The 45874-nt window shown below is 44.2% G+C and carries 41 protein-coding genes; 31 read left to right on the forward strand and 10 right to left on the reverse strand.

Translation table 11 applies throughout. The annotated features are described in order from the left end of the window. Positions 1-652 precede the first annotated feature (652 nt). Positions 653-1831: a tRNA epoxyqueuosine(34) reductase QueG gene (gene queG / locus AB4167_RS15270; RefSeq protein WP_017059922.1), complete on the reverse strand. Its 1179-nt coding sequence runs from the start codon at positions 1829-1831 to the stop codon at positions 653-655. A 240-nt stretch (positions 1832-2071) separates the two neighbouring features. On the opposite strand from queG, the gene tsaE reads away from it, so the two are divergent. The 8 genes from tsaE to hflC all read left to right on the forward strand — a co-directional run bounded on the left by tsaE (position 2072) and on the right by hflC (position 11582). Continuing rightward, positions 2072-2536 carry a tRNA (adenosine(37)-N6)-threonylcarbamoyltransferase complex ATPase subunit type 1 TsaE gene (tsaE, locus tag AB4167_RS15275; RefSeq protein WP_004735870.1) on the forward strand — a complete coding sequence of 155 codons (465 nt, stop codon included), beginning with the start codon at positions 2072-2074 and terminating at the stop codon, positions 2534-2536. Further along, a complete protein-coding gene (locus tag AB4167_RS15280; protein ID WP_372136720.1) occupies positions 2530-4245 on the forward strand; it encodes an N-acetylmuramoyl-L-alanine amidase in 1716 nt (571 codons plus the stop codon). The genes tsaE and AB4167_RS15280 overlap by 7 nt, the downstream gene beginning before the upstream one ends. Positions 4246-4347: 102 nt before the next feature. Continuing rightward, positions 4348-6534 (forward strand): DNA mismatch repair endonuclease MutL, encoded by a 2187-nt coding sequence (gene mutL / locus AB4167_RS15285; RefSeq protein ID WP_372136721.1) that lies wholly within the window; start codon positions 4348-4350, stop codon positions 6532-6534. 97 nt (positions 6535-6631) lie between these two features. Next, positions 6632-7564: a tRNA (adenosine(37)-N6)-dimethylallyltransferase MiaA gene (miaA, locus tag AB4167_RS15290; RefSeq protein ID WP_017059926.1), complete on the forward strand. Its 933-nt coding sequence runs from the start codon at positions 6632-6634 to the stop codon at positions 7562-7564. A gap of 192 nt (positions 7565-7756) precedes the next feature. Continuing rightward, on the forward strand, positions 7757-8020 hold the full coding sequence (gene hfq, locus AB4167_RS15295; RefSeq protein ID WP_017059927.1) for an RNA chaperone Hfq: 264 nt from the start codon (positions 7757-7759) through the stop codon (positions 8018-8020). Between the two features lie 44 nt (positions 8021-8064). Continuing rightward, entirely contained in the window at positions 8065-9372 is a 1308-nt protein-coding gene (gene hflX / locus AB4167_RS15300; protein WP_017059928.1) for a ribosome rescue GTPase HflX, read from the forward strand. Positions 9373-9399: 27 nt separating this feature from the next. Continuing rightward, the gene (gene hflK, locus AB4167_RS15305; RefSeq protein ID WP_102398016.1) at positions 9400-10602 is read left to right on the forward strand and encodes an FtsH protease activity modulator HflK; all 1203 of its coding nucleotides are present in this window, start codon (positions 9400-9402) and stop codon (positions 10600-10602) included. Between the two features lie 2 nt (positions 10603-10604). Next, positions 10605-11582, forward strand: coding sequence for a protease modulator HflC (gene hflC, locus AB4167_RS15310; protein WP_017059930.1), 978 nt, complete (start codon positions 10605-10607; stop codon positions 11580-11582). A gap of 189 nt (positions 11583-11771) precedes the next feature. Here hflC and AB4167_RS15315 read toward each other — a convergent pair whose 3' ends face one another. Further along, positions 11772-11960 carry a DUF2065 domain-containing protein gene (locus AB4167_RS15315; protein ID WP_010434105.1) on the reverse strand — a complete coding sequence of 63 codons (189 nt, stop codon included), beginning with the start codon at positions 11958-11960 and terminating at the stop codon, positions 11772-11774. 172 nt (positions 11961-12132) lie between these two features. Between AB4167_RS15315 and AB4167_RS15320 the strand changes: the two genes are divergently transcribed. Next, entirely contained in the window at positions 12133-13449 is a 1317-nt protein-coding gene (locus tag AB4167_RS15320; protein WP_010434108.1) for an adenylosuccinate synthase, read from the forward strand. A gap of 298 nt (positions 13450-13747) precedes the next feature. Further along, the gene (motX, locus tag AB4167_RS15325) at positions 13748-14383 is read left to right on the forward strand and encodes a flagellar protein MotX (RefSeq protein WP_102319808.1); all 636 of its coding nucleotides are present in this window, start codon (positions 13748-13750) and stop codon (positions 14381-14383) included. A 143-nt stretch (positions 14384-14526) separates the two neighbouring features. Here the strand turns inward: motX and AB4167_RS15330 are convergent, their stop codons facing one another. Then, positions 14527-15936, reverse strand: coding sequence for an amidohydrolase (locus AB4167_RS15330; protein ID WP_372136722.1), 1410 nt, complete (start codon positions 15934-15936; stop codon positions 14527-14529). Between the two features lie 247 nt (positions 15937-16183). On the opposite strand from AB4167_RS15330, the gene rnr reads away from it, so the two are divergent. The 5 genes from rnr (at position 16184) to rplI (ending at position 21111) form a co-directional block, all read left to right on the forward strand. Further along, the gene (gene rnr, locus AB4167_RS15335) at positions 16184-18685 is read left to right on the forward strand and encodes a ribonuclease R (RefSeq protein WP_017063179.1); all 2502 of its coding nucleotides are present in this window, start codon (positions 16184-16186) and stop codon (positions 18683-18685) included. A 187-nt stretch (positions 18686-18872) separates the two neighbouring features. Continuing rightward, complete coding sequence (gene rlmB, locus AB4167_RS15340) at positions 18873-19613, forward strand: 23S rRNA (guanosine(2251)-2'-O)-methyltransferase RlmB (protein ID WP_017063180.1); 741 nt, start codon at positions 18873-18875, stop codon at positions 19611-19613. 277 nt (positions 19614-19890) lie between these two features. Next, positions 19891-20280 (forward strand): 30S ribosomal protein S6, encoded by a 390-nt coding sequence (gene rpsF, locus AB4167_RS15345; protein WP_004741278.1) that lies wholly within the window; start codon positions 19891-19893, stop codon positions 20278-20280. Between the two features lie 112 nt (positions 20281-20392). Next, complete coding sequence (gene rpsR, locus AB4167_RS15350) at positions 20393-20620, forward strand: 30S ribosomal protein S18 (protein ID WP_000090472.1); 228 nt, start codon at positions 20393-20395, stop codon at positions 20618-20620. Positions 20621-20658: 38 nt separating this feature from the next. Next, positions 20659-21111: a 50S ribosomal protein L9 gene (gene rplI / locus AB4167_RS15355; protein ID WP_010434182.1), complete on the forward strand. Its 453-nt coding sequence runs from the start codon at positions 20659-20661 to the stop codon at positions 21109-21111. Positions 21112-21291: 180 nt separating this feature from the next. Here the strand turns inward: rplI and AB4167_RS15360 are convergent, their stop codons facing one another. Next, a complete protein-coding gene (locus AB4167_RS15360) occupies positions 21292-22209 on the reverse strand; it encodes a DUF481 domain-containing protein (RefSeq protein ID WP_372136723.1) in 918 nt (305 codons plus the stop codon). Between the two features lie 176 nt (positions 22210-22385). Between AB4167_RS15360 and AB4167_RS15365 the strand changes: the two genes are divergently transcribed. From AB4167_RS15365 to AB4167_RS15375, 3 genes are read left to right on the forward strand one after another with little or no spacing between them, the layout of a single operon-like run. After that, positions 22386-23777 carry a replicative DNA helicase gene (locus AB4167_RS15365; RefSeq protein WP_372136724.1) on the forward strand — a complete coding sequence of 464 codons (1392 nt, stop codon included), beginning with the start codon at positions 22386-22388 and terminating at the stop codon, positions 23775-23777. A 6-nt stretch (positions 23778-23783) separates the two neighbouring features. Continuing rightward, complete coding sequence (alr, locus tag AB4167_RS15370) at positions 23784-24869, forward strand: alanine racemase (protein ID WP_017059936.1); 1086 nt, start codon at positions 23784-23786, stop codon at positions 24867-24869. A gap of 2 nt (positions 24870-24871) precedes the next feature. After that, positions 24872-26077: a BamA/TamA family outer membrane protein gene (locus tag AB4167_RS15375; RefSeq protein ID WP_372136725.1), complete on the forward strand. Its 1206-nt coding sequence runs from the start codon at positions 24872-24874 to the stop codon at positions 26075-26077. A gap of 117 nt (positions 26078-26194) precedes the next feature. Here the strand turns inward: AB4167_RS15375 and AB4167_RS15380 are convergent, their stop codons facing one another. Next, on the reverse strand, positions 26195-26614 hold the full coding sequence (locus tag AB4167_RS15380) for a secondary thiamine-phosphate synthase enzyme YjbQ (protein WP_372136726.1): 420 nt from the start codon (positions 26612-26614) through the stop codon (positions 26195-26197). A 326-nt stretch (positions 26615-26940) separates the two neighbouring features. On the opposite strand from AB4167_RS15380, the gene pgi reads away from it, so the two are divergent. Beyond that, entirely contained in the window at positions 26941-28593 is a 1653-nt protein-coding gene (gene pgi, locus AB4167_RS15385) for a glucose-6-phosphate isomerase (protein WP_017065622.1), read from the forward strand. Between the two features lie 153 nt (positions 28594-28746). Here the strand turns inward: pgi and AB4167_RS15390 are convergent, their stop codons facing one another. Both AB4167_RS15390 and zur read right to left on the reverse strand, forming a co-directional pair. Then, complete coding sequence (locus AB4167_RS15390) at positions 28747-29208, reverse strand: chemotaxis protein CheX (RefSeq protein ID WP_017059940.1); 462 nt, start codon at positions 29206-29208, stop codon at positions 28747-28749. A 17-nt stretch (positions 29209-29225) separates the two neighbouring features. Then, the gene (gene zur, locus AB4167_RS15395) at positions 29226-29684 is read right to left on the reverse strand and encodes a zinc uptake transcriptional repressor Zur (RefSeq protein ID WP_017059941.1); all 459 of its coding nucleotides are present in this window, start codon (positions 29682-29684) and stop codon (positions 29226-29228) included. A 433-nt stretch (positions 29685-30117) separates the two neighbouring features. On the opposite strand from zur, the gene AB4167_RS15400 reads away from it, so the two are divergent. From AB4167_RS15400 to AB4167_RS15420, 5 genes are all read left to right on the forward strand, one after another. After that, the gene (locus tag AB4167_RS15400) at positions 30118-30327 is read left to right on the forward strand and encodes a hypothetical protein (protein ID WP_017059942.1); all 210 of its coding nucleotides are present in this window, start codon (positions 30118-30120) and stop codon (positions 30325-30327) included. Between the two features lie 24 nt (positions 30328-30351). After that, positions 30352-31506: a hypothetical protein gene (locus AB4167_RS15405; protein WP_102394619.1), complete on the forward strand. Its 1155-nt coding sequence runs from the start codon at positions 30352-30354 to the stop codon at positions 31504-31506. Positions 31507-31722: 216 nt separating this feature from the next. Then, positions 31723-33198 carry a glycerophosphodiester phosphodiesterase gene (locus AB4167_RS15410; RefSeq protein WP_372136727.1) on the forward strand — a complete coding sequence of 492 codons (1476 nt, stop codon included), beginning with the start codon at positions 31723-31725 and terminating at the stop codon, positions 33196-33198. 43 nt (positions 33199-33241) lie between these two features. After that, positions 33242-35605: a hypothetical protein gene (locus tag AB4167_RS15415; RefSeq protein ID WP_372136728.1), complete on the forward strand. Its 2364-nt coding sequence runs from the start codon at positions 33242-33244 to the stop codon at positions 35603-35605. A 215-nt stretch (positions 35606-35820) separates the two neighbouring features. Beyond that, positions 35821-35973, forward strand: coding sequence for a hypothetical protein (locus AB4167_RS15420; protein ID WP_372084223.1), 153 nt, complete (start codon positions 35821-35823; stop codon positions 35971-35973). Positions 35974-36050: 77 nt separating this feature from the next. On the opposite strand, the gene AB4167_RS15425 is transcribed toward AB4167_RS15420, so the two are convergent. The 3 genes from AB4167_RS15425 to AB4167_RS15435 form a co-directional block, all read right to left on the reverse strand. Continuing rightward, the gene (locus tag AB4167_RS15425) at positions 36051-36599 is read right to left on the reverse strand and encodes a GNAT family N-acetyltransferase (protein ID WP_170963322.1); all 549 of its coding nucleotides are present in this window, start codon (positions 36597-36599) and stop codon (positions 36051-36053) included. After that, positions 36575-36865, reverse strand: coding sequence for a DUF1778 domain-containing protein (locus AB4167_RS15430; RefSeq protein ID WP_086050176.1), 291 nt, complete (start codon positions 36863-36865; stop codon positions 36575-36577). Before AB4167_RS15430 ends, AB4167_RS15425 begins: the two co-directional genes overlap by 25 nt. A gap of 205 nt (positions 36866-37070) precedes the next feature. Next, positions 37071-38141, reverse strand: coding sequence for a site-specific integrase (locus tag AB4167_RS15435; protein ID WP_372136729.1), 1071 nt, complete (start codon positions 38139-38141; stop codon positions 37071-37073). 110 nt (positions 38142-38251) lie between these two features. On the opposite strand from AB4167_RS15435, the gene dusA reads away from it, so the two are divergent. From dusA to AB4167_RS15470, 7 genes are all read left to right on the forward strand, one after another. After that, positions 38252-39253: a tRNA dihydrouridine(20/20a) synthase DusA gene (dusA, locus tag AB4167_RS15440; protein ID WP_372131883.1), complete on the forward strand. Its 1002-nt coding sequence runs from the start codon at positions 38252-38254 to the stop codon at positions 39251-39253. 206 nt (positions 39254-39459) lie between these two features. Further along, the gene (gene pspG / locus AB4167_RS15445; protein WP_017059950.1) at positions 39460-39681 is read left to right on the forward strand and encodes an envelope stress response protein PspG; all 222 of its coding nucleotides are present in this window, start codon (positions 39460-39462) and stop codon (positions 39679-39681) included. Positions 39682-39816: 135 nt separating this feature from the next. After that, complete coding sequence (locus AB4167_RS15450; protein ID WP_017059951.1) at positions 39817-40488, forward strand: TIGR04219 family outer membrane beta-barrel protein; 672 nt, start codon at positions 39817-39819, stop codon at positions 40486-40488. 201 nt (positions 40489-40689) lie between these two features. After that, positions 40690-40920, forward strand: a complete 231-nt coding sequence (locus AB4167_RS15455; protein ID WP_004735813.1) for a hypothetical protein — start codon at positions 40690-40692, stop codon at positions 40918-40920. A gap of 123 nt (positions 40921-41043) precedes the next feature. Beyond that, positions 41044-42909: an assimilatory sulfite reductase (NADPH) flavoprotein subunit gene (locus AB4167_RS15460; RefSeq protein WP_065584778.1), complete on the forward strand. Its 1866-nt coding sequence runs from the start codon at positions 41044-41046 to the stop codon at positions 42907-42909. After that, positions 42909-44636 (forward strand): assimilatory sulfite reductase (NADPH) hemoprotein subunit, encoded by a 1728-nt coding sequence (gene cysI, locus AB4167_RS15465; RefSeq protein ID WP_372136730.1) that lies wholly within the window; start codon positions 42909-42911, stop codon positions 44634-44636. Before AB4167_RS15460 ends, cysI begins: the two co-directional genes overlap by 1 nt. After that, a complete protein-coding gene (locus AB4167_RS15470; RefSeq protein ID WP_171733430.1) occupies positions 44629-45405 on the forward strand; it encodes a phosphoadenylyl-sulfate reductase in 777 nt (258 codons plus the stop codon). Before cysI ends, AB4167_RS15470 begins: the two co-directional genes overlap by 8 nt. Positions 45406-45874: the final 469 nt, after the last annotated feature.

Below are 45874 nucleotides of genomic sequence, written 5' to 3' on the forward strand. Positions count from 1 at the left end.
GAACCCGATGTATCGCTCCAGCTTTCTTCTAAAAAGCTATTAAGACTCTTTAAACCACCGTGTTTTTCTTTAGATCACAGAGTTTAAAGACGACCTTAAGGGTCACGCTCTTTCTTTAATGCTGCGAAGCATAATCCCCCCAAAAAGCAAATAATCCTCCATCATGGTGGATATTTTTTTGTCTTAAATTTTTCTTAGCAACTGGAATGCTAGTAAACATCAGGTCTCTGAAGCAGATACTTGAGGTTTTTCACATCTATAAACAGACTTATCCACAAAATGTTAGGTGTGGATAACTTGGTTGATAAAGTTGTTTCAGGCTTAATTCTTTACCTATCCCTAAAAGATCTTTCTTGTTTTCAATATATTAGATGAATTGCAGCGATCGTAACTTGTTGTTTTTTATCAAGTTGGATGCCTATTTTGGATTTAATAAAAGATCGTTAACTTGTTGTTTTTTGATCTTAATCATTTATCGGTACTGTGTTTAACTTTGCTCGGGTGTCGGAAGTTTACGAGAGTTCTGAATTTTTTCCACATTGTTAGAATTGAGAACAAGGTCAAACATTGTTCTAAAATTATGTGCAACGAGTTGTCTTAAATATTGGACTATCGATGTGGGTGTCGCTGTCAATCGTTGATACCAAAAGGGCTAGGCGTCTCTTGGTAGTCCTTTCTCTACTATACGTATCAGTCTGTGCTTTTTGGTGGAGATTTTGCTGTTACTTTTTTGCACACAGCTATTTTTCTGCGTAGAGCTATCTTCTTGCACACTGCTAGCGTTGGGTAACTGCTGTAGTTGTTTATTCAAAGCCCACTCAATATGCACATCAAGCATTTCGTTTTTGCCTTGATGAGACTCCAGGGTTTCAATAATGCGTTGTTGAAATGGTGCATTGCCCATCGCAACAAAGATATTGCGTAACCACTGGGTGTGGCCGATACGTCTGATTGCTGAGCCTTCCATTTTCTTTAGGAAGGTTGCTTCGTCCCAACTTGAAAGTGAAACCAGATCGGCTTCTTGGAAATCTTCTCTGCGGTGAAAGTCTGTTTGCTCTGTGAGTTCGGCATGACGATTCCACGGGCAAACTAACTGACAATCATCGCAACCGTAGATACGGTTACCAATGGCATCTCTATACTCTTCAGGGATCACACCATCATATTCAATGGTTAAGTACGAAATACATTTGCGCGCATCAACCACGCCATCAGCAATAATGGCACCCGTTGGGCAAGAAGTGATACATGCGGTGCATTTGCCGCACTCATCAACACTGGGTTCATCCGTGGGAAGAGGGATGTTAACTAACAGCTCCCCTAGAAAGAACCAAGAGCCAGCGTCTTTATCAAGAATTAATGAGTGTTTACCTGTCCAGCCCAACCCTGCTTTTTGAGCGAGTGGTCTTTCCAAAATGGGCGCTGAATCGACGAAAGGGCGTGAGTCTAAACCCTCGACCTCTTTTTCAATTCTTTGTCCTAGCTTTTTCAACTGGTTACGGAACAATTTGTGATAGTCGCGGCCTAAAGAATAGCGGCTGATGTAGCCTTGAGTGGTATCGCTTAGGTTAGAGGCGAACTGAGCTTCTGGTGGTAGGTAGTTCATTCGAGCGCTGATCACTCGAATTGTGCCTGGGTGAAGTTCATCAGGACGTGCACGCATCATCCCATGTCGAGCCATCCAATCCATTTCGCCGTGGTTGCCAGCATCTAGCCATGCTTGAAGAGGGGCTTCGTGTTCACTTAAATCAACATCGCAGATGCCAACTTTTTGAAAGCCCAGCTCTTTTCCCCAGATTTTAATTTTTTCAGCAAGATGGTCTAGATTCATGGCTTATTTCTTATTTTCTCTGTTTTACAATTAGAGATAAGGCTAATTAAAATTAGGTTCGGCAAAAATGGGGGCGGATCTTAACGGATCTTAGTGGTGTTGACCAGAACAGACGCGTTTTGAGCAGTATTTTTCATAGAACTTACACTTGAGTGCTTGTCTCCCAAAAGCATCACGGTTTACTATTCTTGTTCTTTTGATTTTTATATAGTCAACGATCGATTTTTAGAGAACGTATTCATGAGCACGAAACAATTTACTTTGAAAGATGAACAAGCAACGATTCAATTAGGAACGGAGCTTTCTAATCTTTGCTCACAGCAGACGACTATTTATCTGCATGGTGATCTTGGCGCAGGTAAAACGACTTTCAGTCGTGGCTTTGTAAAAGCACTTGGCCATCAAGGAAATGTAAAAAGCCCAACGTATACTCTAGTTGAACCTTATCAACTTGCAGATTGGCAGGTGTACCACTTTGACCTTTATCGCCTAGCCGATCCTGAAGAGTTAGAGTTTATGGGAATTCGTGACTACTTTACTCCGGATGCTATCTGTTTGGTTGAATGGCCTGAGAAAGGTTATGGGATGCTACCAGAAGCCGATTTGGATATTGATATTCGTTACCAAGACGATCACCGTATTGTTTCTTTAACCGCTAATAGTGAATACGGACAGCGCTTACTTAGTCAGTTGGAGTTATGTTGATTTCTAAACGCCTTATTTCAACAGTGGCCATGATGGCTGCTGTTTTTTCTATACTGTTTTCTTCACTTGTTTCTGCAAACTCACTGAAAAGTTTAAGGATTTGGCCTTCTCCAGAAGGAACTCGTGTGGTTATCGACTTAAAATCAGAAGCGGACTTTAGCTATTTCACCCTGAGTAGCCCGAGTCGCTTAGTGGTTGATTTAAAAAATACCAGTCTTGCGACTAAGTTACCGGTCGAGGTGAAAGACAGCCCTGTTCTATCTAAGATTCGTAAGAGCTCACCGCCAGACAAAAACACCTATCGCTTGGTTTTTGAGTTAAAGCAGTCGTCTAAAGCCGAATTATTCAAACTGAGCCCGACCCCAGGTGGTCAGTATGGACACCGTTTGGTGATCGACTTACCTCATGGTGCGGCAAGTAAAGCGACATCGACACCGAGTAAGCCAACGGTAAGTAAGAACATTAATCAGGTTAAGCGCCAGAAAGATATTCTAATTGTGATTGATCCTGGCCACGGTGGTGAAGACCCAGGTTCGATTGGTCCTACGCGTAAATACGAAAAAGACGCGACTCTGAGTATTTCTAAGAAGTTAGCAGCTCAACTGAATGCGGTCCCGGGGATCAAAACTCGTATGACTCGTAATGCTGATTACTTTGTGAACCTGAATCGACGTGTTGCGATTGCTCGAGAGAATGAAGCTCACCTGTTGATCTCTATTCACGCCGACGCCTTTACGACGCCTCAACCAAGAGGTGGTTCAGTGTTTGTATTGAACACTCGACGCGCAAATACAGAGATCTCTCGTTGGATTGAGAATAAAGAGAAACAGTCTGAATTGCTTGGTGGTAGCGGTGCAGCGTTCACAAGCAATATTGATGATAAGAACGTAAACCAAACCCTGCTTGATTTGCAGTTTAGCCACTCTCAAAAAGAGGGATACAAACTGGCAACGGCAATTCTGTCTGAAATGGGTAAGGTTGCGAAACTGCACAATAGCAAGCCGATTAACACCAGCTTAGCAGTATTACGTTCACCACAGATCCCATCAGTACTTGTAGAGACAGGTTTTATTTCGAATCCGACGGAAGAGAAGCTTCTTTTCCAACGTTCGCACCAAGATAAATTGGCACGAGCAGTGACTAAAGCGGTGGTTAAGTATTTGAAGGCTAACCCGCCTGAAGGGATTATCTTGTCTAACGCAACGTCATCAACGGGCAGCGTGAGCCAACATAAAGTCTCTCGTGGTGAGTCTTTGTCTGTGATTGCGAGCAAGTATGGTACGTCGACACAGACGTTGATGACGTTCAACAATCTGAAATCGAGCAGCCTAGCAATTGGCCAAGTACTTAAGATTCCAGGCAGTGCTTCAACTTCATCATCAAGCAGTGCGGTTAAAACGAAGACCATCACTCACACGGTTAAGTCTGGAGAGTACCTAGGTAAGATCGCCAGCCGCTATAAAGTGTCGGTGGCTGATATTAAACGTGAGAACCGTTTGAAATCAGAGACGGTGAGAGTAGGCCAAAAGTTACGTATTACGGTTGAAGTTAAAGATGTTCCTCTGCGCAAACACAAAGTTGCAAGAGGTGATTACCTTGGCAAGATAGCTTCGAAATACGGCGTGAGCGTCAACAGCATTCGCCAAGCGAATAAGCTAAGATCTGACAGTCTAGCTATCGGCCAAGTGTTGATTATTCCTCACAAGTAGTCTTGGGAATGCTAAACAGCTTCAGGTATATCAATGATAAAAAATAAGAACTAGTGCAAACGTAGCAGCGTTTCCATCAATGGCAGTAAGGTAGCTATAAATATGACGATCAAAATACTGCCAGCTCGGTTAGCTAACCAAATCGCAGCGGGTGAGGTGGTAGAAAGACCCGCTTCTGTTGTAAAAGAGTTGGTTGAGAACAGTTTGGATTCTGGTGCGACACGTATCGATATTGATATCGAGAAAGGTGGCGCCAAGATGATCCGCGTTCGTGACAATGGTAAAGGCATCGTAAAAGATGAGCTTGCCTTGGCACTGAGTCGTCATGCTACCTCCAAAATCCACACTCTTGATGACCTAGAGGCGATCGTCAGCCTCGGTTTCCGTGGTGAAGCGCTGGCGAGTATTAGCTCGGTTGCGCGCTTAACCATGACGTCACGCCCTGCCACTCAAGATCAAGCTTGGGCAGCACACAGTGAAGGCCGTGATATGCAGGTGAAACTGCAGCCTGCGGCGCATCCTATTGGCACTTCGGTTGAGGTGTTGGACCTGTTCTTTAATACGCCAGCACGCCGCAAATTCTTACGCACCGAGAAGACTGAATTCACCCATATTGATGAGTTGCTCAAGCGTATTGCATTAAGTCGCTTTGATGTGACGATCAACCTTCGTCATAACGGCAAGATGATTCGTCAGTACCGCGCTGCCAAGACACAAGTTCAAGCAGAAAAGCGCATCGCTGCGGTATGTGGCAATCCTTTTGTTCGCCATATGCTTAAGATCGAACTTGAGCATCAAGGCCTAAAACTTCATGGCTGGATCACCACGCCAGAAGGAGCAAGACAACAAAGCGACCTGCAATACTGCTATGTGAATGGTCGTATGATGCGTGACAAGCTGATCAATCATGCGATTCGTCAAAGCTACGAAACCAGCCTGCGTCCAGACCAATTCGCGACGTATGTGTTGTTCATTGAACTCGACCCACATCAGGTGGACGTGAATGTCCACCCTGCAAAACATGAAGTGCGTTTTCATCAAGCGCGCCTTGTGCATGACTTTATTTACCAAGCATTGAGCGATGGTTTAGCGCAGAGCAAGCAGATCGATGCTGCACCAATCAATCAGTCGGCTTTTCATCAGTCAGAAGTGATTCATCATCAGCAAGATAGTACGAGCTCTGCAGTTGATGGTGTTGCAAGTTTCGCTGAGCCAGAAAGCGTAATGCCTAGCAGTTCGGATCAAACCCAAGTTTCGGATAGGGTGCGACACGCTATTGAGCAAACGCCTGCCTACCCGAGAAAAGCAGAATCAGAGCACGCTTTTGATAAGCCTCAACACAGCGTTAATGATGGTGGGCGACACTATGCTCCATCAACCAGCTCAAGTTCATCTGCTGGCCGAAGCTCGGCTACTAGTGACAGCAGTTTTACCGGTTCCTCTCGCCAAGAGTGGATAGAGTCTCGACCTGAACCTAAAAAAGAGAAAGAGCCACACCAACATCATGGTGAACCCGCGCCATCTAAGCGAGAAGTGAAAGCCTATAAAGAGCTTCTGAAAACGCCAGATTTTGATGAGCAAGTTGTACAGCCTTCACTTTCTCAAGAGCATGTGGCACCAGTAGAAACCAGAGACAACTTAGAAAATAAAGAAAATAAAGAAGCTAAGCCAGCTCAACAGAATCCTGTTCATTTAAAGCCAAGAGCACCTGTAACGGACTTGGGCAAAGCGGTCTCGATTGTGGAACGTCAGTATCTGGTAATGGGCAATAAGAACGGCAGTGTGCTGGTTTCCTTGGCTAAGGCTGAGTTATTGCGTGTTGTTGGTCAGCTTGATACTCGAGGTGGTGCGTTAAAAAGCCAACCACTATTGGTGCCTTTATCGATTAAGCTGGGTAGTGAACTTGTCGAAGTTGCTAAGGCGCTGAGTCAAACTCTGGCATTACTGGGGATTGAGCTTAAGGCGCGAAACAGCGAGGCGGTAATGGTGATGGGCGTGCCTTCTCCTTTAAGGCAGCAAAACTTACAAATTTTGATCCCAGATCTGTTATCTTACGCGGCTTCAATAAATGCCCAGGGTGCAGTGAAGCAACCTAATGACATGTTGTCAGCTTTGGTTAACTGGATCGGGATTCAAACCGCACAAGTAAAAAGCGACTACACTTTATCTGAAGCGGTTCAACTAGTTGGGGAACTAGAACAACTTTGGCATGGTCTACTTCCATTAGATGATCCAGAGTTTGTTAATCCTATCGACTTTTCAGCGACTATAGCCGCGTTTACGGTTTAATTTTTTCGCGACGACCTTTGTCTTTTTAGCTGAATACGTCGCGACACAAAGCCCTTTGCTAAAAAGCGCTAAAACAGAGAAGCAAATACAAAATATCATGACTGAAAAATTACCTTTAGCGTTGTTTTTAATGGGCCCAACGGCGTCAGGAAAAACAGATTTAGCTATCCGCTTACGTCAGAAATACCCTGTAGAGATCATCAGCGTCGATTCGGCATTGATCTACAAAGACATGGATATTGGTACCGCTAAACCGGATGCGGAAGAGCTTGAGCTCGCGCCTCATCGCTTGATTGATATTTTGGATCCAAGCGAAGCGTATTCTGCGGCAGATTTTCGTCGTGATGCGATCAATGAAATGAATAAGATTGTAGCGGAAGGCAAAATCCCGTTACTTGTTGGTGGCACAATGCTGTACTACAAAGCATTGTTGGAAGGTTTATCGCCATTACCAGCCGCGGATCAAGAGATTCGTAAGCAGATTGAAGCGGAATCTATCGAACAAGGTTGGCAGGCATTGCACGATCAATTAAGAGAGATAGATCCCGTATCCGCTGAAAGAATACACCCAAATGATCCACAAAGGCTTTCAAGGGCATTGGAAGTTTACCGAATTTCGGGTAAAACATTAACAGAGCTAACTCAAACGAAAGGCGATAGCCTGCCATTTCGTGTAAAACAATTTGCAATAGCTCCCAAGGAAAGGACTGAACTCCATCGCCGCATTGAGCTGCGTTTCGAGAAGATGATAGAAGCTGGGTTTGAAGATGAAATGAAGGCGTTGTACGCCAGAGAAGATCTTCACCCTGAACTGCCATCGATCCGATGCGTTGGTTATAGGCAGATGTGGGATTATTTAGACGGTAATTGTGATTTAGACGAAGCGGTTTTCCGTGGTGTCTGTGCAACCCGTCAGTTGGCCAAGCGACAAATCACCTGGTTGCGCAGTTGGGATGATTTAACTTGGTTAGATAGCGAAAACATTGATCAAGCGTTAGAAACTCTTTCAGATGCAATAGCATCTGATTAGTATTGCTGTGTATAATGTGATCGCTTTTGCGTGAATATACTCTGGAAAGGATCCGTTATTGAGGCTTTTAAAAATCACAGCCTTTCAATAACAACGGAGTTTTTTTATTCATTTAGCTCAGATGCAAAGGCCGCACCTTTTTGTGCACCACTAGCTAAATAATTACAACAAAATACAAATAAGGAAAATAAAATGGCTAAGGGGCAATCGCTACAAGACCCATTCCTAAATGCACTCCGTCGTGAGCGCATTCCAGTCTCTATCTATCTTGTTAACGGCATTAAGCTGCAAGGTCAGATCGAGTCTTTCGATCAATTCGTGATCTTATTGAAGAACACAGTAAACCAAATGGTTTACAAGCATGCGATTTCTACTGTGGTACCTGCTCGCGCAGTTAGTCACCACAGCGGCGAGCAACGCACGCCATCTGATCGTCCAGAGAAGACTGAAGATTAATCGTTCAATTTGTACAGCTTGCGCTGTAATAAGGAGTTGGTTGCTTGTTTGACCGTTATGAATCCGGCGAGCGAGCCGTACTTGTTCATATCAACTTCACGCAAGAGGGAGAATGGGAAGATCTAAGCGAATGTGAAATGCTGGTCTCCTCAGCGGGGGTAGAAACGCTACAAGTGATTACTGGTAGCCGACAATCCCCACTCCCTAAATACTACGTTGGAGAAGGTAAAGCCCTAGAAATCGCACAAGCTGTTCAGCTGACCGGTGCTGAAATTGTGATTTTTAACCACTCCCTCTCTCCTGCCCAAGAGCGCAACCTCGAGCAATTGTGTAAATGTCGTGTGATTGATCGCACGGGTTTGATCTTAGATATTTTTGCACAACGTGCGCGAACTCATGAAGGTAAGCTACAAGTTGAGCTCGCTCAGCTTCGTCATATCTCTACCCGATTGATTCGTGGTTGGACTCACCTTGAAAGGCAGAAAGGTGGTATTGGTCTTCGTGGTCCAGGTGAAACTCAACTGGAAACCGATCGACGTTTGTTGCGTGACCGTATAAAGGCAATACTACGTCGTTTAGCGAAAGTTGCTAAGCAGCGTGAACAAGGACGACGTGCTCGTAATCGAGCTGAAATCCCAACAATTTCTTTGGTTGGTTATACCAACGCAGGGAAATCAACACTTTTCAATCGCATCACAAGTGCTGGTGTTTATGCGGCAGACCAACTGTTTGCAACCCTAGACCCAACACTACGTAAGATTGATTTGGCAGATGTCGGGCCTGCAATTCTCGCAGATACCGTAGGTTTTATCCGTCATCTACCACACGACTTGGTCGCTGCGTTCAAGGCAACATTACAAGAGACGCAGGAAGCTGACATTTTGTTACATGTTGTTGATGCCAGTGATGACCGTTTTCGTGAGAACATTCAGGCTGTTCATGAAGTATTAGAAGAAATCGATGCTCATGAAGTGCCAACCCTTGTAGTCATGAACAAAATTGACTGCATGGAAGACCAAAAACCTCGAATTGAAAGAGACGAAGAGGGCGCACCTCGCGCTGTTTGGGTTTCTGCAATGGAAGGAGAAGGTATTGAGCTACTGTTTGAAGCTTTAACTGAGCGTTTAGCTAGCCAGATGGTTCAATTCCGGTTGTGTATTCCACATCAACATCAGGGCCGTATTCGCAGCTTATTCTTCGAGATGAAATGTATTCAACAGGAAGAGTATGATGAAAATGGTAACTTGTTGATAGATATCCGAATGCAACAAATAGATTGGTCTAAACTTGAAAAAAGAGAAGGGGCGCTCTTAGGTGACTTTATCGTTACCAAAGAGACTGCTACAGTATAACGTCATATCAAATGATGGAGCTTTCTAATGGCGTGGAATGAGCCTGGAAATAACAACAACGGCGATAATAACGGCCGCGATAATGACCCTTGGGGTAATAAAAATAATCGCGGCGGCCGAGATCAAGGACCGCCAGATCTAGACGAAGTGTTTAATAAACTAAGTCAAAAGTTAGGTGGCAAGTTTGGTAAAAAAGGTAGCAACGGCAACGGACCATCTATTGGTGGTGGCGGTGCAATTGGCTTTGGTGTCATTGCCGTTATTGCTATTGCTATCTGGTTCTTCGCTGGTTTCTACACCGTTGGCGAAGCAGAAAGAGCAGTAGTACTTCGACTGGGTCAGTTCGACCGTATCGAAGAACCTGGTCTTAACTGGCACCCACGCTTCATCGATGAAATCAGTGATGAGCAACTAGTAAACGTTCAAGCGATTCGTTCTCTACGTGCTGCTGGCACGATGCTAACGAAAGATGAAAACGTTGTGACCGTTGAAATGGGTGTTCAATACCGTGTTTCTGACCCATACAAGTACTTGTATCGTGTAACGAATGCAGACGACAGTTTACGTCAAGCAACCGATTCCGCGCTTCGTGCGGTAATTGGTGACTCACTAATGGATAGTATCCTGACAAGTGGTCGTCAGCAGATTCGTCAAAGCACTCAAGAAACGTTGAACCGTATTATTGATAGCTACGACATGGGTATTCTGATTGTTGACGTGAACTTCCAGTCAGCACGTCCACCTGAGCAAGTGAAAGATGCATTTGATGATGCTATCGCGGCTCGTGAGGATGAAGAGCGTTTTGAACGTGAAGCTGAAGCTTACCGAAATGACATTCTTCCAAAAGCAACAGGTCGTGCTGAGCGTTTGAAGAAAGAAGCGGTGGGTTACTCAGAGCGCACAGTTAATGGTGCTCTAGGTCAAGTTGCTCAATTCGAGAAACTGCTACCTGAATACCAAGCTGCTCCTGAAGTAACACGTAACCGTATGTACCTAGATACAATGGAAAAAGTGTACTCAAGCACATCGAAAGTCCTGATTGATTCTGAATCAAGCGGTAACTTGCTATACCTACCAATTGATAAGCTAGGCGCACAAGGTGGTTCTCAGTCGGGCTCTCGCCCTGCAAAAGCATCATCAACTTACGATCAAATTGAGTTAGAAACTCAAGCGGATCCAAAGCCTAGCACTCAAACTCGTTCAGACAGTTCACGCCAAGGGAGATACTAATAATGCGTAAATTAATGATCCCTGTATTAGTTGTGACGATTGCCCTTCTATTGATGTCAGTGTTTGTGATTCAAGAAGGTGAGCGTGGCATGGTAATTCGTTTTGGTCGAGTTCTCGATGACAACGGCGTATCACGAATCTATGAACCAGGTCTGCACTTTAAACTACCGATGTTTGATCGCGTAAAAGTACTTGATGCTCGTATTCAAACGATGGATGGCCGTTCTGACCGTTTCGTAACATCAGAGAAAAAAGACGTTCTAATTGATACTTACGCAAAATGGCGTATTGCTGATTTTGGACGTTTCTATCTGAGTACCGGTGGCGGTAATATCATGACGGCAGAAGCACTTCTTGAGCGTAAAGTGACAGATGTTCTTCGTTCTGAAATTGGTTCTCGTGAAATTAAGCAGATCGTGTCAGGCCCTCGTAACAAGGACATCCTGCCAGACTCTGCTGATAGCGAAGTCGTCACAACGGTAGCGGCTGCAGAAGCACTAGAAGTTGATGGCGAACGCGATAAGATCATGGAAAACGTTTTGTCTGGAACGGCAGAAAGTGCGATGGCTGATTTAGGTGTTGAAGTTGTTGATTTTCGTATGAAGAAGATTAACCTTCCTGACGAAATCAGTGAATCTATCTACCGCCGTATGCGTGCAGAACGTGAATCGGTTGCTCGTAGACACCGTTCTCAAGGTCGTGAGAAAGCGGAAGTTATCCGTGCTCAAGCTGAGCTAGAAGTGGCAACAGTTCTTGCTGAAGCTGACCGTACAGCTCGAATCACTCGTGGTGATGCGGATGCAGAAGCAGCGAAGATCTACTCTGATGCGTTCAGCAAAGATCCTGAGTTCTACGGCTTCATGCGTTCATTGCAAGCTTATGAGACATCATTTAGCGATAAGAGCGACATTCTAGTACTGGATCCGAAGACTGACTTCTTCCAATACATGAATCAAGCAAGCGGCGCTCCAGCAAAATAAGCTGATGCGTTAGCGAATGCTTAGCTCAATAAGCAAAATACGTTAAAACTCAAAAGGCTCCTATTATGGGAGCCTTTTTGTTTTCTATGACCTATTTCAGGACGAGACATGTTTGCGGATTCGCTATTGGGGCGCGAGGGAAGGCGCTTAACAGAGTGGTACTTATAAACAGATTAGTACTTATAGAAACTAACGGTAGGTCATGAAAGCGATAACCGCTCCAGCGACCACAAGACAGCCTCCAATGCGGCGCAGTTGCGTGTCTGGTTGCTCGCTCAGTTGCGCGACCATGTTTCTCCAGCCATTGGGTGCAATCAAGGGGCCGAGCCCTTCCACAATAAGTACGAGCCCAATAGCGAGCCAAATTGATTGAGACATGGTTCTGCCTTTTGTCTGTAAAAAAGCAATGATATCAGTATCTTTACACATCTGCCCCCAGTTATGGCTGGTTTATTTTTGTACAGCGTTAACGTTTATGAACAAAAAGTGACTGCAAGAAGTGTGATTCAGTGCTAGAATCCATTTTTAATTAGCAACAGAAATTGGAAAGATGGGAAATAACGTAGTCGTTCTAGGCACCCAATGGGGTGATGAAGGTAAAGGTAAAATCGTTGACCTTTTAACTGAAGATGCAAAATACGTGGTTCGCTACCAAGGCGGTCACAATGCAGGTCACACACTTGTAATTGACGGTGAAAAAACCGTTCTTCACTTAATTCCATCAGGTATCCTACGCAATAACGTTAAATGTGTTATTGGTAACGGTGTAGTATTATCGCCTGACGCACTTCTAAAAGAAATGAAGCCTCTTGAAGATCGCGGTATTCCAGTACGTGAGCGTCTTTTCATCTCTGAAGCTTGTCCTCTAATTCTTCCGTACCACATTGCTATCGACAACGCGCGTGAAATCGCTCGTGGCGCTAAAGCTATCGGTACAACGGGTCGTGGTATCGGTCCTGCTTACGAAGATAAAGTTGCTCGTCGCGGTCTACGCGTTGGCGACCTTTTCGATAAAGAAGCATTCGCTGAGAAGCTAAAAGAAGTTATGGAATTCCACAACTTCCAACTAGAGCACTTCTACAAAGCTGAAACAGTAAGCTACGAAGAAGTTCTTGAGCAAGCGATGAGCTACGCAGACATGTTAACTGCGATGGTTATCGACGTAACTGACGAACTAGACGCAGCACGTAAGCGCGGCGACAAGATCATGTTCGAAGGTGCTCAAGGTACGCTACTAGATATCGACCACGGTACTTACCCATACGTAACGTCTTCTAACACGACTGCTGGTGGTGTTGCTGCAGGTTCTGGTTTCGGTCCTCGTCATATCGGTTACATCCTTGGTATCACTAAGGCTTACTGTACTCGTGTTGGTTCAGGTCCATTCCCAACTGAGCTATACGATGGCCTTGAGAAGCAAGACCCAGTTGGTAAACACCTAGGCGATGTTGGTCACGAGTTTGGCGCAACAACGGGTCGTCTACGTCGTACTGGTTGGTTCGATGCTGTTGCTATGCGTCGTGCAATCCAAATCAACTCTCTATCTGGTATGTGTCTAACTAAACTAGACGTTCTAGATGGCCTAGAAGAACTAAAAATCTGTACTGGTTACAAGATGAAAGATGGTTCTATCCTAGAAGTTTCTCCAATGGCTGCTGAGTCATTCGAAGAAGCGACGCCAATCTACGAAACAATGCCTGGTTGGTCTGAAAACACATTTGGTGCTAAATCTATCGACGCGCTTCCACAAGCTGCTCTAGATTACATCAAGCGTATCGAAGACCTAACTGGCGTTCCAATTGATATCGTATCAACTGGCCCAGATCGTAACGAAACTATCATCAAGGTTCACCCATACGGCGCATAATGCCTGCTGAGTGATTACCAGGCACGAACAGTGCTTTGATAATAAAATAGTTTTCTAAAAGCCGACTTTATTAAGTCGGCTTTTTAATACCTGCAATTTAGCCGTTCACTCTTTGATGGTGATCTTTTAAGCGTCATCAGGCAAAATATTGCCCATTAGCGGCAAGTTTTGTCTAAAGCCGTCGGGGTTATTGCCGATACAGATATCATGGAAAGTGAAGTTCACCCTGTTTTGTGCGTGTAGAAATCCTCTGCATTCCTCAATAGATAACTTTAGCGACAGATAATAGAGTGCAGGTATGAAGCTACGAATTGTGGCAGCTTCATTAATAATGGCGCTGAGTTCACCCTTGAGTCATGCTAATTTGGCTGATGTGGGAGAGCCCGTTCCAATATATACAGAAGCTGAACTGATTAATTTAATCGAAAATAATCAACATCTAGAGCGAGTGAAAGCTGATAAGTGCCAGTTAGTTGAAGATATCGTTGCTCGCGCAACGCGTATTAGCTTGCCTTCTTATGAGTTTTTATACGGTGATATGTTGGCTTGGGGTGTGTGTGTTCCACAAGATGTAGAGCTTGGCCTTTACTATATGGAGAACGCGGCACATCAAGGTTTACCCGCTGCATTAGAGCAGTTAGGTCGTTATTACTCTCGTGGTACTTTGGTACAACAAGACAAAGAGCGTGCGATTCCGTATCTACGTGAAGCAGCCTCGATGGGTAACTTAAGTGCGAGCATTCACTTAGCGGAACTCTTGTTACGTGACTACGGTAGCCCATTGGATTATGAAGATGCTTACCGTTGGTTGTATAATTCGGTAACCGCAGACCAAAGACAACACAGACGTATCACTGTGCTTCGTAGCGGTCTGGAACAGAGAATGCCAGACAATATTATTGCTCGAGCAAAGCGTCGAGACTTGTTCTGGTAAGACAGATTATTGAATGAGCAATGATGATTAATGACTGCACTCGTTAATCATCTAAAAAACTCGTATTAAAAAGGCCTCGCTGAGATTCATCAGCGAGGCCTTTTTTGATCTGAACGGAAAACCGTTTATCTAATTCGGTAGCGTTATTGAACCACCTCACCAGACTCAATCACCGTTTCACGAACAGCCTTGGTGAAATCGAGTGCTTCTTGACGAATCTTATCTTCGTCTACCGTTAGCATGTCGCGATCTTGCATGATGATCTTGCCATCAACGATGGAGTGACGAACATTGCCTGAGTTAGCTGAGTACACCAGTGCTGAGTATGGGTTGTAGACTGGAACCATGTTTGGCGCCTTAGTATCGATCACTATGATGTCAGCCAGTTTGCCTGCTTCAAGAGAGCCGATCTTATCTTCCATGTGCAGCGCTTTTGCTGCGCCCATGGTCGCCATGTCGATCACTTTGATCGGCGGCATCGCAGCACGATCTTTGTTAACTAGCTTGTGAACTTTAGCGACTTGGTTGAACTCATCAATGGTGCTCAGTGTGTTACCAGACATTGGGCCATCAGTACCTAAACCGATACGCACGTTCTCGTCATACATCTTAAGGGCAGGTGATACACCTTTTGCTGACTTGATGTTAGCACTCATGTTATGAGCTACACCCATATCCGATTTCTTCACCAGTTCGATATCATGTTCGTCAACGAGGATCATGTGTGCACCCACCAAGTTCTTGTTGAGTGCGCCAATGCTGTCCATGTATTGAACCGGGGACAATCCATCAGAACGCTCTGCGATTTTCTCTTCTTCACGGTGTGATTCTGCAAGGTGAATCATTACTGGAACATCTAACTCTAGGGAGAGCTTAGATATTTTCTGCAGGATCTCTGTGGTGTTGGTGTAAGGCGCATGCGGTGCAAACGCTGGTGTGATTCGCGGGTGATCTTTGTATTCTTCAATGAAGTTCAACGCGTACTTAATGCCTTCTTCGGCGTTGGCCGCATCGGCTACAGGGAACTTAATCACCGTTTCACCTAGGATGGCACGCATACCGATCTTATCGACGGTTTTTGCGACTTCATCTTCGAAGTAGTACATGTCGGCGTAAGTGGTCACACCGCCTTTCACCATTTCAACGTTACCTAGGTTGGCACCAATGCGTACCATGTCTCGCGATACTAGCTTCTTCTCTAGCGGAAAGATGTAACGGTGCAGGCGATCTGGCACATCATCGGCTAACGAACGGAAAACTGTCATTGATACATGAGTATGAGTATTGATGAGACCCGGCATAACGATATCGCCATCAACGTCTAACACTTGCTTAGCTTGGTACTGCTTTTCTAGTGAAGGATCTCCAACCGCAATGATTTTGTTGTCTTTGACGACAACAGTACCGCTTTCATAAACCGTTTTGTCTTGGTTCATGGTTAGAACCATCGCATCGGTAATCATCAGGTCAGCCTTTTCCATTGCCGAACTTGCGAATGGGAACAGCGCTAGGCTCGCCATAGCTGAAGCCAATAAAGTGCGTTTTAGTTTCATATCATACCCAGAACAGGAGTTGGTAAAGTGCGTGGATAATAGTGTATTTCATTCATGGCGCAAACGTTTGTTTTATCGTTTGCTTGGAATTTTGATGATAATCCACGTCTATGAAGCGATGTTTCACAAAGTGAAGATATGTATCAATCTGAGGTTATTTGAGTGTTTTCTAAAGCATATCTGTAGCTTACCCCTAGCATCAGATATACTAGGGGTATATACCTTCCTTGCTTAAGCAGGCCCGCCTATGTCAAAAAACACACCAACGTCAGAAAACACGACAGCGACAACCACTGTTGATCCTTTTGCCGACCGAGAGTCGAAAAATTACGATAACCCAGTACCAAGCCGAGAGTTCATTATTTCGTTTTTAACAGACGCGAATATTCCGATGAACCGCAACGATCTATTCGAAGCTTTGGGTCTTGCTGGAGAGGAACAATATGAAGGGCTGCGTCGTCGTTTACGTGCAATGGAGCGTGATGGACAGCTTATCTTTACTCGTCGTCAGTGCTACGCATTGCCTGAGAAGATGGAACTGATCAAAGGCTATGTGATTGGTCATAAAGACGGTCATGGTTGGGTTCGCCCAGACGGCAGTGTGGGTAAAGACAATGATATCGTGCTGCCGCATCATCAGATGAAAACCATCATGCACGGTGATTACGTATTGGTTCAGCCTACTGACAACAGTAAGCGTGGCCGTCGTGAAGGTCGCTTGGTTCGTGTGCTTGAAGAGCGTAAAACGCCACTTGTTGGTCGCTTCTTCCTAGAGTACGGCCATTCTTACGTTGTTGCTGATGATTCGCGTATTAGTCACGACATCCAGATCCCTACTGAGCATAAAGGCGGTGCTCGAATGGGTAATGTGGTTGTGATTGAAATTACGGATCGCGGTGGTCGTTCTCGTAACATGATGGGGAAAGTAACCGAAGTTCTTGGTGAAAACATGGCGCCGGGTATGGAAACGCAGATTGCGATCCGTACTCACCAGATCCCACAAGAGTGGCCTGAAGCGGTAGATAAGCAAATCGAAAACCTAGGTGAGCATGTTCCTGAAGAAGCAAAAGAAGGACGTGTAGACCTGCGTAAACTGCCATTGGTTACCATTGATGGTGAAGATGCGCGTGACTTCGATGATGCGGTTTACTGTGAAGCGAAGAAAGGCGGCGGCTGGCGTCTATGGGTAGCGATTGCTGACGTAAGTTACTACGTTCGCCCAGATACAGCGCTAGACAAAGAAGCGATTAACCGTGGTAACTCGGTATACTTCCCGTCACAAGTCGTGCCAATGCTGCCAGAAGTGCTTTCAAATGGTTTGTGTTCATTGAACCCTCAGGTAGACCGTTTATGTATGGTGTGTGAGATGACTATCTCAGACAAAGGTAAACTGTCAGGCTACAAGCACTACGAAGCGGTAATGAATTCTCATGCTCGTCTTACTTATAACAAAGTAGGCGCGATCTTAGATGGCAATGAAGAATTACGTGAGCGTTACGAACCTGAAGTACCACATCTTGAAGAGCTTCATAAGATGTATAAGGTGCTTAAGAAAACGCGTGACGAACGTGGTGCGATTGAATTTGAAACGGTAGAAACTAAGTTTATCTTCAATGCGGATCGTAAGATCGACCGTATTGAACCGGTAATTCGTAACGATGCACACAAGATCATCGAAGAGTGTATGATTCTGGCGAACATCGCATCGGCATCTTACGTAGAGAAAGCGAAAGAGCCTGCTCTGTACCGTGTTCACGAAACTCCGGGCGAAGAGCGCTTAATGGGCTTCAAGAGCTTTTTAAGTGAATTAGGTTTAACACTGGAAGGTGGTCTGTCGCCATCACCAGTAGACTATGCACAACTGATGCAACAGATTAATGAACGTGAAGATCGTGAATTAATCCAAACCATGCTGCTACGCTCAATGAAGCAAGCGGTATACAACGCGGATAACGCGGGTCACTTTGGTTTAGCTCTTAAACGCTATGCTCACTTTACCTCGCCAATTCGTCGTTACCCAGATTTGCTATTGCACCGTGCGATTAAGTACCTTATTGCGAAAGAAGAAGGTCGTAACAGCGAACGTTGGACGCCAACTGGTGGTTACCACTACACTTTCGATGATATGGACTTCTACGGCGAGCAGTGTTCAATGACTGAACGTCGTGCTGATGACGCAACGCGTGAAGTAAACGACTGGTTGAAGTGTGAATACATGCAAGACCATGTCGGTGAGGTGATGGATGGTGTGATTGCCAACGTGACTGGTTTTGGCTTCTTTGTTCGTCTAACTGAACTGCACATTGATGGCTTGGTACACATCTCAGCGCTAGCGAATGATTACTACCAATTTGATGCTGTTGGTCAGCGTCTAGTGGGTGAAAGCTCAGGTAATATCTACCGCTTGGGTGATTCGGTTAAAGTGAAGGTTTCTGCGGTTAATTTAGAAACTCGCCAAATCGACTTTGACTTAGAAGACACTGATCGTCAGCCGCGTGGCAAAGGCAAAACAGCCAAGAAGCGTGCAGCAGAAGCGATGAAAAAGGCGAAAAGCAAGAAGCGCTCAGCAGTGAAGAGTAATAAACCAGGTGTATCAGCGAAGCCTATGGTTGAGCCAACTAAGCGACCTGACGGAAGCAGCGAAGGCCCTGCTAAGAAGAAAAAGCCAGCGAATAAAACCGGTGCTGCTAAAGCTCGCGCTAAGAAAAAGCGTGCAGCAAGCCGTAAGCCAAAGGCTGATAACTCTTAAAACTGATAAATCTTAAGGCTAATAAGGCGCTCTGCTAATCAGGTTTAGCGCCTACTGATTTAGTGTGAAATGACTTTAATGCGAGAGTATCAGGCACAAGACGCATACTCTCGAAATGAACAACACAGAGGTGGACACATCGGCATTGATGTCATTCATCTCTGAGCAATAAGAGTAAGTTGAGACAATGAGTAACGAATTTATTTACGGTATTCACGCGGTGAAAGCCGTACTAGAAAAAGATCCTGCACGTTTTATCGAAGCGTATGTATTGAAAGGTCGCCAAGACGAGCGTCTTCTTCCATTACTGAACCAACTGCAACAGTTTGGTGTGTCGATTCAACAGATGGGTCGTAAGCCGTTGGATGAAAAAGCACAAGGTGCGAATCACCAAGGTCTTATTGCTAAGGTGAAGCCTGCTAAGCAGCTTAATGAAACTCACCTAGACGATATCCTAGCGCAGCACGAACAGCCTTTGCTGTTAGTTCTAGACGGCGTAACAGACCCTCATAACCTAGGCGCTTGTCTACGTAACGCGGATGCCGCAGGTGTCGCTGCTGTTATCGTACCTAAAGATCGCTCTTCGCCGTTAACAGCAACGGTAAGCAAGGTTGCATGTGGCGCAGCTGAAACGGTTCCTCTCGTGCGCGTAACCAACCTAGCTCGCACAATGCGTGCACTGCAAGAGCAGGGCGTATGGTTTGTGGGTACGGCAGGTGAAGCAACGCATGATATCTATCAAGCGAAGCTAACGGGTCCTCTTGCGGTAGTTATGGGTGCAGAAGGTGACGGTATGCGTCGTTTAACTCGTGAAACTTGCGATGATCTGATTAAGATTCCAATGGCAGGTAGCGTATCGAGCTTAAATGTTTCTGTGGCGTCGGGTATTTGCCTGTTCGAAGCGGTAAGACAGCGTTTAGCTCAGTAATGCGTTAACGCTGCTTTAAGTCTATGAATTTATTAGCGCTCACCACTTGCTGGTGGGCGTTTCTTTTTAGGCTGTTATAGCAAAATCCATCGGTTTGTCGGATGGCTAGATGGCGACAGAAAAACTGTTTCATTATTCACCAAATAGCGCTTGCCAATACCGGGTTCTTTCTATAACATTTGCCGTCCTTAAAACTCGGTCATTTATCTTTAGTTCCTTGCTTCCTCTGGACGACCGGGCCACTCGTGGAAGCTAATAATCCGTAAGGAGCAACCAAATGCGTCATTACGAAATCGTATTCATGGTTCACCCTGATCAAAGCGAGCAAGTTGCTGGCATGATCGAGCGTTACACTGGTTCTATCACTGAAGCTGGCGGTACTATCCACCGTCTAGAAGACTGGGGTCGTCGTCAAATGGCTTACCCAATCAACAAGCTTCACAAAGCTCACTACGTTCTTATGAACGTTGAAGCTGGTCAAGAAGTGATTGACGAGCTAGAAACTGCTTTCCGTTTCAACGATGCAGTTCTACGTAACATGATCATGCGCACTAAAGGCGCTGTGACTGAGCAATCTATTATGCTTAAGCAAAAAGAAGAGCGTGCAGAGCGTGCTCCTCGTCGCGAAGAGCGTACAGAAGCTAAACCAGAAGCAGCTGCTGAGTAATTCTTTTTTGGCTTAACGCCTTAAAAAATTCTCAACTTGTTTTAGGTCATTGATAGTTATTTCGATAATTGTGAAAGACCGCTTTACTAAATTTAAGATCAGGAGATAGCCCATGGCTCGTTTCTTCCGTCGTCGTAAATTCTGCCGTTTCACTGCAGAAGGCGTACAAGAGATTGACTACAAAGACGTAGCAACTCTTAAAAACTACATCACTGAAGCTGGTAAAATCGTACCTAGCCGTATCACTGGTACAAGCGCTAAGTACCAGCGTCAACTAGCTCGCGCTATCAAGCGTTCTCGTTACCTAGCTCTACTACCGTACACTGACAAGCATCAGTAATCGGTAATAGTTAATAATAGTTTAAGAGGACTAAGATAATGCAAGTTATTCTACTTGATAAGATCGGTAACCTAGGTGGCCTTGGCGACCAAGTAAACGTTAAATCTGGTTACGCTCGTAACTTCCTTATCCCACAGGGTAAAGCAGTTATGGCAACTAAAGACAACGTTGCTATGTTCGAAACTCGTCGTGCTGAACTAGAAGCTAAAGTTGCTGAGCAACTAGCTGCTGCTGAAGCTCGTGCAGAGAGCGTTAACACTCTAGAAGGCGTTACAATCGCTTCTAAAGCTGGTGACGAAGGTAAACTATTCGGTTCTATCGGTACTCGTGACATCGCTGACGCTATTACAGCGGCAGGTGTTGCAGTAGCTAAGAGCGAAGTACGCCTACCTGAAGGCGCTCTACGTAACATCGGCGAATTCGAAGTAAGCATCCAACTTCACTCTGAAGTTTTTGCTACTGCGAAAATCGCTATCGTTGCAGCTGAGTAATTTCAGTACCAAGACGAATTCTTTCTTTTGAAAGTTTTAAACACCAGCTTCGGCTGGTGTTTTTTTATGTCTGGAATATAGGAAAGTACAAGGAAGGGCTACAGTAGGTAAAAAGCTTACGGTGATCCATAAGCTGTTATTGCTGAACAAGTTGTTCTCAAGGTTAGAGGTGGCCTAAGATTAGAACTGGAAGAGCAAGTTGATCGATAGAACAGAGTCTTGTTTGCTTAAGCCTTCAGGCACTTTATCGTGGTACTGGCGAGAGTGAGCGATCTTCAGCGCGATATTATCAGTAATATCGTTGATGGCTTCTAACTCAGTATCAAACTTTAGGTTACTGTGACCAGAGACAAGCGTCACGTCTGCCTTGAGCTGCAAATTCTTCAACACCTGCCATGACGTATTCACGTTGCCACGGAAAATTGCCTCTTCAACAATCTCTGGGAAGATGATGTCATCATCATCAATCTCATCAAGGTTCGGTTCTTGGTAACGAAAACCTGGTCCCACTTCGACTTCCAACACAAACTCTTCGGTATTCGAAAACTGGTAACCCAGACCACTCGAAATTGTGTAGTCCTTAAAGTAAGCACTGTATCTCGAGTCGACTCCTTTGAAACTGCCGTAAAGGTAGGTTTTAGGGCTTAACTTGTAGTCACTCTGAGCTGAGTAAGTCGATTGCCTTTTATCTTCTTCGCCATCTTTGTAGAGGTTGTAGTATTTCCATTCACCACTGGTTCTATGACGGCCAGCCGTGTACTCACCGTTAAGGCGTGCGTTAAGCGCTCGTGAATCAGAGTTACCAGTATGCGACTGATATCCAAATTCGACTTCCGTTTTTAGCGGGCTCGGTAGTTCTGTATCACTTGTATCACTCGGTGCGATATCCAACTCTTTTTCTTCAGGTGTCGGTGCAACGACGATCGGCTCAGAAGTAGGTTCTGAAACTACTATAGAGTCGAGGATTGCATCAACAGAGGTATTAGCATCAACAGAGGCTTTAGTATCATCAGCTAAGGCCAACGGAGTGATCAGGAGACCGATGCTTAGAAGACTAGAGCTCAGAAGACCAGTGCTCAGAGCCAATAATTTGGACACGCATACCTCTAGTTATACAGTGAGTGAATGGCAGGATCGTAATGCTACCCTTGGTTAATTCCGTCAGCAATAGGTAAATTCTTCCTGAAGAATAAAACAAACTCATAGGATCGGATTACAAACGGATGTTCTTGGGTATAATGAACGATCATTATTAGTTATTGAGTGTAGTCATAGTGGATACCAAAAGTCAGAAATCAGCCAACGATCAGGTGGACGCCATCAAGGTCCCGCCACATTCATTAGAAGCTGAGCAATCTGTTATTGGCGGTTTGTTATTAGATAACGAACGCTGGGATACAGTTGCCGAAAAGGTTGTGGCCAAAGACTTTTATAGCCGTCCTCACCGTCTGATCTTTGAAGCGGTAAAGGATATCCTTGAAGAAAGTTCTCCTCTGGATCTTATTACACTCTCTGAACATTTAGAGCTGCGTGAGCAACTTGAAGAAGTGGGTGGCTTTGCTTACCTTGCTGACTTAGCGAAAAACACACCAAGTGCCGCAAACATCAATGCGTATGCGGATATCGTAGCGCAACGTGCACTTGTTCGTAGCCTGATTGGTGTCGCGAATGAGATTGCTGATTCTGGTTATGACCCTCAAGGTCGTACATCGGAAGAGCTGGTTGATCTTGCTGAAAGTAAAGTCTTCGCGATTGCCGAAGGCCGTGCAAGTGAAACCGAAGGTCCACAAAACGTTGATAGCATTCTAGAGAAGACGCTAGAACGTATCGAGATCCTATACAAAACGCCGCAAGATGGTGTGACAGGTGTCGATACTGGCTTCAACGACCTCAACAAGAAAACAGCAGGTCTACAAGGCTCTGACTTAATTATTGTTGCTGCTCGTCCATCGATGGGTAAAACCACATTTGCGATGAACTTGTGTGAAAACGCGGCGATGAAGCAAGACAAACCGGTTTTAATCTTCTCGCTAGAGATGCCAGCCGAACAGCTGATGATGCGTATGCTTGCGTCACTTTCTCGCGTAGACCAAACCAAGATTCGTACTGGTCAGCTAGATGATGAAGATTGGGCTCGTATCTCGTCGAGTATGGGTATTCTGATGGATAAGAAGAATATGTATATCGATGACAGCTCGGGTCTAACGCCAACAGAAGTGCGTTCTCGTGCTCGACGTATCGCTCGTGAACACGATGGTATCTCTATGATCATGATAGATTACCTTCAATTAATGCGTGTACCTTCGTTATCTGATAACCGTACTCTTGAAATCGCCGAGATTTCTCGCTCATTGAAAGCGTTAGCAAAAGAGCTCAACGTTCCGGTTGTGGCACTTTCTCAGCTTAACCGTTCCCTAGAGCAACGTGCTGATAAGCGCCCAGTAAACTCGGATTTGCGTGAATCAGGTTCGATTGAGCAAGATGCCGATTTGATCATGTTCATCTATCGTGATGAGGTTTATAACCCAGATAGTTCCTTGAAAGGCATTGCTGAGATCATCCTTGGTAAGCAACGTAACGGTCCGATCGGTTCTGTTCGTCTTACGTTCCAAGGCCAACACTCCCGATTTGATAACTATGCAGGCCCTGCATTTGATGATGAGTAATCGCTAATGACTTACATGAAAGCGGCGACGGCGAGCATTGACTTAAACGCGCTCGAACATAACCTGAACCAGATAAAGTCGAAGGCTCCTCAGTGCAAGGTCATGTCTGTTGTGAAAGCCAATGGCTACGGACACGGCTTACTGCATATAGCCAAGCATTCAAAAAGCTCTGATGCTTTTGGTGTGGCGCGTATTGAAGAAGCGTTACAACTTCGTGCTGGTGGCATTGTTAAACCTATTTTGTTGCTGGAAGGATTTTACTCTTCGGGCGATTTGCCAATCTTGGTGACCAATAACATTCAAACGGTGGTGCATTGTGAAGAGCAATTAAGCGCGCTAGAGAATGCGGATTTGGAAACACCCGTTGTGGTATGGCTAAAAGTCGACAGTGGTATGCACCGATTAGGTGTTCGCCCTGAGCAATACCAAAACTTTGTTGAGCGTTTGCATCAATGTGCGAATGTTGCCAAACCTCTACGTTACATGAGCCACTTCGGTTGTGCTGATGAACTGGATAGAGCAACCACCGTTGAACAGACAGAGCTTTTCTTGTCGCTTACTGAAGGTTGTGAAGGGGAGCGTTCACTTGCTGCCTCTGCGGGTTTACTCGCTTGGCCAGACAGTCATCTTGATTGGGTTCGCCCCGGAATCATCTCTTATGGTGTCTCTCCGTTTGTTGATAAATCGGCGCAAGAGCTTGGCTTTTTGCCTGTGATGACCCTGACCTCACACCTGATAGCGGTTCGCGATGTGAAAGCCGGTGAAAGTGTGGGTTATGGCGGAAACTGGACCAGCGAACGTGATACCAAGGTTGGTGTTATCGCGATTGGTTATGGTGATGGTTATCCTCGTACTGCACCTAACGGCACTCCAGTGTTCGTTAACGGTCGAAAAGTACCAATCGCAGGGCGTGTGTCCATGGACATGCTAACAGTTGACCTTGGTCCTGATGCTACGGATAAAGTGAGTGACGAGGCGACGCTTTGGGGTAAAGACTTACCCTCAGAAGAAGTGGCTGAACATATCGGCACTATCGCTTACGAGCTCGTGACTAAACTGACGTCTCGCGTGGCAATGGAATACGTAAAATAGATATGTTCAAGCGAACTTCTCGATACTGGTTAATGTCTGCAATGGCAGTAACTGGTGTCAGCTTTTCTTCTTCTGTTCTAAGTGAAGAAAAAGACTCCGCTTTTGTTCCTTTCTATTTCAGTACTGAAACCATGGGCAATACCGTTGGGGTTGCGGGTGTCGCAAAGGGTGTTTGGCAACCTCAAGCGGCTCTGTTTGGTATGGCTTTGTATTCAGACAAAGACAGTTACGTCGGTTTTCTATCGGCTTTTAACTATGCCTTGTCTGAGAACGTATTGTTTAGCACTCAGATGTATCAAGCGCGCTTCAACGACAACCCGTATTACATTGGTTCTCAAGGCGATAATGATTCATCTATCGATGACAAAACCATTGCTGATGGCTTAGAGCAAAACTATCAGTTTGAGTTTAAGTATTTGCTACCTTGGGGCAACGTTGCAGAACACGGTTTACTCGGTGCTTTTCAGCCAATCAAAGATGTGAGCTTTGCTTCGCCAATCGAATCGGGTGTCAGTTCGATTCTATTTACGCCTTTTTATACTGCTCGTGAGTTGGAAGGTTTAAATAATACCGAAGAGGCAACAGGCTTTAGTTTGGCGTTTGATTGGGATAACCGTGATAGCACACGCAACCCGACCAGAGGTTCTCACAGTAACCTTGAGTTCACCACTGGCGCAGAGAGTTGGTCTAACGATGACTTGTGGCTTAAGTGGACCTTCCAAAATAGCCAGTACTTTGCTTTAGGTCCTTTAGGGGACTTATTCGATCAACAAGTTTTAGCATTTGATTTCTATACCGCTGACACGCCAACGTGGGATAACTGCTCTGGGCAAGATTGTGCTCGCCCACCAGAAACGGAGCAAGCTCGATTGGGTGGCTTGTATCGTTTACGAGGTTATACCGGAGGTCGTTATCACGGTCGCTCTGCAGTTCATTATTCTGCTGAGTACCGAGTACTTCCTGACTGGCAACCACTTGGCGATATCCCACTGATAAACTACTACGATTTGCCTTGGTGGCAATGGGTAGCGTTTGCTGAATTAGGGCGCGTTGCCGATGAGTACGACATCAAAACACTGCACTCGGACATGAAATGGAGCTTAGGTGGCGCGGTGCGTTTCCAAGTGGAAGGTATTGTTGTACGTGCTGAGTTGGCGCGAGGTGGTGACGAAGGGGCCTTTAGGGTTATGATAAACCAGCCCTTCTAAACCTTTCGGCCTACAGTAGGCCAAATACTATTTTTATAAGAGTGGTCGTGGAAACACACCACTCTTTTTTATTAACAAGATATTGTTTTTATTAAGGAGATCTTGTTTTCAAGCAGTCTACTCACCTTGCATCGTAGCAATCACAGTTCGGCTTCCACCACAATCTCGGTGCTCTCCTAAGTAAATACCCTGCCATGTTCCTAAAGCTAAACGACCATTGCTAATTGGTATTGTCACACTGGTGCCAAGTGTCGATGCTTTAATGTGGGCAGGCATGTCATCATCACCTTCATAGGTGTGTCTGTAGTAGGGCGCTCGCTCTGGGACAAACTTATTAAAGTGCGACTCCATATCGGTACGGACGGTAGGATCAGCGTTCTCGTTTAGCGTGAGGCTGGCAGAGGTATGTTGGATAAAAAGATGTAATAAACCAACAGATAGAGAATTGATATCGTGTATCTGTTGTTCAATTTCATCAGTAATGAGATGAAATCCACGCTTTCTTGCATTTAGGTGTACAGTCTTCTGAATCCACATACGCCATCCTTTATAATGTGTTTGGAAAAAAAGTGGTTTAACGCTATCTTTTGAACTTGAATTTATCAGCTATCGCTCACATTTAATTATGTTAGAGCCTGAGTCAGCATCGATCTCTCTATCAGGAAATCGAATCCTGATTTATCTCAAGGTGGCGCTCTTCATATACGGCATAATACGTCGTGAAAAAAAATTACAAAGAATCTTTCAGTGGTGACGCGGTTTGGTCATCACAGAAAAATATAAACTTTCGCCTAATCGGGGGTTCTATTCATCACCCAGGTGACGTTTAGAATAAAACCTACAGTAACATCGGGATAGATACCATGTTGAAAAATATCAACCCAACGCAAACACAAGCGTGGAAAGCTCTAACGGCACATTTTGAGTCTGCTCAAGATATGGATATGAAAGAGCTGTTTGCTCAAGATGCAAAGCGTTTCGAGAGCTTTTCTACTCGTTTCGGCTCTGACATCTTAGTGGATTACTCTAAGAACCTTATCGATGCTGAAACTATGCAGCACCTATTTGCTCTTGCGAACGAGACTGAAGTTAAGTCTGCAATCGAAGCAATGTTCGGTGGTGATGCAATCAACAAGACTGAAGGTCGTTCAGTACTTCACACTGCTCTACGTAACCGTAGCGACAAGCCAGTAATGGTTGACGGCAAAGACGTAATGCCAGCAGTTAACGCTGTACTAGCAAAAATGGAACTGTTCACACACCGCATCGTTTCTGGTGAGTGGAAAGGTTACACAGGTAAAGAGATCACTGATGTTGTAAACATCGGTATCGGCGGTTCGGATCTTGGTCCATACATGGTGACTGAAGCACTAACGCCATACAAAACTCGCCTAAACATGCACTTCGTTTCTAACGTAGATGGCACTCACATCGTTGAGACACTTAAGCCTCTTAACCCAGAAACAACGCTATTCTTAGTGGCATCTAAAACATTCACGACTCAAGAAACAATGACTAACGCGCACTCTGCACGTGATTGGTTCTTGGCTGAAGCGGGTGACAACGCACACGTAGCTAAACACTTCGCAGCACTATCAACTAACGCAACTGCGGTCGCTGAGTTTGGTATTGATACTGACAACATGTTCGAATTCTGGGACTGGGTTGGTGGTCGTTACTCACTATGGTCTGCAATCGGTCTTTCTATCTCACTATCTGTTGGCTTCGATAACTTCGTTGAGCTACTAGAAGGTGCTCATGAGATGGATAACCACTTTGCTTCAACTGAGTTTGAAAGCAACATTCCAGTAATCCTTGCGCTTATCGGTATTTGGTATAACAACTTCCACGGCGCTGAGTCAGAAGCAATTCTACCTTACGACCAGTACATGCACCGTTTTGCAGCTTACTTCCAGCAAGGCAACATGGAATCAAACGGTAAGTTTGTAGACCGTGAAGGCAACCCGGTAGAGTACCAAACAGGTCCTATCATCTGGGGCGAACCTGGTACAAACGGTCAGCATGCTTTCTACCAACTGATTCACCAAGGCACTAAGCTGATCCCATCAGACTTCATTGCTCCTGCAATCAGTCACAACCCAGCATCTGATCACCACCAGAAGCTAATGTCTAACTTCTTTGCTCAAACTGAAGCACTAGCATTCGGTAAGACAAAAGAGACAGTGGAAGCTGAATTCCTAGCGGCTGGCAAAACAGCTGAAGAAGTGGCTGAGCTTGTACCTTTCAAAGTATTTGAAGGTAACCGTCCAACGAACTCTATTCTTGTTAAGCAAATCAACCCTCGCTCTTTAGGTAACCTAATCGCGATGTACGAGCACAAGATCTTCGTTCAAGGCGTTATCTGGAACATCTTCAGCTTCGACCAATGGGGTGTAGAACTTGGTAAGCAACTAGCAAACCAAATTCTTCCAGAGCTTGCTGACGATGCTCAAGTAACGTCTCACGACAGCTCAACTAACGGTCTAATCAACGCATTTAAAGCGCTTAAAGCTTAATTGAGTTGATAGCACCAAAAAAACGCCAACCTTCGGGTTGGCGCTTTTGTATCTGTATAGCAAGCATTGGTTAAATCGCAGGTAATAAAAAAGGCTGGCATGATGCCAACCTTCTTTGAGTTGATACTCAGTACTGCTAGAAATAAACAGCTGTTATTCGAAACAGATCTCGATGAAAGCATTACCCCATTGAGATGAGAAAGGCATGATGATGATTGCCCCATCACACTTGTGACGAATCGTATGACCTTTACCGGAAACCACGATTGGTGTTGCCATATCGAAGTCAAAACCGCTTTCCGCAAGAATACGTTTCGCACCGCCAGTCACCATGTTAGTGATTTCACCCACCATATCGGTCACTTCTTCGTTGAGGCCGTTTGGTCGTTCACCAAGCATGTTTTCCATGATTTCGAGAGCGAGACCTTCATCAAAGGTGATCGACATAGAGCCACGAGATTGTGTACCCACCATACCAATTAGGCCGGATACATCACCACGAGCGATTTCATCTTTCTTAACTCTCGGTTTTTGTGGCTTCAATTCTAGAGAAGCCATCGTTTTTAATACGTTCATCAAAGAAGCTAAAAACGGGTTTACAAATTCAGCGCGCATAATGTTCTTCTATAATCTTATTCTTTCATCTCGGAGGAGCAAGATTGGCAAATGCCATGCGATTCAATGACATGATTCGTCAATTGAAAGCCATGCTTCTCAGCGTTACTGGCGAGTAGGGTGACAAGCGCATCGTCCTGCAGTTCTATCACAGTGCCACATTTATCGCAGATCAGTAGTTGGGAGAAATGTTTGTTGGCATTGCAAGAGCAGCAGCATATGAAGCTATTGGTTGACTCAACTCTGTGAATGAAACCTTGCTCCAACAAGAAATCCAAAGCGCGATATACTGTAGGTGGCTTGGCTTGCGGTTCACTGACTTTCAACTGCTCTAATAATTCATAAGCACTGGAGGCTTTTTTATTAGAGAGGATGAGCTCAAACACTCGCTTTCTTTGAGGTGTTAATCTAACGCCTCGCGATGCGCATATCCCTTCAACTTGCTCTATTAATGTGTGGTCCAAATTTTTCACCATTCAATCGGACATCCCTAATCAAACCTTATTTCTAGGTTACTACGTTTTGGGAGCCAATGATTTCTATTAAAGTCAGGTACAGAGCGTATTGTGACCCACGACTTTGAATAAGACAAGGTAACTCAAAATGACAGTGTGACTCAAGGCATAACTGATTAATGAGGTTGAATTAGAGATCTGGTGAATGGGTTTATAAAAAAGTATGAGGTAAAGTTGATATGACATCTTCATTTGAGTTCAATTTAGCTCAATTAATTTTTCTTACAATAATGTGCTGTTTTAAATCACATTTCTTATCGCATATTGTTCCTTATTCGCTAAAATCGATGCCTAATATAGACTAGAAGAAGACTATTGACCCCTCCTGTCAACATGAGCTTGTCATGGTGTATTGGAGTTTTAGTCTTTAATTTCAAATTCTTGGAGTTAAGCTGTGGAGCAAGTAAACAAAGAATCATTTCTGAAACTGTTGTCCATCTATAATCAAAGAGAAAAACGTTATCAACAACGTTTGGATGACTTTAAGGCCATGAGGGATAAGCTTGAAGAAGTGGAAGAACCAAGAGTTAAAAAAAATGAGCTATACATCAAACTGGCTATAGCCGCAGCTATTATTTTAGTCATCGCCTTTATCTTTATTTAAGTCGTCAAATTGGAAGGGAATAAAATGAAAAAGCATTTTGACGCTTTGGCTAAAGCTTCATTAGAAAGTAGTCATCTTAACCTTGGTGAATGGTATGAAAGCTATGGTTTAGCACTGCACTTATTCAAGTCTGATAGCAAAATTTACACAAAGGCGATGAAAAAGCGAGACGGTCATAAAAAGCACATTGCAAAATATATTGAACCTAAGTTACTCACCACGGAAGGAGTAACTGAGGAGTTTAAAAAAATAATGCGTTGGAAGACCTTTGTTGAACGATGGGACGCATATTACGAACCTATTGCAAAGCCTCAAGATCGCGTGCATCACTTGTCTGCAGTATTGGAGGCTTTGTCCGATGAAGATGTTCCACGAGCTTTAATCGAAATCGATAATTTGCCGGTTGACTACTTGATCAACGATACTTTTTGGGGCGAGGTCATTCTCTTTATCGTTGCCGCAAGATCAGGAGATCAAGAGCAGGCCCGATCAATAACGCAAGGACTGTACAACATGGCGCAGAGCGATCACAACACAGCGTTACTTAGCCATTTGTTACCAGCTTTATGTAAGAAATATTTAGATGAAGAGTATTATCCATGGCAAATGAAGGCTCGTGTAGTGAACTGGAATGGAGAAACTTATCATTGTGTTCCGGTATTAATACACAACTTTGATGCTTTTGGTGGTCAAGAGTACATAAACCATACTCCTGTCAGACAACGTGCTCGCGTTGAAAGAAAACATAGCGTGGATTACGTGTATTCTACAGACCGTTATGGAAACCGAGGTCAAAGCATCGCGAGTGCGACTGCTAATGTTGGAATCGCCGTAGCGAGTGCGACAGGTAAAGTTATCGGCCATACTTTGCTTTTGGGCGCCGCAGGGGCGATATATCTAGCGTTAGCCGGTAAGATTCGAGTAAATCACTACAATAATTCCAATCATAAGATAGTCTTAAATCGTAAGACCGAGATGCCTGTCAATTCGTGTGGTTATATCGTGACTAAACAGAACAGTACTATTGAACCATGGCAGGATGAAGAGGGGAGCGAAAGCATAGACAATAGCTTTTCGTTTTTGAACTTCACAGATGGTTTGGCTTATCCATGTCGAAAGGGGTATGACATCCCAGATGAACAAGGGCTTATTCAATTATTATTTGATGAAATAATGTAATCATGATTTGTATTTATGAGTTTTTGAGCCTTTGCTTTCAATCAAATTAAACCATTAAATACGTCCACTCAAACAACATATCAACAATCGAAATCAATGGTTGGAGTCATCATATATTAGCACTTTGCGGTCTCCGTGCTTGGAGGCCGACTTTGTCGTGCTCAGCGTGTGAAACCCAGTTATGTCACATATAAGCTACCAACGGATAAGGATCTCATGTTTTCACCACCTTCACGTGTAACCACGCTTTCAAGAGGGCTGCTTGTCACTACTATTGCTCTTATTCAGGGATGTTCATCTACAGATAAAGTAACACCACCACAACCAACCTTGGAGCGAGGGCTTGGATTACCTGCAGATGCAAAACTAATCTCGAATCATAACTCAGCAGAGGGGCGAGAAATGTTTCGTGATATGCAGTTGGCGTTAAAATCGCGCAATCTTTATCAAACCATGGGAGGGGATATCTCTTACATCAAAGGACAGTGCCCTATTGATGTTATCGCCCACCGTGGCAGCTCTAATTATGCTGAAAACTCTCGTAATGCGATTCAAATGGCGGCGGTAAGTGGTTTTGATGGAGCAGAAATTGATGTGATGCTGACGCGTGATAAAGATTGGGTTGTACATCACGACATAGAAACAGGAAGAGCAACCGCTCGTAGTGATGGTAAGCGATATCGCGTGAGTCGTATGAAGAGTAGTGAGTGGAACTCTCTGAGTGGAAGGAGCCCTGACGGAACATTAGATGGGTATCGTCCCGCTTATTTCAATGAAGCCGTGAATGATTGGTACCATTACGCAACGATTGAACAACCCCTTAATATTGAAATAAAAACATCAGATGGTTCCATGGAAGATTTGTTTAAACTCGACGAAATGGCCAGACAAAGTCTCCCCTATAGAAACTATTTTTATTCATCAATGGATATGGACGTTCTGAAAAAAATGCGGGAAATCAATTCAAGTGTTTATCTTGGGTATGTATGGGAGCCTCATTCGACGTCGGTTGCTCAGTTTAAGCGGGATGCAAAACGAGGCATGGGTTCTGATGATTATTATCAGGAAAATAAAAAGAATATCGATCGCGCCTTTGCTATGGAGGGGCGTTATCGTAAGCATAAGCCCAAACATTCCGCTAAAACGGTAAAACGAATACTTGGCCCCAATAGTGGATTACATGTTGATATAAGAAGTTACCGACAATATGCGACAATTTACAGCCGTGCGAAAGCGCAAGGCATGAAGGTGGTGACTTATACGATTAACGGAACGGATTACCACCAAGATCAATTGGTCTCGTTAGCTAAGGCAGGTCGACCTCTGCCAGATGAGGCGATCATGGATACCAGTAAGTTCTCTATTTGTCAGCAGCTTGCTCCACAGCTTGTCGTTCAATCAAATGGCTACCAACCCACAACGTTAGCAGGCGAAACCGTTGCTGGCCTACCCAATGACGCTGATTTTCACCGACTCTATGAACAAATAGATTACCTCAAAGATGGCCATTACATCACTAACCGAGGTCTCATTAGGAGTGTGTCATATTCCAAGCCTGCTAGCGTGAAAGGTGTGAAAAAAAGAACGCAAACAACGCAGAGCGCGAAGCCAGCAGTGCTGTTTGATATTCAAGATGAAGATTTAAATTTAAGTAACGATGCGATCAGCATTTCGATGCCGACAGAAAAATGATGTTTGATGAGAACAGGGATAGACAAATTATGGAAGCGTTAAGATGAAACCAGTTCCTAGCCAGGACGTAATAACCACAAATAATAAGAAGCCGAAATGGTTGGCTGTTTTGTTGTTTTTTTGTTCACTTCTTTATCTTTTTCCTGAAGTCGCTTTCAACGCCAAGTTGGTTGAAATTGCGGGTGGAATCGATGTTAGTGATGCTCAATTACATAAAACGGAGCTATTTGGCCGAACCATCTCAGGGATCGGGGTGACTTTAATTGTTGCGGATTTTCTACTTAAAGGATGGCTGACCACGACGAAGTTTCGCGCTATTTCATCGTTGGTCGTGATTACAGCTTTGGTTTGGCCAACGGTTTTTTTTGGTCAAAAGGCGGTAATAGATAAATGGTTGATTGAACGGAGTAGTGCAAAGCAGAGACAGGAGGCTTTCTTTTCCTCTGTACTGCGATCTAGTTTAGCGATGAATGCGATTAATATCGAAGGGATCCCTTATAACTCAGAGGCGAGTACCGAGTCGTCAGAAATGACTTTTCTCGCTTTGATCGGTGGGTTGGTTTACAGCAATGATGCATTCTTAAGTCATATTGATGATAAGAAAGTTCAAATTTTGGATCGTTATATTCAAAATCGAGCAAACGCCAATTTCGATGAGCACTATGCGAACTATAAAGTATTACGGAGTGAAGTTCAGCAATCGTGGCATCAATATCAAAAACATGTTGGGGCGTATAATCAGACGGTAGAGTCTCGCCATCAAAAGGCCAATCAAGCGTGGGAAGAGGTCGAGTCGACCGTCGCGACGGGGTATCGTGATTATCAACAGGCGAGTAAGGCCTATTTAACGAGAGCAGAGGCGAGAGCACAAAGAGTTGCACAACCTATTTTTGACCTATTTGATGATAAAGAACGCTGTTATAAACGCAAAGGAAGCTCAAGAGCCAATTGTATCAGCCGCATTGAAGATCGCTATGAACGCTTATTAAAAGATAACTCGATTCCCCACCAACCGATGGATTATTGGTTAGAGAAAACCTTTCGACGAACGAAAGGTGAAACATCTTGGGGGGAAGCATTCGGTTCTCTAGGCTTATCAGTTATCCAAGCCGGTATTGAGCAGGCGACAGGGCAAGCTGGAGAAGCCATTCAAGATAAAACGTATACCAATAGTGTCGCTCATTACACACCACGAATACTGGCAGTGTGGCAAAAACAGTTCTTAAAAGAGACCGGTTATCCTATGGGAATCGACTCTATGTCGGAGTTTCGCTCCCACTCTACAACAGCAAGTAAGGTTCGTACTCAAGTTCATCGAAAGGGGATCCATTTAGACTCCAATTGGCAAATAAACCAAATTAGCGTGTTTAAAAATGCAGTCAGAAACAAAGTTATGAAGGACACCAAAGCTCGTTGGCATGCCGAGGCAAAGCAGCGGGGTTACGACATTGAACCGAACTTATCTTGGAATGATTTTCAAAAAGTAGCCGAAGTTCAGCAACAAATAAAGAATCGTATGGGCGAACGTTATTACGTCGAGCCCATGATGGCGACGTGGAATAATAAGCAATTTTACCAACAGGTTATTGTTCCAAATGTGAGGCGTGAGAGAGATTATTGGCTAGGTTATATTGAGGCGTCACGCGCTCAGTTTGCTGATGATGGCCCTTATGCTGAACAAGGCAAAGCGGCATTGCGTTCTATCATTGTGCCGCCAATATCAATGGGACTATCGCTATTTCTCGTTGTCCTAACGGTGTTTAAGCTGCCAGGAAAATTTATCGTGTTGATGAATTACCATAAACCACGGCCAGCACCGAACTTGAAGAGCAAGGCTCTGAATATAGGCAGCTCGTTTATCGTCATATTCGTTATTCTTGTTGTGCCTGTGAATGTATTTTCATCCAAGTACACTCAAACGGACTCAACGATTGGCTTTTTCTTAGAGCAAGTCAGTGACACACTATCTCCGTCGGCTTCTTATGCCGTTCGTTGGGTGATACATACTCAACCGTTGATTCATCCACTTGGCGCTCAAATAGACAAAAGTATGCGTATTACTGATGGGTTTTCTACCTCTTTGGAGCATTCGGTAGCGGAGTTGGATGGTGTTTTTGCTCGTTATTTAACTCAGCGTGCTGAGAGCGAACCGGTGAGTTCAGCTAAAAACAATAATGAAGCCCAAACGGAGTTTCCTATGTACATCAATTCAAATGCACAGAACCAACCGGGTTTTAAGGTTCGAATAATGAATATTAAGCCTAGGTACCAAGCCGGTATGCGATTGCCAGAGGGTAATTATGATGTTGAGGTCCGTGCCAATGGATACCAACCAAAGCGTTTATGGGTAAAGCACAGTAAAGGAAAAGCCTCTCACCGAATCGAACTTGAAAAGTTGGTTATTTAAGTCCGCGTCATAGAAAGTGAACAGAAGAAAATGATCTGCTCCTTCCACTAAAAAGGGTTTAGCGTTACTTGGCGCGGGAGCTGCTTTGGTAACTGGCACCCTGAACTTATCACCGCGAGCGTATCGGCAGACGGTGTTCAACTCGGAGGTATTATTGGCGCAAGTGCTCCAATAGTATTTGGCCTATGGGAAACCCTACGCAATGAGTTCAAGTAATGGCAGAGTATCAAACACTAATTATCGCAGTGGTCAGTGCCTTGTCTAGCGGGGTTGGTGTAGGTATCACACTCAAAACTGATGTTAAGTGGCTGCGCTTGATGATGGAAAAAATGGATGAGAGATTAATTCGGCTTGAAAGAACAAAATAAAGTTTGAACTTCAACATGATTACAAGCATGAAAAAGCGACCTTATTATAGGTCGCTTATCTGAGAAGTTAATTAAGCTTATGAATTTAGCAGTTTTTTCTTCAAACTGTTCTCATATTGCTTCAAAGAGTAGATAAACATATTAGGTTGTTCTTTTGAGCGGATCATCCCCGCTTTTATATAGAACTCTTCTCGCCCTTCTCTGGCATGAAGAAATAATGCGTATACACCTACATCTCTTGAGGAAAGGAATGCTTGACGGATTGCTCGACCAAGAAGCCACTTGCCTAGACCCTGCCCTTGAACAGACTTACATACTGCTATTTTACTTAGCAGTATGCAAGGAACTGAACTATAGGGGAATTTACGTCTTTCTTTGTTTGATATGTGTTTCTTTTCAAACGAACTGCTAGCTAAAGTGAAATAACCGACAACTCTTTTCGGTTGTCCTTCTTCACCTTGTGTGACACATAGGTGCGGGATTGAAACCCTTCGTTCGTGTTCTTTAGCTAAGTTCTTCGTTAAATATTCATTTAACGAACACACACCACAATCAAATTGCGTAAAATCATACGTTGCTTCAGGATCAAAGCGTTCGACTTCTAATTTTTGATCTTTACCGTCCAAGTTTCCTCCAATGACATTCCGATAATTTCTTGCATCAGCTCTGTAGGGTCTGCAGGATTTTCTAACGCTTCCATGACAGAATCCCATTGCTTTGCTTGTATTTGTAACCTTTTTCTCTCGCTAATAACTTCTTGAGCTCTAGCTACTGTTGTTTCTGATACAAATTTACTAACTGTAGTATTTGAAAGTAGCGCTGCTTCTTCTAAAGCGCTTTTTTCACTTTCAGATAGGCGAAATTCAACTCTCTCTTTTTTTAATGCACTCATCTTTTACTCCTTGCGCCTTAACGCGCAGCGGAAACTCCAACTATATGTATATACCTAAATGGAATATTATCTATTTGGTTAACTATTTTATGAATAAAATTTTGTACGGTCACTCTCCGTACAAAATGGATTCTCGTCTGCATAGGATAAAAAGTCAACTAATTTGTACGTTATTTTACCGTAAGATAACAAAGTGAAATCAACCTTACTTTAGATGTTTTGTATGTAATTTATGCGGAAACAGCTGAGTGTAAACCTGCCATAAGATATTTAAATTCCTATGTCCTGTAACCTGCGCTACTTCTTCAATAGAGTAGCCTTTCTCAAACAACCGACTTGCTCCCTCTCTGCGTAAATCGTGGTACCTCAAGTCTTCAATACCTAACTCGTTTCTAACTCGTTGAAAGCCTGCGCTAACACTTCGTGAGTTGTACGGGAAAATAAGCTCGCCTTTGTTCGGTTGTTTTAGTGCGATCTCAAATGATTCACCAAGCAAGGGCACTATCATGTGATTGCCTTCTTTCTTCCTTGGGTCTTTTCTGTCTCTGACGAGTATCGTTTTATGTTCTTGGTTGAGGTCTTCCCAACGCAGCTTGCAGACTTCACCTATTCGCATACAAGTAAGAATGCTGAACTCAAGAATGTCGGTGAATGGGGTTCGAGTTGTGCCGTTTGGCCGGAAAGATTCACGTTGTTCTAATCCAAGCTTTAAGAGTTTTAGTTCTTCAGACGTTGGGCGACGTGTTCGTTTCTGACTCTTGCCGACTAATCCCATATCAATCAGGACGGGTACGGCTTCATCAAATATCTGGTGATTGGTGTCGACGTTGAAGACAGGCTTAGACTTTTTCATTACAGAACGGAGGTAAGCAACATCGTGATAGACCGTTGCACCGCCAGCTCCTCCACCTTTCCAGTTTTTACAGTGTTGGATTAAATCGCTAGTTCTTAGCTTGTCGCTTTCAACCTTGGATATGTCGCAGTCTCGAAGAAGCTTGATAACGTATTGCTTCGTTCGCCCTGTTTTATCCCATAAATCAGGCTCTTCCATAAACTTGTCCAGAAGTACGTACAGCGGTACGGATTTCTGTCCGGATTCGTCAGGGTTTTCTAGCTCAAGAACCCGCTTGTTTGCATAGGTTCTAGCGAGTTCTTTTTTCCTGAATGTTTTCGATTCCCTGTGTATAATCGCCGAATTCTTTTTGACTACAATGTCCACTGTGAAGCGTGATTCACCGCTTTTTAGTGTTCTTTTTTTAATGCTAAATGATGCCATTCGTCCTACTCCATCGATACGTACTATATGCGTACTGAAAGGGTGAGTTTGGGGCAACTCTAGCAAATTGCTGTATATATATACAGTGTATAGATTTCGAGTAACACCTTATGAAACCTGACAATACTAGTAAATACGCGGCTAACCGCTTATCCGTTGCACCCATGCTCGATTGGACTGACCGCCACTGTCGTTACTTTCACCGTTTGCTTTCTCAGCAGACTCTTCTGTACACGGAAATGGTAACAACGGGCGCGATCTTACATGGTAAGGGCGACTTTCTAGAATATAACGAGCAAGAACATCCTCTTGCACTTCAACTCGGTGGTTCAAACCCGGTTGATTTGGCGGCGTGTGCCAAGCTTGCTGGTGAGCGTGGTTATGATGAAATCAACCTTAATGTCGGTTGCCCTTCAGACCGAGTTCAGAACGGTCGCTTTGGTGCTTGCCTAATGGCTGAGCCTGAGCTGGTGGCAGATTGTGTGTCGGCGATGAAAGAAGTCACTGATATTCCAATTACCGTGAAAACGCGTATTGGTATCGACGACCAAGACTCTTATGAGTTCTTAACTAAGTTTGTTTCGACGGTTTCTGAAAAAGGCGGCTGTGAACAATTTACTATTCACGCGCGTAAAGCGTGGTTGAGTGGCCTTAGCCCGAAAGAGAACCGTGAGATCCCACCGCTAGATTACGATCGTGCATACCAAATCAAGAAAGATTTCTCTGATCTGGTGATTGCCGTGAATGGTGGCGTTACTACTCTTGAGCAAACTAAAGAGCACTTGCAACACCTTGATGGTGTGATGATCGGTCGTGAGGCTTACCATAGCCCGTTTATCTTGGCTGAAGTTGATCAGCAGATCTTTGGTTTAGACACGCCAATTAAGAAGCGCTCACAAGTGGTTGAAGAAATGTACCCGTACATTGAGCGTGAGCTTTCAAATGGTGCAAGCTTAGGACACATCTCTCGTCATATGCTTGGTTTGTTCCAAAGCATGCCGGGCGCAAGACAATGGCGTCGCTACATCAGTGAAAACGCACATAAGAAAGGTGCAGGTATTGAAGTGATGCAAACAGCATTGGCTAAGATCCCTAAAGAGCTAAATGTTTAAGCTCCCTCTAAGTTAAAAACTTAAGGCTAAATTCGCCACTAGAGGTTAAATTTACCACTATAAGTTTCCGAAAAGCCACGCATGAAGATGTGTGGCTTTTTATTTATCTGATAAATAAGGATTTTATAGGGTTGGCATACTTGGTATGGAAGCTGCAATGTTAGAAAGTAGGAAAGATAGGTCATTAACTCATTAGGGAGACCATTATGTTTGAATTAATATTTGTTCTTATTTTCGTTGCGACTCTACTTGTCACTGGTATTACGTTTATGACGGTATTGGCTGCAACCGGAGTGGCGTTATTAGTCATGTTGGTCTTAGGTATGATGGGCGTCGTGTTTAAGTTACTGCCTTGGTTGATCGTGATTGCAATCGGTGTGTGGTTTTTCAAAAATTTTGTACACAGTTCTAACCAGAGACGTTACTAAGGTCATCGTGCCGTCAAATCTTTACTCGTCAGCGGTTTATCGTTTTAGAATTTAAGATGTGTGGTAGAATTTTCCCCAATAATCTATGAATGTGCATACAATTAGCACAACGATATGGAATTGGAGCTATCTCAAATGAATAAAATGCCATTAATTGCTTTAGTGGGAATGCTATCTTTAAGCTCGGCAGTGTCTGCTGAAGAAGAGTTTTCTTACACGGCTAAAGTCGGTGCCGATATGTGGTGGGGAAGTACAAAGCTAAACGAAGTTAGACAAGATGATGACTCTAACTCACCTTCGTTGTATTTCGCATTTGAGCATAATGCCCCGATGCTACCAAACGCTAGCTTTCGCTATACTTCTGTTGATGCAGATTCATTGGCTTTCGATAAGTACGATTACACCTTCTATTACACGTTGTTAGATCACAAGCTGATGAACTTCGATGCGGGTGTGACGTTTACTCAATACTCAAACTCGAATTACATTGAACCAAAAGCAACAGGTGCGAAAACATCGACGTTTGATGAGTTCACGTGGAGCTTCTACGGTAACGCAGAGATCAATGTGCCGGACACCAACTTCGATATCATTGGTACGATGGAGTTCGGTGATAGCAGTGGTATTAAGAGCACTGACTTGATGGCGGGTGTTCAGTACCGAATCCCTGTATCAGAATCTGAAATTGCCCTGCGTGGTGGTTACCGTGTTATCGATTTAGATTCGGATGAGTTCTTTAGCTCAGAACTAGGTAAGAGCTTTGTTATGGTCGATGGCTGGTTTGCTGGTGCTGAAGTGCGCTTCTAGGCCATATAAAGCAAATTTAGAGCGAATTTTAAGAACGCCACTTTATTAAGTGGCGTTTTTTATATCTATTGGTTACTTGAGTATATATCTTTCTGGAATTAGTTAGCACATTCATCACTTTCGACCATCCTTAATACAGAGAGCCAATTTGCGTCTATTCTTATAAGGTCTATGTAGTGAGGTCAAAGCAAGGGATGGAATATGACACTCAATGAATTACGAAATTTATATAGAGAAAACCTGTTAGTTGAAGCCATCATAGAGCCCTCAATTCAAGAAGGGTCTTGGGTTGTGGAGTTTCGTCATATGGGTGGTGGCTTTGTTCTGCTTACTGATGTTCATGGTGAAGAATGTCATTACGCGGATTTAGACTTGGCATCTAAGTCGGCAATGGCGGTTGGCTTTCAGCAAGTGCGTATTGAAAACCAGTAAGTCAATTTGCGTTTCAATCGGTTTTTACTTCCAAAAAGTTATAAAACATACTTTTCTATTCTTTCTTGTTATTAAAAGGAGTGGTTAATCTATCGTCACGCAATGATTAGGGATGTCGTGACCATGTCTTTAAATAAGAAAGAGTCTTCACAAAATAATAATGCACAGTCTGGGGCTAATGAGTTACCTGGGCTAGCAGCACCACTTAATGACCAACAATTGGGTCATCTTCAGCAAACTGTTTCTGAACTGTCTTCACAGCAACTGGCATGGGTCAGTGGTTACCTTTGGGGAGTGAGCCAAGCTCAGCCTGTCGGTGCTGCTGCGCCAATCGCTCAAGCGGCCGCTGCAGTAGCGGCTAAGCCAGCGGGTAAGCTCAGCATTATCTTCGCTTCTCAAACCGGTAATGCTAAAGGCGTCGCTGAATCGCTAGAGGCAGAAGCAAAAGCCTTAGGTATCGCCGTCGAGCTTTTCGATGCGAGTGATTATAAAGGTAAGAACTTAGCCAAAGAGACACACGTCATTTTCGTCGCTTCAACCAATGGTGAGGGCGAAGCCCCTGATAACGCGATTGAGTTGCATGAATTCCTTCAATCGAAGAAAGCGCCAAAATTATCAAACCTACAATACGGTGTGATTGGTTTAGGTGACTCAAGCTATGAGTTCTTCTGCCAAACGGCTAAAGACTTCGATAACTTCCTCGCTAAGCTTGGTGCGAAATCGTTTGTCGACCGCCTTGATTGTGATGTTGATTACGAAGAATCAGCAACGGAATGGCGCGCTAAAGCATTAGAGCAAGTAAAAGAGACGCTATCGACAGGTGCCGAGGCTGATATCGTTCAGTTACCAGTAGGCCAAGCAGCTGCCGGTCATTCGCAATACACCAAACAAAATCCATATACAGCGACACTATTAACCAGCCAAAAGATCACCGGTCGTGATTCGGGCAAAGATGTTCGTCATATCGAGATTGATCTTGATGAGTCGGGCATTACCTACCAACCCGGCGATGCGCTAGGCGTATGGTATGAAAACAGTTCAGAACTCGCAAATCAGATTCTTTCTAAGGTTGGGTTATCGGGTATCGAAAGTGTCGATGTCGATGGTGAGAATCTATCTATCCATAGTGCGCTAGTGAGTAAATTTGAGATTACCACTTCAAACCCTCAACTTGTGACTAAGTTTGCTGAGTTATCGGGCAGCAAGAAGTTAATCAAGCTGGTGGAAGATAAAGACAAGCTTCGTGAATACGCGGGTAATACTCAAGTTGTCGATGTTTTAGCTGAGAAGAAAACTAAGCTATCGGCTGATGAGTTAATTGGCCTGTTACGTAAGCTGACACCGCGTCTCTATTCTATTGCATCAAGCCAAGCAGAAGTAGATGAAGAAGTTCACTTGACGGTTGGTTTGGTTGAATACCAAAAAGGCGAAGAGTCTCGTTTAGGCGGAGCTTCTAGCTTCTTAGCTCAACGTCTTGAAGAGGGTGGTGAAGTGAAGGTGTTTGTTGAGAACAACAATAACTTCAAATTACCACAAGACGACAATACACCAATCATCATGGTCGGCCCGGGTACCGGTATCGCACCGTTCCGCAGTTTTGTTCAAGAGCGTGAAAACAATGATGCTGAAGGAAAAAGCTGGTTGTTCTTTGGTGACCGTACCTTTACTCAAGATTTCTTATACCAAGTTGAATGGCAAAAGTACCTCAAGTCTGGCGCGCTAACTAAGCTCGATGTTGCCTTTAGCCGTGACCAAAAAGAAAAGGTTTATGTTCAGGACCGTTTAATCGAACAAGCAGAGCAGGTGTGGCAATGGCTGCAAGAGGGCGCGTACCTCTATGTCTGTGGCGATGCGACTCGAATGGCTAAAGATGTTCATGAAGCGTTAGTTTCGATAGCGGAAAAGCATGGCAACCAGAGCCGCGAGCAAGCTGAACAATATATTAATGATTTACGTAAAGCGAAACGTTACCAAAGGGATGTGTACTAATGAGCAAGCAAGTAATAGAGCAAGAAGTGCTAGGTCAAGTACTTGGACCTTTGGCTGACAATGAGCGTCTTAAGCGTGAAAGTAATAACCTACGCGGTACGATTGAACAAGATCTCCAAGACCGCATAACAGGTGGCTTTACTGCTGATAACTTTCAGTTGATTCGTTTCCACGGTATGTATCAACAAGACGACCGTGATATTCGTAACGAACGTACCAAACAAAAGCTCGAACCGTTACATAACGTCATGCTTCGTGCTCGTATGCCTGGTGGCATCATTACCCCTAAGCAGTGGTTGGCGATTGATAAGTTCGCAGACGAAAGTACCTCTTACGGTTCAATTCGTCTAACAACTCGTCAAACGTTTCAGTTCCACGGTGTCTTGAAGCCGAACATTAAGTTGATGCACCAAACGCTAAATAGCATTGGCATTGATTCAATTGCGACAGCGGGTGATGTAAACCGAAATGTTCTATGTACGACAAACCCGGTTGAATCTGAACTTCATCAAGAAGCTTACGAGTGGGCGAAAAAGATCAGTGAACATCTATTACCGAAGACTCGTGCTTATGCAGAAATCTGGTTAGATGGTGAAAAACTAGAAACAACGGATGAAGAACCTATCCTTGGTAGCAACTACCTACCGCGTAAGTTCAAGACGACGGTTGTCATTCCTCCGCAAAATGATGTGGACGTCCATGCTAACGATCTTAACTTTGTTGCTATTGCTGAAGACGGAAAGCTGGTGGGCTTTAATGTGTTAGTCGGTGGCGGTCTTGCTATGACACATGGTGATACCTCTACTTATGCACGTAAAGCTGACGACTTTGGTTTTGTGCCATTAGATAAAACGTTAGATGTAGCAGCGGCGGTGGTAACGACTCAGCGTGACTGGGGTAACCGTTCAAACCGTAAGAATGCAAAAACCAAATACACACTAGACCGTGTTGGTATTGATGTATTCAAAGCAGAAGTAGAAAAGCGTGCAGGCGTAGAATTTTCTGAAAGCCGTCCTTATGAGTTTACTGGCCGTGGTGATCGCATTGGTTGGGCGGAAGGCATTGATGGTAAGTACCACTTGGCGTTATTCATCGAGAATGGTCGTTTACTTGATTTTCCGGGTAAAGCTCTGAAAACAGGTGTTGCTGAAATAGCGAAGATCCACAAAGGTGACTTCCGCATGACAGCGAACCAAAACCTAATTGTTGCAGGTGTACCTAAGAGCCAAAAGGCCAAGATTGAAAAACTGGCGCGTCAATATGGCTTGATGGATGATGCTGTTTCAGAGCAACGTAAAAACTCAATGGCGTGTGTGGCTTTCCCAACATGTCCTTTAGCAATGGCAGAAGCTGAGCGCTTTCTTCCTGAGTTTGTAACGGATGTTGAAGACATTCTGAAAAAACATGGATTACCAGAAGAAGATAACATCATCCTTCGAATCACAGGTTGTCCAAACGGTTGTGGTCGTGCAATGTTGGCTGAACTTGGTTTAGTGGGTAAGGCTCCGGGGCGTTACAACATGCACCTAGGTGGCAACAAGGCCGGAACTCGTATCCCTAAGATGTATAAAGAGAACATCACATCAGCTCAGATCTTAGAAGAGATTGATTCGCTGGTGGGACGTTGGGCTACGGAACGTAACGACAATGAAGGGTTCGGTGATTTTACAATCCGAGCTGGCATCATCGAAGAGGTGATAATTTCAAAGAGGGATCTGCATGCATAATTCTGTCGCTTCAAAACTGAAGTTAGCAGAGCTACTCGCATTGACTAAGACGGAGCAAATACTTCGTCTTGGACAAATCAACGCAGAGTTAGAGCAGCTAACCGCATTAGAAAGAGTTAAGTGGGCTTTAGATAATTTAGAAGGGACACATGTTGTGTCTTCTAGTTTCGGAATCCAAGCAGCATTGATGTTGCACCTAGTGACCCAAGCAAAACCAGATATTCCGGTTATTTTGACTGACACAGGGTATCTATTTCCGGAGACCTATCGCTTTATTGATGAGTTAAGTCAGAAGTTGACTCTAAACCTTCAAGTCTTTCGCGCCCAACAGAGCCCTAATTGGCAAGAAGCGCAATATGGGAAATTGTGGGAGCAAGGTCTAGAAGGGATAGAGAAGTACAACAAGCTTAATAAAGTTGAACCGATGAGAAGAGCGTTGGATGAGCTCGAGGCTGGGACATGGTTTTCTGGGTTGAGAAGAGAGCAATCTCAATCGCGTGCAAACTTGCCTATCTTATCTATCCAAAATGGTGTGTTTAAGTTCTTGCCAGTAATTGATTGGACAAATAAAGATGTTCATTATTACTTAGAAGAGCATGGTCTCAGTTATCACCCACTTCGTGAGCAGGGGTACCTTTCTGTTGGAGATACTCATACTACTAAGAAATGGGAACCGGGTATGACTGAAGAAGAAACCCGTTTTAATGGTCTAAAACGAGAATGTGGTCTCCATGAAGACGATGGAGAGCAATATGGCTCTGGGATTTAGACTCATTGCCATTTAAAAAGCTGCCATAAGGCAGCTTTTTTGTTTTCTAGGGTGAAAATTAGAGCAATTGTGGATAAGTCTGTGGTTATTCTGTAAGTACTTTGTAGTTAAACTTGCACAAATAAGGCTTTGAGTGTTTATTCGTCATCTAACCGTTATTTTTACATTTTTCTTTAATAAACACTTGCCAATGTGAGGAATATCTCTATAATGCCGCCTCACTGACACGGCAGACGCCACAAGGCTTCAGCACAGAATGTTAGTAAGGCAACTAGCTTTAAGCGATAATTCGCTTCTACTTTTAGAAAGTAGGAATTAATTCCAAATAAGTGTTTGACACTGAGAATTAAATCGCTAGAATGGCCGCCTCTTCCGAAGTGATGTAAGTCACAACGAAGAGAAGCTCTTTAATAATTTAAACCTATCAATCTGTGTGGGCACTCGTTGATGAATATCAAAACGTTTTATC

The sequence above is a fragment of the Vibrio sp. 10N.286.49.E11 genome (assembly GCF_041469505.1).
Lineage (GTDB): Bacteria > Pseudomonadota > Gammaproteobacteria > Enterobacterales > Vibrionaceae > Vibrio > Vibrio crassostreae_C.

What these genes read in the sequence shown, in the direction of transcription:
- queG (WP_017059922.1), bottom strand. Translation starts at nt 1,831, where the DNA reads ATGAATCTAGACCATCTTGCTGAAAAAATTAAAATCTGGGGAAAAGAG.
- tsaE (WP_004735870.1), top strand. Translation starts at nt 2,072, where the DNA reads ATGAGCACGAAACAATTTACTTTGAAAGATGAACAAGCAACGATTCAA.
- AB4167_RS15280 (WP_372136720.1), top strand. Translation starts at nt 2,530, where the DNA reads ATGTTGATTTCTAAACGCCTTATTTCAACAGTGGCCATGATGGCTGCT.
- mutL (WP_372136721.1), top strand. Translation starts at nt 4,348, where the DNA reads ATGACGATCAAAATACTGCCAGCTCGGTTAGCTAACCAAATCGCAGCG.
- miaA (WP_017059926.1), top strand. Translation starts at nt 6,632, where the DNA reads ATGACTGAAAAATTACCTTTAGCGTTGTTTTTAATGGGCCCAACGGCG.
- hfq (WP_017059927.1), top strand. Translation starts at nt 7,757, where the DNA reads ATGGCTAAGGGGCAATCGCTACAAGACCCATTCCTAAATGCACTCCGT.
- hflK (WP_102398016.1), top strand. Translation starts at nt 9,400, where the DNA reads ATGGCGTGGAATGAGCCTGGAAATAACAACAACGGCGATAATAACGGC.
- hflC (WP_017059930.1), top strand. Translation starts at nt 10,605, where the DNA reads ATGCGTAAATTAATGATCCCTGTATTAGTTGTGACGATTGCCCTTCTA.
- AB4167_RS15315 (WP_010434105.1), bottom strand. Translation starts at nt 11,960, where the DNA reads ATGTCTCAATCAATTTGGCTCGCTATTGGGCTCGTACTTATTGTGGAA.
- AB4167_RS15320 (WP_010434108.1), top strand. Translation starts at nt 12,133, where the DNA reads ATGGGAAATAACGTAGTCGTTCTAGGCACCCAATGGGGTGATGAAGGT.
- motX (WP_102319808.1), top strand. Translation starts at nt 13,748, where the DNA reads ATGAAGCTACGAATTGTGGCAGCTTCATTAATAATGGCGCTGAGTTCA.
- AB4167_RS15330 (WP_372136722.1), bottom strand. Translation starts at nt 15,936, where the DNA reads ATGAAACTAAAACGCACTTTATTGGCTTCAGCTATGGCGAGCCTAGCG.
- rnr (WP_017063179.1), top strand. Translation starts at nt 16,184, where the DNA reads ATGTCAAAAAACACACCAACGTCAGAAAACACGACAGCGACAACCACT.
- rlmB (WP_017063180.1), top strand. Translation starts at nt 18,873, where the DNA reads ATGAGTAACGAATTTATTTACGGTATTCACGCGGTGAAAGCCGTACTA.
- rpsF (WP_004741278.1), top strand. Translation starts at nt 19,891, where the DNA reads ATGCGTCATTACGAAATCGTATTCATGGTTCACCCTGATCAAAGCGAG.
- rpsR (WP_000090472.1), top strand. Translation starts at nt 20,393, where the DNA reads ATGGCTCGTTTCTTCCGTCGTCGTAAATTCTGCCGTTTCACTGCAGAA.
- rplI (WP_010434182.1), top strand. Translation starts at nt 20,659, where the DNA reads ATGCAAGTTATTCTACTTGATAAGATCGGTAACCTAGGTGGCCTTGGC.
- alr (WP_017059936.1), top strand. Translation starts at nt 23,784, where the DNA reads ATGACTTACATGAAAGCGGCGACGGCGAGCATTGACTTAAACGCGCTC.
- AB4167_RS15375 (WP_372136725.1), top strand. Translation starts at nt 24,872, where the DNA reads ATGTTCAAGCGAACTTCTCGATACTGGTTAATGTCTGCAATGGCAGTA.
- AB4167_RS15380 (WP_372136726.1), bottom strand. Translation starts at nt 26,614, where the DNA reads ATGTGGATTCAGAAGACTGTACACCTAAATGCAAGAAAGCGTGGATTT.
- pgi (WP_017065622.1), top strand. Translation starts at nt 26,941, where the DNA reads ATGTTGAAAAATATCAACCCAACGCAAACACAAGCGTGGAAAGCTCTA.
- AB4167_RS15390 (WP_017059940.1), bottom strand. Translation starts at nt 29,208, where the DNA reads ATGCGCGCTGAATTTGTAAACCCGTTTTTAGCTTCTTTGATGAACGTA.
- zur (WP_017059941.1), bottom strand. Translation starts at nt 29,684, where the DNA reads ATGGTGAAAAATTTGGACCACACATTAATAGAGCAAGTTGAAGGGATA.
- AB4167_RS15405 (WP_102394619.1), top strand. Translation starts at nt 30,352, where the DNA reads ATGAAAAAGCATTTTGACGCTTTGGCTAAAGCTTCATTAGAAAGTAGT.
- AB4167_RS15410 (WP_372136727.1), top strand. Translation starts at nt 31,723, where the DNA reads ATGTTTTCACCACCTTCACGTGTAACCACGCTTTCAAGAGGGCTGCTT.
- AB4167_RS15415 (WP_372136728.1), top strand. Translation starts at nt 33,242, where the DNA reads ATGAAACCAGTTCCTAGCCAGGACGTAATAACCACAAATAATAAGAAG.
- AB4167_RS15420 (WP_372084223.1), top strand. Translation starts at nt 35,821, where the DNA reads ATGGCAGAGTATCAAACACTAATTATCGCAGTGGTCAGTGCCTTGTCT.
- AB4167_RS15430 (WP_086050176.1), bottom strand. Translation starts at nt 36,865, where the DNA reads ATGAGTGCATTAAAAAAAGAGAGAGTTGAATTTCGCCTATCTGAAAGT.
- AB4167_RS15435 (WP_372136729.1), bottom strand. Translation starts at nt 38,141, where the DNA reads ATGGCATCATTTAGCATTAAAAAAAGAACACTAAAAAGCGGTGAATCA.
- dusA (WP_372131883.1), top strand. Translation starts at nt 38,252, where the DNA reads ATGAAACCTGACAATACTAGTAAATACGCGGCTAACCGCTTATCCGTT.
- pspG (WP_017059950.1), top strand. Translation starts at nt 39,460, where the DNA reads ATGTTTGAATTAATATTTGTTCTTATTTTCGTTGCGACTCTACTTGTC.
- AB4167_RS15450 (WP_017059951.1), top strand. Translation starts at nt 39,817, where the DNA reads ATGAATAAAATGCCATTAATTGCTTTAGTGGGAATGCTATCTTTAAGC.
- AB4167_RS15455 (WP_004735813.1), top strand. Translation starts at nt 40,690, where the DNA reads ATGACACTCAATGAATTACGAAATTTATATAGAGAAAACCTGTTAGTT.
- AB4167_RS15460 (WP_065584778.1), top strand. Translation starts at nt 41,044, where the DNA reads ATGTCTTTAAATAAGAAAGAGTCTTCACAAAATAATAATGCACAGTCT.
- cysI (WP_372136730.1), top strand. Translation starts at nt 42,909, where the DNA reads ATGAGCAAGCAAGTAATAGAGCAAGAAGTGCTAGGTCAAGTACTTGGA.
- AB4167_RS15470 (WP_171733430.1), top strand. Translation starts at nt 44,629, where the DNA reads ATGCATAATTCTGTCGCTTCAAAACTGAAGTTAGCAGAGCTACTCGCA.